The 54,926-nt window shown below is 70.9% G+C and carries 55 protein-coding genes, 1 other RNA gene and 1 pseudogene (1 of these 57 running past the window's edge); 41 read left to right on the forward strand and 16 right to left on the reverse strand.

Features of this window, described 5'->3' with window-relative positions; translation table 11 throughout:
• Positions 1-137 (forward strand): annotated as a pseudogene (locus Tfont_RS07430) (IS5-like element ISCARN85 family transposase); the annotation flags it as partial.
• A gap of 81 nt (positions 138-218) precedes the next feature.
• Here Tfont_RS07430 and Tfont_RS07435 read toward each other — a convergent pair.
• Both Tfont_RS07435 and Tfont_RS07440 read right to left on the reverse strand, forming a co-directional pair.
• Positions 219-440 carry an antitoxin MazE family protein gene (locus Tfont_RS07435; protein ID WP_260682305.1) on the reverse strand — a complete coding sequence of 74 codons (222 nt, stop codon included), beginning with the start codon at positions 438-440 and terminating at the stop codon, positions 219-221.
• Between the two features lie 69 nt (positions 441-509).
• Positions 510-1,352, reverse strand: coding sequence for a M48 family metallopeptidase (locus Tfont_RS07440; RefSeq protein WP_143968958.1), 843 nt, complete (start codon positions 1,350-1,352; stop codon positions 510-512).
• Between the two features lie 78 nt (positions 1,353-1,430).
• Between Tfont_RS07440 and Tfont_RS07445 the strand changes: the two genes are divergently transcribed.
• Entirely contained in the window at positions 1,431-2,981 is a 1,551-nt protein-coding gene (locus Tfont_RS07445) for an AmpG family muropeptide MFS transporter (RefSeq protein ID WP_185974496.1), read from the forward strand.
• A 326-nt stretch (positions 2,982-3,307) separates the two neighbouring features.
• Here Tfont_RS07445 and Tfont_RS07450 read toward each other — a convergent pair whose 3' ends face one another.
• Entirely contained in the window at positions 3,308-3,751 is a 444-nt protein-coding gene (locus Tfont_RS07450; RefSeq protein WP_068610866.1) for an acyl-CoA thioesterase, read from the reverse strand.
• Between the two features lie 17 nt (positions 3,752-3,768).
• On the opposite strand from Tfont_RS07450, the gene Tfont_RS07455 reads away from it, so the two are divergent.
• From Tfont_RS07455 to Tfont_RS07480, 6 genes are all read left to right on the forward strand, one after another.
• Positions 3,769-5,637, forward strand: a complete 1,869-nt coding sequence (locus Tfont_RS07455) for an ABCB family ABC transporter ATP-binding protein/permease (protein WP_143968959.1) — start codon at positions 3,769-3,771, stop codon at positions 5,635-5,637.
• Positions 5,638-5,666: 29 nt separating this feature from the next.
• Positions 5,667-6,590 carry a LysR substrate-binding domain-containing protein gene (locus Tfont_RS07460; RefSeq protein ID WP_143968960.1) on the forward strand — a complete coding sequence of 308 codons (924 nt, stop codon included), beginning with the start codon at positions 5,667-5,669 and terminating at the stop codon, positions 6,588-6,590.
• Between the two features lie 97 nt (positions 6,591-6,687).
• A complete protein-coding gene (locus tag Tfont_RS07465; protein WP_143968961.1) occupies positions 6,688-7,590 on the forward strand; it encodes an amino acid ABC transporter substrate-binding protein in 903 nt (300 codons plus the stop codon).
• 78 nt (positions 7,591-7,668) lie between these two features.
• Positions 7,669-8,424 carry an amino acid ABC transporter permease gene (locus Tfont_RS07470; RefSeq protein ID WP_143968962.1) on the forward strand — a complete coding sequence of 252 codons (756 nt, stop codon included), beginning with the start codon at positions 7,669-7,671 and terminating at the stop codon, positions 8,422-8,424.
• A 1-nt stretch (position 8,425) separates the two neighbouring features.
• The gene (locus tag Tfont_RS07475; RefSeq protein ID WP_143968963.1) at positions 8,426-9,094 is read left to right on the forward strand and encodes an amino acid ABC transporter permease; all 669 of its coding nucleotides are present in this window, start codon (positions 8,426-8,428) and stop codon (positions 9,092-9,094) included.
• An 80-nt stretch (positions 9,095-9,174) separates the two neighbouring features.
• On the forward strand, positions 9,175-9,912 hold the full coding sequence (locus tag Tfont_RS07480) for an amino acid ABC transporter ATP-binding protein (RefSeq protein ID WP_068610877.1): 738 nt from the start codon (positions 9,175-9,177) through the stop codon (positions 9,910-9,912).
• A 112-nt stretch (positions 9,913-10,024) separates the two neighbouring features.
• On the opposite strand, the gene Tfont_RS07485 is transcribed toward Tfont_RS07480, so the two are convergent.
• From Tfont_RS07485 to Tfont_RS07515, 7 genes are all read right to left on the reverse strand, one after another.
• A complete protein-coding gene (locus Tfont_RS07485; RefSeq protein ID WP_143968964.1) occupies positions 10,025-11,014 on the reverse strand; it encodes a sulfurtransferase in 990 nt (329 codons plus the stop codon).
• Positions 11,015-11,044: 30 nt separating this feature from the next.
• On the reverse strand, positions 11,045-11,701 hold the full coding sequence (locus Tfont_RS07490; protein ID WP_143968965.1) for a DUF6969 family protein: 657 nt from the start codon (positions 11,699-11,701) through the stop codon (positions 11,045-11,047).
• Between the two features lie 63 nt (positions 11,702-11,764).
• Entirely contained in the window at positions 11,765-12,013 is a 249-nt protein-coding gene (locus Tfont_RS07495; protein ID WP_143890553.1) for a hypothetical protein, read from the reverse strand.
• A gap of 98 nt (positions 12,014-12,111) precedes the next feature.
• Positions 12,112-12,771 (reverse strand): DUF6691 family protein, encoded by a 660-nt coding sequence (locus tag Tfont_RS07500; protein WP_143968966.1) that lies wholly within the window; start codon positions 12,769-12,771, stop codon positions 12,112-12,114.
• A 4-nt stretch (positions 12,772-12,775) separates the two neighbouring features.
• Positions 12,776-13,282 carry a YeeE/YedE thiosulfate transporter family protein gene (locus Tfont_RS07505; protein ID WP_143968967.1) on the reverse strand — a complete coding sequence of 169 codons (507 nt, stop codon included), beginning with the start codon at positions 13,280-13,282 and terminating at the stop codon, positions 12,776-12,778.
• Between the two features lie 125 nt (positions 13,283-13,407).
• Positions 13,408-13,794, reverse strand: coding sequence for a type II toxin-antitoxin system VapC family toxin (locus Tfont_RS07510; RefSeq protein ID WP_185970619.1), 387 nt, complete (start codon positions 13,792-13,794; stop codon positions 13,408-13,410).
• On the reverse strand, positions 13,791-14,036 hold the full coding sequence (locus Tfont_RS07515) for a type II toxin-antitoxin system Phd/YefM family antitoxin (protein WP_143968968.1): 246 nt from the start codon (positions 14,034-14,036) through the stop codon (positions 13,791-13,793). The genes Tfont_RS07510 and Tfont_RS07515 overlap by 4 nt, the downstream gene beginning before the upstream one ends.
• Before the next feature lie 152 nt (positions 14,037-14,188).
• On the opposite strand from Tfont_RS07515, the gene pyrC reads away from it, so the two are divergent.
• The 4 genes from pyrC (at position 14,189) to htpX (ending at position 17,937) form a co-directional block, all read left to right on the forward strand.
• Positions 14,189-15,232, forward strand: a complete 1,044-nt coding sequence (pyrC, locus tag Tfont_RS07520; RefSeq protein WP_143968969.1) for a dihydroorotase — start codon at positions 14,189-14,191, stop codon at positions 15,230-15,232.
• Entirely contained in the window at positions 15,229-16,053 is an 825-nt protein-coding gene (locus Tfont_RS07525) for a DUF3025 domain-containing protein (RefSeq protein ID WP_260682307.1), read from the forward strand. The genes pyrC and Tfont_RS07525 overlap by 4 nt, the downstream gene beginning before the upstream one ends.
• A gap of 31 nt (positions 16,054-16,084) precedes the next feature.
• A complete protein-coding gene (locus tag Tfont_RS07530; RefSeq protein ID WP_143968970.1) occupies positions 16,085-16,954 on the forward strand; it encodes an endonuclease/exonuclease/phosphatase family protein in 870 nt (289 codons plus the stop codon).
• 113 nt (positions 16,955-17,067) lie between these two features.
• Entirely contained in the window at positions 17,068-17,937 is an 870-nt protein-coding gene (htpX, locus tag Tfont_RS07535; RefSeq protein ID WP_068610885.1) for a protease HtpX, read from the forward strand.
• Positions 17,938-17,982: 45 nt separating this feature from the next.
• Here the strand turns inward: htpX and Tfont_RS07540 are convergent, their stop codons facing one another.
• Positions 17,983-19,842 carry an NAD(P)/FAD-dependent oxidoreductase gene (locus tag Tfont_RS07540; RefSeq protein WP_143968971.1) on the reverse strand — a complete coding sequence of 620 codons (1,860 nt, stop codon included), beginning with the start codon at positions 19,840-19,842 and terminating at the stop codon, positions 17,983-17,985.
• 106 nt (positions 19,843-19,948) lie between these two features.
• Here Tfont_RS07540 and rnpB point away from each other — a divergent pair.
• Positions 19,949-20,297: RNase P RNA component class A (rnpB, locus tag Tfont_RS07545), an RNA gene on the forward strand.
• 27 nt (positions 20,298-20,324) lie between these two features.
• Here rnpB and Tfont_RS07550 read toward each other — a convergent pair.
• Positions 20,325-20,672: a c-type cytochrome gene (locus Tfont_RS07550; RefSeq protein ID WP_143968972.1), complete on the reverse strand. Its 348-nt coding sequence runs from the start codon at positions 20,670-20,672 to the stop codon at positions 20,325-20,327.
• On the reverse strand, positions 20,669-22,348 hold the full coding sequence (locus Tfont_RS07555) for an MBL fold metallo-hydrolase (protein ID WP_143968973.1): 1,680 nt from the start codon (positions 22,346-22,348) through the stop codon (positions 20,669-20,671). Before Tfont_RS07555 ends, Tfont_RS07550 begins: the two co-directional genes overlap by 4 nt.
• Positions 22,349-22,587: 239 nt before the next feature.
• Here Tfont_RS07555 and Tfont_RS14715 point away from each other — a divergent pair, with 239 nt between their 5' ends.
• The 28 genes from Tfont_RS14715 to Tfont_RS14490 all read left to right on the forward strand — a co-directional run bounded on the left by Tfont_RS14715 (position 22,588) and on the right by Tfont_RS14490 (position 52,210).
• Positions 22,588-23,178: an OmpA family protein gene (locus Tfont_RS14715; protein ID WP_269451568.1), complete on the forward strand. Its 591-nt coding sequence runs from the start codon at positions 22,588-22,590 to the stop codon at positions 23,176-23,178.
• Complete coding sequence (gene dapF, locus Tfont_RS07565) at positions 23,178-24,059, forward strand: diaminopimelate epimerase (RefSeq protein WP_068610896.1); 882 nt, start codon at positions 23,178-23,180, stop codon at positions 24,057-24,059. Before Tfont_RS14715 ends, dapF begins: the two co-directional genes overlap by 1 nt.
• Before the next feature lie 96 nt (positions 24,060-24,155).
• Positions 24,156-24,848, forward strand: coding sequence for a DUF484 family protein (locus Tfont_RS07570; protein ID WP_143968975.1), 693 nt, complete (start codon positions 24,156-24,158; stop codon positions 24,846-24,848).
• Positions 24,849-24,876: 28 nt separating this feature from the next.
• Positions 24,877-25,908, forward strand: coding sequence for a tyrosine-type recombinase/integrase (locus Tfont_RS07575; protein WP_143968976.1), 1,032 nt, complete (start codon positions 24,877-24,879; stop codon positions 25,906-25,908).
• Positions 25,909-25,998: 90 nt separating this feature from the next.
• Positions 25,999-26,427 carry a DsrE family protein gene (locus Tfont_RS07580; protein ID WP_082955586.1) on the forward strand — a complete coding sequence of 143 codons (429 nt, stop codon included), beginning with the start codon at positions 25,999-26,001 and terminating at the stop codon, positions 26,425-26,427.
• Positions 26,428-26,461: 34 nt separating this feature from the next.
• Positions 26,462-27,646 (forward strand): class I SAM-dependent rRNA methyltransferase, encoded by a 1,185-nt coding sequence (locus tag Tfont_RS07585; protein WP_143968977.1) that lies wholly within the window; start codon positions 26,462-26,464, stop codon positions 27,644-27,646.
• A 38-nt stretch (positions 27,647-27,684) separates the two neighbouring features.
• Positions 27,685-28,755, forward strand: a complete 1,071-nt coding sequence (locus Tfont_RS07590) for a CobW family GTP-binding protein (protein WP_143968978.1) — start codon at positions 27,685-27,687, stop codon at positions 28,753-28,755.
• Between the two features lie 177 nt (positions 28,756-28,932).
• Positions 28,933-29,649 carry an RNA polymerase-binding protein DksA gene (gene dksA, locus Tfont_RS07595; protein ID WP_231960351.1) on the forward strand — a complete coding sequence of 239 codons (717 nt, stop codon included), beginning with the start codon at positions 28,933-28,935 and terminating at the stop codon, positions 29,647-29,649.
• A 46-nt stretch (positions 29,650-29,695) separates the two neighbouring features.
• The gene (locus Tfont_RS07600; protein ID WP_143968980.1) at positions 29,696-31,459 is read left to right on the forward strand and encodes an STAS domain-containing protein; all 1,764 of its coding nucleotides are present in this window, start codon (positions 29,696-29,698) and stop codon (positions 31,457-31,459) included.
• A 2-nt stretch (positions 31,460-31,461) separates the two neighbouring features.
• Positions 31,462-32,040, forward strand: a complete 579-nt coding sequence (gene hslV / locus Tfont_RS07605; protein WP_068610907.1) for an ATP-dependent protease subunit HslV — start codon at positions 31,462-31,464, stop codon at positions 32,038-32,040.
• Entirely contained in the window at positions 32,037-33,356 is a 1,320-nt protein-coding gene (hslU, locus tag Tfont_RS07610) for an ATP-dependent protease ATPase subunit HslU (RefSeq protein WP_260682308.1), read from the forward strand. The genes hslV and hslU overlap by 4 nt, the downstream gene beginning before the upstream one ends.
• Positions 33,357-33,577: 221 nt before the next feature.
• Positions 33,578-34,006, forward strand: coding sequence for a division/cell wall cluster transcriptional repressor MraZ (gene mraZ / locus Tfont_RS07615; protein ID WP_068610912.1), 429 nt, complete (start codon positions 33,578-33,580; stop codon positions 34,004-34,006).
• Between the two features lie 16 nt (positions 34,007-34,022).
• Positions 34,023-34,997 (forward strand): 16S rRNA (cytosine(1402)-N(4))-methyltransferase RsmH, encoded by a 975-nt coding sequence (rsmH, locus tag Tfont_RS07620; protein ID WP_143968981.1) that lies wholly within the window; start codon positions 34,023-34,025, stop codon positions 34,995-34,997.
• Positions 34,994-35,287 (forward strand): cell division protein FtsL, encoded by a 294-nt coding sequence (gene ftsL, locus Tfont_RS07625; RefSeq protein ID WP_068610913.1) that lies wholly within the window; start codon positions 34,994-34,996, stop codon positions 35,285-35,287. The genes rsmH and ftsL overlap by 4 nt, the downstream gene beginning before the upstream one ends.
• Positions 35,284-37,050 carry a peptidoglycan D,D-transpeptidase FtsI family protein gene (locus Tfont_RS07630; protein WP_143968982.1) on the forward strand — a complete coding sequence of 589 codons (1,767 nt, stop codon included), beginning with the start codon at positions 35,284-35,286 and terminating at the stop codon, positions 37,048-37,050. The genes ftsL and Tfont_RS07630 overlap by 4 nt, the downstream gene beginning before the upstream one ends.
• Complete coding sequence (locus Tfont_RS07635; RefSeq protein ID WP_143968983.1) at positions 37,050-38,621, forward strand: UDP-N-acetylmuramoyl-L-alanyl-D-glutamate--2,6-diaminopimelate ligase; 1,572 nt, start codon at positions 37,050-37,052, stop codon at positions 38,619-38,621. The genes Tfont_RS07630 and Tfont_RS07635 overlap by 1 nt, the downstream gene beginning before the upstream one ends.
• Positions 38,618-40,075 (forward strand): UDP-N-acetylmuramoyl-tripeptide--D-alanyl-D-alanine ligase, encoded by a 1,458-nt coding sequence (locus tag Tfont_RS07640; RefSeq protein WP_143968984.1) that lies wholly within the window; start codon positions 38,618-38,620, stop codon positions 40,073-40,075. The genes Tfont_RS07635 and Tfont_RS07640 overlap by 4 nt, the downstream gene beginning before the upstream one ends.
• Positions 40,065-41,243: a phospho-N-acetylmuramoyl-pentapeptide-transferase gene (mraY, locus tag Tfont_RS07645; RefSeq protein ID WP_068610921.1), complete on the forward strand. Its 1,179-nt coding sequence runs from the start codon at positions 40,065-40,067 to the stop codon at positions 41,241-41,243. The genes Tfont_RS07640 and mraY overlap by 11 nt, the downstream gene beginning before the upstream one ends.
• 5 nt (positions 41,244-41,248) lie before the next feature.
• Positions 41,249-42,790 (forward strand): Mur ligase family protein, encoded by a 1,542-nt coding sequence (locus Tfont_RS07650; RefSeq protein WP_143968985.1) that lies wholly within the window; start codon positions 41,249-41,251, stop codon positions 42,788-42,790.
• On the forward strand, positions 42,787-44,079 hold the full coding sequence (ftsW, locus tag Tfont_RS07655) for a putative lipid II flippase FtsW (RefSeq protein WP_143968986.1): 1,293 nt from the start codon (positions 42,787-42,789) through the stop codon (positions 44,077-44,079). The genes Tfont_RS07650 and ftsW overlap by 4 nt, the downstream gene beginning before the upstream one ends.
• Complete coding sequence (gene murG / locus Tfont_RS07660) at positions 44,076-45,161, forward strand: undecaprenyldiphospho-muramoylpentapeptide beta-N-acetylglucosaminyltransferase (RefSeq protein WP_143968987.1); 1,086 nt, start codon at positions 44,076-44,078, stop codon at positions 45,159-45,161. The genes ftsW and murG overlap by 4 nt, the downstream gene beginning before the upstream one ends.
• A complete protein-coding gene (murC, locus tag Tfont_RS07665; protein WP_143968988.1) occupies positions 45,158-46,591 on the forward strand; it encodes a UDP-N-acetylmuramate--L-alanine ligase in 1,434 nt (477 codons plus the stop codon). The genes murG and murC overlap by 4 nt, the downstream gene beginning before the upstream one ends.
• Positions 46,588-47,592, forward strand: coding sequence for a D-alanine--D-alanine ligase (locus Tfont_RS07670; RefSeq protein WP_143968989.1), 1,005 nt, complete (start codon positions 46,588-46,590; stop codon positions 47,590-47,592). Before murC ends, Tfont_RS07670 begins: the two co-directional genes overlap by 4 nt.
• 1 nt (position 47,593) lies before the next feature.
• Entirely contained in the window at positions 47,594-48,439 is an 846-nt protein-coding gene (locus tag Tfont_RS07675; RefSeq protein ID WP_143968990.1) for a cell division protein FtsQ/DivIB, read from the forward strand.
• A gap of 7 nt (positions 48,440-48,446) precedes the next feature.
• Entirely contained in the window at positions 48,447-49,676 is a 1,230-nt protein-coding gene (gene ftsA, locus Tfont_RS07680; protein WP_068610935.1) for a cell division protein FtsA, read from the forward strand.
• 29 nt (positions 49,677-49,705) lie between these two features.
• Positions 49,706-50,956 carry a cell division protein FtsZ gene (gene ftsZ, locus Tfont_RS07685; protein WP_068610937.1) on the forward strand — a complete coding sequence of 417 codons (1,251 nt, stop codon included), beginning with the start codon at positions 49,706-49,708 and terminating at the stop codon, positions 50,954-50,956.
• Between the two features lie 132 nt (positions 50,957-51,088).
• The gene (lpxC, locus tag Tfont_RS07690) at positions 51,089-52,012 is read left to right on the forward strand and encodes a UDP-3-O-acyl-N-acetylglucosamine deacetylase (RefSeq protein WP_068610939.1); all 924 of its coding nucleotides are present in this window, start codon (positions 51,089-51,091) and stop codon (positions 52,010-52,012) included.
• Positions 52,013-52,033: 21 nt separating this feature from the next.
• Positions 52,034-52,210 (forward strand): hypothetical protein, encoded by a 177-nt coding sequence (locus Tfont_RS14490; RefSeq protein WP_185974497.1) that lies wholly within the window; start codon positions 52,034-52,036, stop codon positions 52,208-52,210.
• A gap of 26 nt (positions 52,211-52,236) precedes the next feature.
• Here the strand turns inward: Tfont_RS14490 and ruvC are convergent, their stop codons facing one another.
• From ruvC to Tfont_RS07705, 3 genes are all read right to left on the reverse strand, one after another.
• The gene (gene ruvC / locus Tfont_RS07695; protein WP_068610941.1) at positions 52,237-52,785 is read right to left on the reverse strand and encodes a crossover junction endodeoxyribonuclease RuvC; all 549 of its coding nucleotides are present in this window, start codon (positions 52,783-52,785) and stop codon (positions 52,237-52,239) included.
• A 273-nt stretch (positions 52,786-53,058) separates the two neighbouring features.
• Positions 53,059-53,748: a Crp/Fnr family transcriptional regulator gene (locus Tfont_RS07700; RefSeq protein WP_143968991.1), complete on the reverse strand. Its 690-nt coding sequence runs from the start codon at positions 53,746-53,748 to the stop codon at positions 53,059-53,061.
• An 88-nt stretch (positions 53,749-53,836) separates the two neighbouring features.
• A protein-coding gene (locus Tfont_RS07705; RefSeq protein ID WP_143968992.1) for a nitric oxide reductase activation protein NorD crosses the window boundary here: on the reverse strand, positions 53,837-54,926 show its 3' portion. It continues 743 nt past the right edge of the window; 1,090 of the gene's 1,833 nt are visible here — the last part of the coding sequence; the start codon falls outside the window, past its right edge; it ends in the stop codon at positions 53,837-53,839.

Below are 54,926 nucleotides of genomic sequence, written 5' to 3' on the forward strand. Positions count from 1 at the left end.
ACAAGCGCCGCAACGAAATCGAGCGCCTGTTGCGCCGTCTGAAAGGGTTCCGCCGCATCTTCAGCCGCTTCGACAAGCTCGACGTCATGTTCGCGGCCTTCATCCACTTCGCACTGATCGTCGAATCGTTGCGATAGTGTTAACAGGCCCTAGCCGAAATCGCCGGCCAGCGCCACCGTCACCAGATCGCCGCGGTGCGCCATTGCGCTCGCCCCGCGTCAGTCGGTCCAGCCGTCCGCCTGGGCCAGGGCCTCGTCCATCCAGCGCGCCAGCCCCGCATCCCGCGCGTCGGCCTGCGCCACGCGCGCGCTCTGCTGCCGGCACGCTTGGGCAAAGCCGGGCTGGCGCGTGTCCGGCACCCAGAGCTGAACCAGCCGCAGGCCGCTGCGGCGCTTGCGCTCGCGGGCACGGGCGACACGGACGGCGGCGGGGGTGGACACGGCGCAGGCTCCTCGTTGCAACATGTTGCAGCATAGCACCGGCCGCGGTGGCGGTGCAACGGGCCGGCGCTACCCCGCGCGGCGCGCCTGCTCGTACAGTTCCTCGACCTTGGGGATGTTGGCCTCCAGGTCGCGGATCCGGCTCGGGCCGCTGGGGTGGGTGGAGAGGAACTCCAGCCCGTTGCCGCCGGCGACCTGCGCCATCTTCTGCCACAGCGCGACGCTGGCGCGCGGGTCGTAGGCGCCGCGCGCGGCCAGCTCCAGCCCGACCAGGTCGGCCTCGGTCTCATCCTCGCGGCTGAACTTGAGCGACAGCAGCTGCGTGCCCAGGTCCGCCGCCAGCCGGCCGAGGTCGCCCAGCCCGAGCAGCTGCGCGCCGAGCGACAGGCCAAGGCCGGTGGCCTGCGTCTTGGCGATGCGCGAGCGCGCGTGCTCGCGCAGCGCGTGCGCCATCTCGTGGCCCATGACCATCGCCGCCTCGTCGTCGTTCAGCTGCAGCTGGTCGAGGATGCCGGTGAAGAAGGCGATCTTGCCGCCCGGCATGCAGAAGGCGTTGATCTGCTTGCTGCCGATCAGGTTGACCTCCCAGCGCCACTGGCGCGCGCGCTCGTTCCACGGCAGCGCATGCGGCACCAGCCGCTGGGCAATCGTGCGCAGCCGGCGCAGCTGCGGGTGGCCGTCCGGCGCCAGCGCGCCCTTGGCGCGCGCCTGCGCCAGCAGTTGGGCATATTGTTGGCTGGCTGCGGATTCCAACTGCGCGGCGGGCACCAGCGAGCGCAGCGCGGAGGGCTGCCCCACCTGCACCTGGCCCCAGACCGGCGCCAGCGCACTCGCCCCGGCCGCCGCCGTCGCCGCGCGCAAAAATCCCCGTCGGCCCGACAGGGCGGCTCGAGCATCGCACATCCAGCACATGGGTGCATGATAGGCACAATCGGTGGCCTGTGTCGTGACCGATCGTGTCATTTGTAACCCCGTCACCCGACCGCATCCATGTCCGCACCGCCTGCCCGTCCCGCCGATTCGTCCCCGCACGCCCCGTGGTGGCGGGTGCTGTGGGATTGGCGTGTGCCCGCGATGGCGGCGCTGGGGTTTTCCGCGGGTTTGCCGCTGCTGCTGATTTTTTCCTCGCTGTCCCTCTGGCTGGGTGAGGCGGGGGTGGAGCGCCGGGCGGTCACGTTCTTCAGCTGGGCGGCGCTGGCGTATTCGTTCAAGTTTGTGTGGGCGCCGTTGGTGGACCGGCTGCCGTTGCCGGGGCTGACGGCGCGCCTGGGGCGGCGGCGCGCCTGGCTGCTGGCGGCCCAGGTGGGGGTGGTCGTGGCCATCTTGGGGATGGCCAGCACCGACCCGGCCGCGGGCCCGGCGGCGCTGGTGCGCATGGCGGGGTTTGCGGTGCTGCTGGGCTTCATGTCCGCCACGCAGGACATCGTCATCGACGCCTACCGCATCGAGATTGCGGCCCCCGAGCAGCAGGGGGTGCTGTCGTCGGCCTACATCGCGGGCTACCGCATCGGTATGGTGGTGGCGGGGGCAGGGGTGCTGTTTTTGGCCGCGGCATGGGGATCGACCAAGGGGGGGTACGACTACGGCGCATGGGCGGCGGCCTATGCGGTGGCGGCGCTGGCCATGGTGACGGGCCTGGTGACCACGGCGCTGGTGCCGGAGCCCCGCCTTTCCGACGCCGAGGCGCCCGCCCCCGCGGGCGAGCACGCCCGCTTGCTGGCGGTGTTTGCGCTGGCGGTCGCGGCGTTCGTCGGGGTGTTCTGGTCCCTGGGGGCGGCCGGCACCGCGTTGGGCGCGGGGGCGCTGGGGCCGTTGCCGACGCTGGGGTGGGAGGGCGTGCGCCTGGCCGTGGCGCTGGGGGTGGCCTTTGTCACGGGCGGGCTGCTGGTGCGAGCGGGGGTGGCCAGCCGGGTGGCCGCGCGGCAGACGTGGGTGGAGCCGGTGCGGGCGTTTTTCGTGCGCCACGGCTGGGCGGATGCGGCGCTGCTGCTCGCGATCATCGGCCTGTACCGCATCTCCGACATCGTGTTGGGGGTGATTTCGAACGTTTTCTACCAGGACCTGGGGTTTTCCAAACCGGACATTGCGACGGCGGTCAAGACCTTTGGGGTCATCGTCAGCATCGCTGGGGGATTTTTGGGCGGCATTCTGGCGACGCGCATGGGGGTAATGCGCTCGTTGTGGTGGGGGGCCGTGCTGTCGGCCCTGACCAATCTGGGGTTCGTTGGGCTGGCCCTGGCCGGGCCGCAGCGGCCCTTCCTGTATGCGGTGGTGGCGGCGGACAACCTGGCCGCGGGCTTTGCCAGCGCGGCATTCGTCGCGTTTTTGTCCAGCCTGACGCAGGTGCGCTTCACGGCGGTGCAGTACGCCATCTTCAGCTCGCTCATGACCCTGCTGCCCAAGGCTCTGGGCGGCTACTCGGGCGGTATGGTCGATGCGTTGGGCTACCCCGGGTTCTTCGTGCTGACGTCGGTTCTGGGGGTGCCCGTGCTGCTGCTGGTGACGTGGGCCGGGCGGCGGCTGGCGCCCGACGCGCGCTGAACGGGGCGCCGCCTCCCCCAAACAGGGGAGGCGGCGCGGCGCTTTTTGCGCGCACAATTGGATCCGGACGCTGTCACACGCCCACGCGCCCTGGCCCAACACAACAACACCCATCAGGGCCAAAGCCAGGGGCCCGACACGGCCCCGGTATTGGCCGGGGCGTGTCGGCAACCCCCGCCGTGTGCCAGGCGCGGCGGGCGGATTGCCCGTCTGCGGTCGTCCACCGAATCCCAACGACGTCCTGTGATGGACTTTGGCCGCCGCAGCTCAACCCCGGCGGCTTTTTTCTGCCGGGTTGGGTGGCGCTGGGGGCGGCGCCCGCGCGCTCAGGCCGGCGCCGGGCGGGGTACCGGCCGCGGGCGGCCTTGCTCGTCGATGGCCACGTAGGTCAGCGTCGCTTCGGTCACCTTCACGCATTGGTAGTGGGGGCGCTGGCGCTCGGCCCACACCTCCACCTGCACCGTGATCGACGTGTTGCCGATGCGCACGATGGTGCCGTAGAAGCTGAGCAGGTCCCCGACCTTGACCGGCTGCTTGAACAGGAACTGGTTGACGGCGACGGTCGCAAAGCGCCCGCCCATGTGCCGTGCCGGGATGACCGACCCCGCCAAATCCACCTGGGCCATGACCCAGCCGCCAAAAATGTCGCCGTTGGCGTTGACATCGGCGGGCATGGGGATGACCCGCAAAACCAGCTCCTTGTCCTGCGGCAACGAGGCGTCGGCGGCGGGCGGGGTGTCCGTGCTTGAGGGTACGATGGCGTCTGTCATGAACCCGATTGTCGATCATGCGTGAGCGTGCCATGGCCGGCGCCGCGCCGCGACCCTTGCCCGCTGCCGCCGCGCCGGCGCGCAGCGACGGCCAGACGCTGCGCCGCCTGTTGCCGTATTTGTGGGAATACCGCTGGCGCGTGGCCGCGGCCCTGGTCCTGATGGTGGGGGCCAAGCTGGCCACGGTGGGCGTGCCGCTGTTGCTCAAAGAGCTGGTGGACGCCCTGACGCCGCTGCCGGGCCTGTCCGCGCAGGCAACGGGGCTGCTCGTGGTGCCGGTGGGGCTTTTGCTGGCGTACGGCGCGCTGCGGCTGTGCGCGACGCTGTTTGCCGAGCTGCGCGAGCTGGTGTTCCTCAAGGCCACCGAGGGCGCCACCCGCGCCATCGCGCTGCAGGTGTTTTCGCATCTGCATGCGCTGAGCCTGCGCTTTCACTTGGAGCGCCAGACCGGGGGGCTGACCCGCGACATCGAGCGAGGCACGCGCGCGGTGCAGTCGCTGATCTCGTATTCGCTCTACAGCGTGGTGCCCACGCTGATCGAGGTGGCGCTCGTGCTGGCGTTGCTGGGCACCCGGTTCGAGGCGTGGTACGTCTGGACGACGGGGCTGGCGCTGGTGGCGTATGTGGCGTTCACGGTCAAGGTGACCCAGTGGCGCACCGGTATCCGGCGCCAGATGAACGAGCTGGAGTCGGCTAGCCAGACCCGGGCGATCGATGCGCTGCTCAATTACGAAACGGTCAAGTACTTCGACAACGAGGCCTGGGAAGCACGCCGCTATGCCGACAGCCTGGACCGCCTGCGGCGCGCGCGGGTGCGCACGCAGGCCTCGCTGTCGCTGCTCAACGCGGGCCAGCAGCTCATCATCGTCGTGGCCCTCGTGGCCATACTGTGGCGCGCCACCGTCGCGGTGACCGAAGGGCGCATGACGCTGGGCGATCTGGTCATGATCAATGCCTTCATGATCCAGCTGTACCTGCCGCTGAACTTTCTGGGGGTGCTGTACCGCGAGATCCGCCAGGGTCTGACCGATCTGGGGCGGATGTTCGATCTGCTGGAGCGGGAGTGCGAGGTGCGCGATGCCCCCGATGCGCGCGAACTGGCTGTGGCGCACGCACCGCAGGTGCGCTTCGAGGCGGTGCGTTTTGGCTATGAGCGCGAGCGCGACATTCTGCACGGCGTGGACTTGGTCATTCCGGCCGGGCGCACGGTGGCGGTGGTCGGCCCTTCGGGTTCGGGCAAATCGACGCTGGCGCGGCTGTTGTACCGCTTCTACGACGTCGGCCGCCCGGGCGACGACGACGCGGCCCGCGCGGCGGCGGGGCGCATCACCGTGGATGGCCACGATGTGCGCCACGTCACCCAGGCCAGCCTGCGCCGGGCCATCGGCATCGTGCCGCAGGACACGGTGCTGTTCAACGACACCATCGAATACAACATCCGCTACGGGCGCCCCGATGCGACGGCCGACGAGGTCCGCGAGGCGGCGCGGGCGGCCCACATCCTCGACTTCATCGAGCGCCTGCCACAGGGCTGGCAGACGGTCGTGGGCGAGCGCGGCCTCAAGCTCTCGGGCGGCGAAAAGCAGCGCGTCGCCATTGCGCGCACCCTGCTCAAGAACCCCCCGATTCTGATCCTGGACGAGGCCACCTCCGCCCTGGATTCGGCCAACGAGCGCGCCATCCAGGCCGAGCTGCGCCGGCTGGCGCGCGACCGCACGACGCTGGTCATCGCCCACCGGCTGTCCACCGTGGTCGATGCGCACGAGATCGTGGTGCTGGAGCACGGCCGCATCGTCGAGCGCGGCCGCCACGCCGATTTGCTGGCGCAAGGGGGCCGGTATGCCCAGATGTGGGCGTTGCAGCAAAGCGGTGCCGACGGCGCCTGATCGGACCGGCGGGGCACGGGGAGGAAGGCATGGAAACCAAGTGGCTCGAAGACTTCGTCAGTCTGGCCGAGACGCGCAGCTTCAGCCGCTCGGCGCAGTTGCGCCACGTCACGCAGCCGGCGTTCTCGCGCCGCATCCAGTCGCTGGAGGCGTGGGCCGGGGTGGACCTGGTGGACCGCTCCTCGTACCCCACCCGCTTGACCGAGGCCGGCCAGACGCTGTACGCCCAGGCCATCGAAATCCTGCACACCCTCCAGACCACGCGGGCGCTGCTGCGCCAGCACACGGCGGTGGCCAAGGACACGATCGAGTTTGCCGTGCCGCACACGCTGGCGTTCACCTTCGTGCCGGCGTGGCTGTCGCGGCTGCGGGCGGAGCTCGGGCCGATCAAGACGCGGTTGGTGGCGCTGAATGTGCACGACGCGGTGATGCGGTTGACCGAAGGCGGGTGCGATCTGCTGCTGGCGTATCACCACGCGTCGCAGCCGATCGAGCTGGACGCCGCGCGCTACGAGATGCTGCCCCTGGGGCGCGAGGTGCTGGCCCCTTTCAGCCGGCCCGGCCCCGATGGGCGGCCGCTGATGCGCCTGCCTGGTGCGGCCCGTGCACCGGTGCCGTACCTGGCCTATGCCCCGGGCGCGTATTTGGGGCGGGTGGTGGACTGGGTGCTGCGCCAGTCCGCCGAGCCGGCCTACCTGGACCGGGTGTACGAGACCGACATGGCCGAGAGCCTCAAGGCCATGGCCATCGAGGGGCACGGGGTGGCCTTTTTGCCGACCAGCGCGGTCCAGCCGGCGCTGGCCGACGGCCGGCTGGTGCCCGCCGCCCCGCGGGAGGGCACTTGGCAAGGCGAGCTGGACATCCGTCTGTACCGCGCGCGCGGCGGGCGCCCCAAGGCCGCCGCCCAGCGGTTTTGGGAGGATGTGCAACGCCTGGGCGGCGCGCCCCCCTGACCGCCGGCGCGCATGGCGCGGGTTTTTTCCCGGGCCTGGCATGGCGGATGCTTGTAAGATTCGCGTTACCGTTCATCCCAATGGAAAGGATTGCTGCATGAAGAAGCAACTGCTGGCACTGGCCCTGACGGCCCTGGCGGCCACCGCCGCGAACGCCCAGGCCAACGACACCCTGGCCAAGATCAAGTCCACCGGCTCGGTCACCATGGGGGTGCGCGAATCGTCGGGCGTGCTGTCCTACACGCTGGGCGATGGCAAGTACACGGGCTATCACGTCGAGATCTGCCAGCGCGTGCTGGGCGACATCCAGAAGCAGCTCGGCCTGGCCAAGCTGGACATCAAGTACCAGCCGGTGACCTCGCAGAACCGCATCCCGCTGGTGCAAAACGGCACCGTGGACATCGAGTGCGGCTCCACCACCAACAACCAGGCGCGCCAGCGCGACGTGGCCTTTGCCGTCACCACCTTCGTCGAGGAGGTGCGCATCGCGGTCAAGGCCAACTCGGGCATCAATTCGATCAAGGACCTCAACGGCAAGAACGTCGCGACCACCACCGGCACCACGTCGGTGCAGACGCTGCGCAAGCACGAGCGCGCCGGCGGCGTGGACTTCAAGGAGGTGTACGGCAAGGACCACGCCGACAGCTTCCTGCTGCTCGAGTCGGGCCGCGCCGACGCCTTCGTGATGGACGGCTCGCTGCTGGCCGGCCTGATCGCCCGCTCCAAGAATCCGGCCGACTTCAAGATCGTCGGCGAGGTGCTCAGCGTCGAGCCCATCGCCATCATGTTCCGCAAGGACGACCCGGCGTTCAAGAAGGCGGTGGACGACTCCATCGTCGCGATGATGAAGTCCGGCGAGCTGGCCAAGATCTACGACAAGTGGTTCATGCAGCCCACGCCGCCGAGCAATGTGCGCATGAACATGCCGATGAGCGAGGCCCTCAAGGCCGCCATCGCCAGCCCGAACGACCGGCCGATGGAGGCCTACGCGGCCAAGTAACCGGTCCCGAAGGCGCTGCTGAACCCCGGGCGCGTCCGGCGCCTCGGGGTCTTTTGTTTTGGTACGGGAGCACATCGCATGCAATGGGACTGGCAGGTGTTCTGCGAGGACACCATTACCCGCGACGTCCAGCCGCGCTGCTTTGGGCAGGGCGGTGACATCACTTACCTCGACTGGATGCTGTCCGCCTGGGGCTGGACGGTGTCGGTGTCGCTGTTGGCCCTGGTGCTGGCGCTGCTGGCGGGCAGCGTGATCGGCACCCTGCGCACCTTGCCCGGCAGCCCCTGGGTCGTGCGCTTGGGCAACGCCTGGGTCGAGCTGTTTCGCAACATTCCGCTGCTGGTGCAGATTTTTTTGTGGTACCACGTCATTCCGGCGCTGGTGCCGGCGCTCAAGGGCGTGCCCGGCTTCGTGCTGGTGGTGATCGCACTGGGCCTGTTCACCTCGGCGCGGATTGCCGAGCAGGTCAAGTCCGGCATCCAGGCCCTGCCGCGCGGCCAGCGCTACGCCGCGCTGGCGCTTGGACTCACCACCGCGCAGGCCTACCGGTATGTGCTGCTGCCGATGGCGTTTCGCATCATCATCCCGCCGCTGACGAGCGAGACGATGAACATCTTCAAGAACTCGTCGGTGGCGTTTGCCGTGTCGGTGGCGGAGCTGACGATGTTCGCGATGCAGGCGCAGGAGGAGACCGCGCGCGGCATCGAGATCTATCTGGCGGTCACGGGGCTGTACATCGTTTCGGCGTTTGCGATCAACCGGCTGATGGCCTTCATCGAGCGGCGCGTGCGCGTGCCGGGTTTCATCGCCAGCGGCGCGGCGGGGGGGCACTGAGATGCTCAACCTCGACTGGTCCTTCTACCGCTGGGACGTCATCAGCAGCTTCGTGCTCAAGGGGCTGCAGTTCAGCCTGCTGCTGACGGTGGTGGCCACCCTGGGCGGCGTGGCGGTTGGCACGGTGCTGGCGCTGATGCGGCTGTCCGGCCGCCGATGGCTGGAGCTGCCCGCCACCATCTACGTCAACGGCATGCGCAGCATTCCGCTGGTGATGGTGATTCTGTGGTTCTTCCTGCTGGTGCCGTTCGTCATCGGCCGGCCGATCGGTGCGGAGCTGTCGGCGATCATCACCTTCATCGCGTTCGAGGCGGCCTACTTCAGCGAGATCGTGCGCGCCGGTATCCAGTCCATCCCGCGCGGGCAGGTGATGGCCGGCCACGCTCTGGGGCTGACGTATGGTCAGAACATGCGCCTGGTGATCCTGCCGCAGGCGTTTCGCAACATGCTGCCGGTGTTTCTGACGCAGACCATCATTCTGTTCCAGGACACCTCGCTGGTGTACGCGATCGGGGCCTACGACATGCTCAAGGGCTTCGAGGTCGCGGGCAAGAACTACGGCCGCCCCATCGAGGCCTATCTGGCTGCCGCGGTGGTGTACTTCGCCATCTGCTACGGCTTGTCGGCGCTGGTCAAGCGCCTGCACGCCCGCATCGCCATCATCCGTTGAACCCCGGGACCGCAGGGCTGCCGACACCGCGGCCCGCGCGCTCCCCATCCGAACGCTGAGGAGTCGTCATGGAACGACCGATGATCGAACTGAAGAACGTGTCCAAATGGTACGGCGCCGTGCAGGTGCTCAACGACTGCTCCACCGCGATCCGCAAGGGCGAGGTGGTGGTGGTTTGCGGGCCGTCGGGCTCCGGCAAATCGACGCTGATCAAGACCATCAACGCGCTGGAGCCGATCCAGAAGGGCGAGATCTGGGTCAACGGCCAGCCGGTGCACGACCCCAAGACCAACCTGCCCAAGCTGCGCAGCCACGTCGGCATGGTGTTCCAGCACTTCGAGCTGTTTCCGCACCTGACGGTGACCGAGAACCTGACGCTGGCGCAGATCAAGGTGCTGGGCCGCAACCCGGAGGACGCCAAGAAGCACGGGCTGAAGTACCTGGAGCGCGTCGGCCTGATCGCGCACAAGGACAAGTATCCCGGGCAGCTCTCCGGCGGTCAGCAGCAGCGCGTGGCGATTGCGCGCGCGCTGTCGATGGACCCGATCGTGATGCTGTTCGACGAGCCGACCTCGGCGCTGGACCCGGAGATGGTCGGCGAAGTGCTGGACGTGATGATCGGCCTGGCGCAGGAAGGCATGACGATGATGGTCGTCACGCACGAGATGGGCTTTGCGCGCAAGGTCAGCGACCGCGTCATCTTCATGGACGTCGGCGGCAAGATCCTGGAGGACTGCCCGAAGGAGGAGTTCTTCGGCAACCCCGAGGCGCGCCAGCCGCGCACCAAGGATTTCCTGAACAAGATCCTGTCGCACTGAAAGCCGTAATGGCCGCTCGGGCGGGGCGACCCGCCCATGCAAAAGGGCTCCCCGCGGGGAGCCCTTTGCACGTCGGTGCTCGAGGCGGCGCGTGGCGCCGCCCGAAGGCACGTCACATCGCCGCCGGCACCGGCGCGTTCATCGCGCGCTTCTCCAGCGTCCACTGGTGCAGCGAGCCGTCGAAGTTGCGCGCCTGGGCGTTGCCCAGCAGTTCCGAGACGATGAACCACGGCAGCGAGGAGTCGTTGCCGCTGTTGCAGTAGGTGATCAGCGGCTTGGACGGATCGACGCCGAGCGACTGGAACACCGCGCGGTAGGTCTCGGGCTTGAGCAGCCGGATCGCGCCGCCGCGGGTGACGAACAGCGTGTCCAGCGGCACGTTGCGCGCGCCGGGGATGTGGCCGTAGGCATAGACGTAGTCGCGCTTGAACACGCCCAGGTACATCGACGTGGCGCGGGTGTCCACCAGCTGCACGTCCTTCTTCTCCATTGCCGCGGCCACGTCCGGCGAGTCGGCGACCAGGCTGGCGAAGCGGTCGGCGGTGACCTTCCAGGTGGTGGTCAGCGGCGCCGGGGCGTCCTTGCTCCACGGGCGGCCCCCCAGCAGCCACGCCACCATGCCGCCGTCCAGCATCGCCACCGGCGTGTCGGCGTAGGCCTTGAGCAGGATGTGCAGCCGCGCCGCGTCGTTGAAGTCGGAGATCTTCTGCCCCTCCGGCACCAGCACGATCGGCTTGTCGGCCAGCACCCCCACCGCCTGCACCACCTTCTCGAAGGTGGCGCGGTCCGGCATCATGTAGCTGACCTTGTTGCCGGCGATCTCGCGCTGGGTGCGCAGCTCCTTGGCCAGGAACAGCCGCGAGCCGGGGATGTGACCGCCGAACTCGTCCAGCACCTTCTTGCCGTCCTTGGTGGTCTCGAACTCCGGCTCGCGCGTGAAGCTCTTGGCGTCGTTGCGGATCTCGATCACCTGGACCTTGTCGAGGTTGTCGGCCAGCCACTGTGTGCTGACCAGCGGGCCGGGCAGCACGCCCTGGGCCCAGGCGCTGGCGGCCAGCGCGGCCGCACCGAGCGCCACTGCGATGCGTCGAAGGGTTTTCATCGTCGTCTCTCCTTGGGGGCAAAAAATCGGTCAGGCCAGACCCAGCCGCCGCAGGCGCGGGGCCAGCGCCGCATCCGTGGCGCTGAGCACCTCGAGCGTGCGGTCTTCCCACACCTGCTCCGCCGGACGCTGGCGCAGATGAGGCTCGAGCGCCGCATCGCGCGCGCGCAGCAGCGCGGCAAGCTCGTCGGCGAACAGCTGCACCATCGCGGTCAGCCAGCGCGCCAGCGGCGCCAGCCGCCCGCCACGCGCGGCGAGGCGAAACGCCGGCAGGCGCGCGATCAGCTCCGCCGCCGGCGCCCAGCGCCCCGCCGTGACCCAGCGGTTGGTGGTGAACCAGCGCAGCGGCTGGCCGCGCGCATCCAGCGCCAGCGCCGCCACGTGCACGTGCGCACCGGGCTCGGGCCCGTCCCAGAACAGATGGAAGTGGCCGTGCTCCGGCGGGGCGTCGGCACCCCAGCGCTGCGCGCCGCCGTGCGCGTGGTAATAAAAGCGCGTGCCGTGCGCCGCGTCGACGACGTCGCGCGCCGGGTAGTGGCGCAGCTCTTCGAAGCGGCGCGCGCCGCCCAGCGCCGCCTGCGCCAGCGACACGCCGCGCTGCGCGTAGGCCAGCGGCACGCGCAGCGCCACCTCGGCCCACTCAGCCAGGTCGGCCGGGTCGGTCGCGGGGGCGGCGGCGGGGCGCATGGGGCGTTCAGCGGGCCGACGTGTGTTCAGTCGCGCCGGCCATCGTCACGGCCAAGCCGGCGATCAGCGCTTCGGCGCGCACGGGTTGGCCGGGGCGCAGGGGTTGTCGCCCTCGGTGCGCTTCTTCTTTTTCTTCTTGTCGGCGCCGGGCGCGCACGGGTTGCCCGGGGCGCACGGGTTGCCGGCGGCGCTGGCGGCCGGCTTGCCGTCGGCCTTGGGCGCCTGCTGCGCCATCGCGGCCGGGGCCACGAGGCTGGAGGCGACCAGCAGCGCGGTCAGGGTCTGGGTCAGGGGTTGCTTGCGGGTCTTCATGGTCTTCAAGTGCCGGTGACGTCGAAAGTGGGGTTGGGGACGCCGGGCCGCGTTGATGGAGCGGGCTCCCGGCGCACGGGAAAGGTTCGTCGGCGCGTTCAGCCGGCCTGGCGCACCTGCGTGGTGGCGTTGCCGCAGCCTTGGGCGCCGCAGCCGCAGCCGGCCTCGCCGAGCACGGCCTCCTGCGCGTCGATCGGGCCGCCGTGGCGCTGCTCGAACCAGCGGCCCAGGTAGTACACGCCGACGAGGGCCGCGGCCATCGCGCCGATGATCCACCACGGCGAGATGCCCCAGGCGTCCTGGAGGGTGTCACCGGCCTCGACCTCGGCCATGGCCATGATGGCCTCGATCGCCGGGCCGTACAGGCCGGCGAAGGCGAACGTGCCGACGATCAGCCCGACGAAGAACACCAGCGCGTCCAGCCGGCCCGAGGCCACCCCGACCACCGAGGTGCCGGGACAGTAGCCGCCGATGGCGAAGCCGGCGCCGACCAGCACGCCGCCGATGGCCGAGGCCATCATCAGCGACGTCGGCACGAACACCGACTCCAGATCCAGCACGCCGGCCATGCCGAGCAGCTGCAGCCCGACCGCGGCCACCACGATGGCGGTGAACATCACCTTCAGCACCGACCAGTCGCGCAGCGTGAACTGGCCGGTCAGCTTGCACGGGCTGCCGAAGCCGGCGTTTTCCAGAACGAAGCCGAACGCCACGCCGACCAGCAGCGCCGACCACACGGTTTCCTGCAACGGGAACATGGCTTCAGACCCCCTTGACGAGACGGCTGACGATCAGCCCGGTGACGAAGAACGCGCCGAGGAAGACGAACGCCGCGATCGACAGCGTGGCCGCACCCGACAGGCCCAGCCCGCTGGTGCAGCCGGCCGCGATGCGCGCGCCGAAGCCGGCCATCAGCCCGCCGATCAGCGCGGTGGCGATGCGCTTGCCGGTGCCGACGCGCGTGGCGCCGTCCAGCTGCACGCGCAGCCGCCCGGCCAGGAAGGCCGCCAGCAGCGCGCCGGCGAACACGCCGATCACCTGCCAGGTGATCCAGCCGTCGAGGATGTCGGGCCGCGCCATCGCGCCGAGGTAGGCGTTGGCCTGGATGGCCTCGGGGGCGGCCTGCAGGCCGAGCCAGGCGCTCAGCCGCGTGGTGAAGCCGGTCGCGCCCAGCCCGTGCCCGGTCAGCACGAAGGTGGCCAACAGCGTGACGCCCAGCGCCACGCCCGCCAGCCACGGGTTCCAGAAAGGTTTCGGGGTCGTCGTCATGATGGCGATCGTGAGAAAGGTCAATGAACCGTACCCCGCAGAGTATAGGCAACGGCGGCGGCGAGCGCAACGGGCCGGGCCCGCTCGGGGGCGACGCGCGAGCGGGCCCGCGGCGCCCGCGCCGCTCAAACGCGCTCGACCGTGCCGCCGTAGCGCGCCACCGTGGCGTCGTGCGTCAGCAGGCGCATCGGCTCCACCCGTGCCTGCGCCACCAGCAGGCGGTCGAACGGGTCGGCATGCAGCGGCGGCAGGTCGGCCACCGCCACGGCGTGCTCCGGCGCCACCGGCAGGAAGCGGTAGCCGGACGCTTCGAAGTAACGCAGCGCCTCGGCGCCGGAGACCGGCATGTCGCCGCGCGCCAGCGCATGCTTGATCGTGATCTCCCACAGCGTCGCGGCGCTGATCCAGACGGTGGCGCGCGGGGACTCGATCAGCTCGCGCGCCCGCGCCGACAGGCGCGGGCTGTCGGTGATGGCCCACAGCGCCACGTGGGTGTCGAGCAGCAGGTTCACGCCTCGCCCCCGAGAAACAGGCGCGCGACCTCGTCGTTGTGCGCGTCGATGTCGTCCGGCACGGCAAAGCGCCCCTTGGCCACGCCGATGCGCCGTCCTGTCGGCGGCGCCTCCAGCGGCACCAGCCGCGCCGCCGGACGGCCATTGCGCGCGATGACGATCTCGCGCTCGCGCCCCTCCTCCAGCGCCTGCACCAGGCGCGACAGCGAGGATTTGGCCTGCAGCATGTTGACGGCGGTCATGCGGGACTCCCGTGTGGCGGCATTTGGCCAAGTCTGGTCTGGTCATGTCGTTTTGTCAACCCGATGCCCCGTCCCCTCCGAGCGGCGGCCCCGGCCGCCGCTGTGCGAGGCGCCTTTCCGGCGTCGGCCCCGCTCTGCGACAATCCGGCCCGATGAGCCACGCCCCCGACACCCTGACCCTGATCCGCCCCGACGACTGGCACGTGCACCTGCGCGACGGCGCGGCGCTGGCCACGACGGTGCCGCACACGGCGGCGCAGTTCGCGCGCGCGATCGTGATGCCCAACCTCAAGCCGCCGGTGACCACCGCGGCGCAGGCGGCGGCCTACCGCGAGCGCATCCTCGCGGCGCGGCCGGCCGGCGTGGCGTTCGAGCCGCTGATGACGCTGTACCTGACCGACCACCTGCCGCCGCAGGAGATCGAGCGCGCGCGCGAGGCCGGCGTGGTGGCGGTCAAGCTCTACCCGGCGGGCGCCACCACCCACAGCGACGCCGGCGTCACCGACCTCCGCCGCACGTACCGCACGCTGGAGGCGATGCAGCGCGCGGGGCTGCTGCTGCTGGTGCATGGCGAGGTCACCGACGCCGAGATCGACATCTTCGACCGCGAGGCGGTGTTCATCGAGCGGGTGCTGGAGCCGCTGCGGCGCGACTTCCCGGGCCTCAAGATCGTGCTGGAGCACATCACCACGAAGGAGGCGGCGCAGTACGTCGCCGAGGCCGGGCCGAACCTCGCGGCGACGATCACCGCGCACCACCTGCTCTACAACCGCAACGCGCTGCTGGTCGGCGGCGTGCGGCCGCATTACTACTGCCTGCCGGTGCTCAAGCGCGAGGTGCACCGCCAGGCGCTGGTGGCGGCCGCCACCAGCGGCCATCCACGCTTCTTCCTCGGCACCGACAGCGCGCCGCACGCGGTGCAGCTGAAGGAGCACGCCTGCGGCTGCGCCGGCTGCTACACCGCGCCGGCGGCGCTGGAGCTGTACGCGGAGGCGTTCGAGGCCGCCGGCGCGCTGGACCGGCTGGAGGGCTTTGCCAGCCTGCACGGGCCGGACTTCTACGGCCTGCCGCGCAACACCCAGCGCGTGACGCTCGAGCGCGAGGCGTGGACGGTGCCCGAGCGCTACCGCTTCGGCGACGCGGAAGTCAAGCCGTTGCGCGCTGGCGAGACGCTGCGCTGGCGGCTGGTGGGGTGAGGGTGCGGGGCGCGGATGCACCGTGGCTGCGGCCTTATGCCGCCTCGCTGGCGTGGCTGGACGCCGCACCGCCCGACACGCGCACCGCGCAACGGTTGGAGAGCCTGCGCCAGCGGCCCGGTGCCGCGTCGGCGGTGCCGACCTTCGTGCCACACGAGTGGCTGCCGACGGGCGAGGCGTATGAGGCCTTCATCCACCGTACCGGGCAGGTGCCCACACGCGACAATGCCCACGACGCGTTCAACGGGCTGGTGTGGTGGCGCTTTCCGGCCACCAAGGCGCGGCTGAACCGGCTGCAGGCGACCGAGATTGCGCGGCTGGGCATTGGAGGCCGCCGTGGCCCGGTGCGCGACGCCCTGACCGTTTTCGATGAAAACGGGGCCCTGCTGCATGCGCCGCCCGCCCTGTGGGCGGCCTTGCGGGCACGCGATTGGCACACGCTGTTCGTGGCGCAGCGCGCCTGGTGGCGCGAGGCAGCCTTGGTGTTGTTTGGGCATGCGCTGCTGGAACAGTTGCAACGGCCGCACAAGGCCTTGACGGCGCATGTGCTGTGCGTGCCCATGCCCGCGCCCCCGCTCGATCCCGAGCCGAATGTCGATGGCGACGGTGCGGCCCCCCACCCGTGGGATGCCGCGCTGGCGGCCACCCTGGACGGGTGGAGCGCCGAGGCATGGGCCGCCAAGCCGTTTGCGCCGTTGCCGGTATTGGGGGTTCCGGGATGGTGGCCCGACAATGCGCACGCGTCGTTTTACGACGATGCCCGGGTATTCCGCCCGCCGCGTCCGCCCACGCCCATCGGGGCCGGGGCTGCCGGGGCATAGGCCACGCCGTGAAGGCGACAAGGAGGCACAGATGCGCATCCTGACGTGGAATGTGCAGTGGTTCCGCGGCATGGACGGCCGCGTGGACGTCGCGCGGGTGCTGGCCCATGCGCGGGAGTGGGGCGGCGACCCCGAGGTGATCTGCCTGCAGGAGGTGGCGCAGCACTTTGGCGGCCTGGCCGGTGCCGGAGAGGCCGACCAGGTCGCGGCGGTGGCCGCGGCCCTGCCCGGGTACGAGGTGTTTTTTGCGCCAGCGATGGACGACTGGCGGCCGGGTCGCGCCACGCGCCAGCGTTTGGGCAACCTGATCGCTGCCCGCGTGCCGGTGTGGCAGGTGCGCCATCAGGCGCTGCCGTATCCCCCCGACCCGGCGGTGCCGTCCATGCCGCGTGTGCTGGCCGCGTTGACCGTGCAGGCCCCCTGGGGGCCGTTGCGCGTCGGTTGCACGCATTTGGCGTACTACTCCGCCACGCAGCGCCTGGCCCAGGCCTGTGCGCTGGCCGCGTGGCAGCGGGAGGCGGCCGCAGTCGCCGCGGCGCCGCCCCGCACCGACACAGAGCCTGCGGACACCCCCTTCCACGCCCGGGTGTGGGCGGGCGAGGCGGTGTTGTGCGGCGACTTCAACACCGCGCCCGACACCGACGCCTACCGCGTCCTGGTCGAGGCGTCCGCGGGTATGTCTGCGGCTTTCGTGGACGCCTGGCCCCTGGCGAACGGGCCGGGGCCGCGGCCCGCGACCTTTCGCGTGCACGAACCGGGCGAAACGCCCATCGCGTGCGACTTCATCTTCGTCACGCCGGGCCTTGCGTCCGCCGTGCGGGGCGTGCGGCTGGATGCCGACACCCGGCTGTCGGACCACCAGCCGCTGGTGCTGGAACTCGGGGCCCCGCCCCGACTCTGAGCGCTTGCTACCATCGACCCACCGTCCCTTGAAGCCGCGCTGGCGCGGCCTCATGTGGGGGACGCGGGCGGTGCCGAGGGCACGGCCCCTCTCAACCTTGCAACGGAGACTCCATGAAACGCATCCTGCTGCTGGTCTTGACCAACCTCGCCGTGATGGCGGTGCTGTTGATCACCACCCGCATCCTGGGCGTGGATCGCTTCCTCAGCGCCAACGGCCTGAATCTGACCGCGCTGGCGATCTTCTCGCTCGTCATCGGCTTTGGCGGCGCCTTCATCTCGCTGTTGATGAGCAAACCCATGGCCAAATGGACGACCGGGCTGGTCATCATCAACGAGCCGCGCAACGCCGACGAGGCGTGGATCGTCAACACGGTGCGCCGCTTTGCCGACAAGGCCGGCATCGGCATGCCGGAAGTCGGTATCTACGAGGGCGAGCCCAACGCCTTCGCCACGGGGGCGTTCAAGGATTCGGCGCTGGTGGCGGTCTCCACCGGCCTGCTGCAAAACATGACGCGCGAAGAGGTCGAGGCCGTCATCGGCCACGAGGTGGCGCACATCGCCAACGGCGACATGGTGACGATGACGCTGATCCAGGGCGTGATGAACACCTTCGTCGTGTTCCTGAGCCGTGTGATCGGCTACGTGGTGGACAGCTTTTTGCGCCGCGGCGACAGCGAGCAGTCCGGCCCCGGCATCGGCTACCTGATCACCAGCATCGTGATGGAGGTGATCCTGGGCTTCCTCGCCGCGATCATCGTGGCCTGGTTCAGCCGCCAGCGCGAGTTCCGCGCCGACGCCGGTGCCGTGGCCTTGATGGGGCGCAAGCAGCCGATGATCAATGCGCTGGCGCGTCTGGGCGGGCTGCAGCCCGGGGCTTTGCCGCAGGGCATGCAGACGCTGGGCATCACTGGCGGGCTGGGCAAGCTGTTCAGCACCCACCCGCCGATCGAAGAGCGCATCGCGGCGCTGCAGGCGGCCTGACCGCGGCCCTGGCCCGGCAGCGCATGCACCGGGCGCCCGCCGCCGTCAGCCGTAGGTGACGGCCAGACGGGTGCTCCGGTCGGGCGGCGGCGGCTCCACCCCCAGCAGGTGGCAGCCCAGCGCCTCGGCGACCTTGATGCCGTCCACCCCCGCCGACAGAATGCCGCCCGCATAGCCGGCCCCCTCGCCCGCGGGGTACAGACCGGCGGTGTTGACGCTTTGATAGTCCGCCCCGCGGGTGATGCGCAGCGGCGACGAGGTGCGGGTTTCCACCCCGGTCATGACGGCATCGGCGCGGTCGTAGCCGCGGATCTGCCGGCCAAAGACGGGCAACGCCTCGCGCATGGCCTGCACCGCGTAGGCAGGCAGCACCGTGGCCAGATCGCCCAGGGTGACGCCCGGTTTGTACGACGGCACCACGTCCCCAGGGGCGCGGGAGGGCCGGGCGGCCAAAAAGTCCCCCACCAACTGGCCCGGCGCCAGATAGCCGCCGCCCCCGGCGCGGTAGGCGGCGCTCTCCAGTTGCCGCTGCAGCACCACGCCCGCCAGCGGGTGGGCGCCGCCGTGGGCCCCCAGCGCGGCGGCTTCGGCGGCGTAGCGGCTGCCCGCGTCGTCGCCAAAGGCGGCGCGCCAGGCGGCAGCGTCGTGTTGCGGAAAATCCGCGGGGCCGATGCCCACCACCAGCCCGGCGTTGGCGTTGCGCTCGGCGCGCGAGTACTGGCTCATGCCATTGGTGACGACGCGCTCCGGCTCGCTCGTGGCCGCCACCACCGTGCCCCCCGGGCACATGCAGAAGCTGTACACAGCGCGGCCGTTGTGGGCGTGGTGCACCAGTTTGTACGCCGCCGCACCGAGCAGCGGATGGCCGGCGTGGCGGCCCCAGCGCGCGCGGTCGATGACGCTTTGCGGGTGCTCGATGCGCACGCCGATCGAAAACGGCTTGGCCTCCAGGAACACGCCGTGGCGGTGGAGCTGTTCGAAGGTGTCGCGCGCGCTGTGGCCCAGCGCCAGCACCACGCGGCGCGCGCTCAGGGTGGTCTCCTGGCCGCTGGCCAGGTCGCGCACGCGCAGCCCTTGCATCGCCAGCCGGCCGTCGGCCGTGCGCTCCAGCACGAAGTCCGTCACCTGCTGCTCGAAGCGCACCTCGCCGCCCAGCGCGGTGATGCGCTCGCGCAGCGCCTCCACCACCTTGACGAGTTTGAAGGTGCCGATGTGCGGGTGCGCATCGTACAGGATCTCGGGCGGCGCGCCGGCGTCCACGAAGGCCTGCATCACCCGCCGCCCCAGGTGCCGCGGGTCCTTGATCTGGCTGTAGAGCTTGCCGTCCGAAAACAGCCCGGCACCGCCTTCGCCAAACTGCACGTTCGACTCGGGCGTGAGCACCCGTTTGCGCCACAGCCCCCAGGTGTCCTTCGTGCGGCGGCGCACTGGGCGGCCGCGTTCCAGCACCAGGGGGCGCAGCCCCATCTCGGCCAGGGTCAGCGCGGCAAAAATGCCGCACGGCCCAAAGCCCACCACGACGGGCCGCTCGCCATCGGCGGGCATCCCGTCCGTCGCCCGCGCGGGCGGCCGCCACGACATGTCCGGCGTGGGCTGGATGTGCGGATGGCCCGCGCACCGTTGTAGCACGGCGGCTTCCTGCGCGGCATCGGCCAAGGCCACGTCCACGATGAAGACGGCGCGGATCTGCACGCCCCGTGCGTCGAACGCGCGCTTGAATACCTCCAGCCGGGCGATCGCGTCGGGGGGCACGTCCAGGGCCTGGGCGGCCAGTGTTCGCAGCGCGGCGATGGGGTGCGGGGGCGGGGCGCGGTCGGCCTCGGTCTCGGCCGGGGCGTCGGCCGCGCGACGGGTTTCGACGGGCAGGGCCTGCAGCGGCAGCTTCAGTTCGGCAATGCGGATCATGCGTCGGTCCTCGGGGCCCGTGGTGATCGGGCATGGGCGCGGATGATACGCAGACCCGGGGTGCAGGCCAAGCGCACGACGTCAATACCAGGGATAATCTGCCCGTGAAGTCTGCCCGACCGTCGCTGGCGCAAGGCCCGCAAGGGCGCGCTGGAGGAACGTCCGGACTGCGCAGGGCAGCGTAGGAGGTAACGCCTCTCCACCGCGAGGTGAGGATCAGAGCAACAGAGACGAGCCGATTCAGTTCGGGTGAAACGGGCAATCTCTACGCGCAGCAACACCAAGTAGGCCGGCCGGCTCCGGGCGCAAGTCCGGGGCCACCCGTGGTCCCGCGGGCCGTGTCGGTGGGTAGGTGGCATCGAGCCGTCCGGGTGACCGGCGGCCCAGAGGAATGGCGGTCACGCGGGGCCCTCGGGCTCCGCGCACAGAATCCGGCGTACCGGCGGACTTCACCCTTTACGAGCGCGCTGCGGGCGGCGCGGTCAGCGTGCGCCGGCGGCGATCCAGCGCACCAGCCGCAGCGATTCTTCGGGCGTGAGCTTTTCGTGCGCCGCGACGCCGCCGAGCAGCCGGTGCTCGCACAGCTGCTCGGCTTTTTTGGTCAGCTCGTCGGCGCTCAGCTGGGCGTAGCGTTGTGCCAGGGCCGCCAACGTCGGCGCCTTGCCGCGTGGCGGGTCGCCATGGCAGCTCAGACAGCCCTTGTCGAGCGCCATGGCGGCGTCGGCTCGAGCCTCGCCCCCCGCAGTGGCGGCGAGCAGCCCGGCCGCGAGCCCGGTGAGTGTCCAGCGCGACAGCTTGCCCCGCGATCGGGGCAGCGGTAGGGGGGTCACGGTCGGTCCTCCATCCAGGCATCGAAACGTGCACGGTCCAGGCGCTGCAGGTGGGCCAGCAGCGAGCGCCGGGCCACCGGCCAGAGGTGCGGCGGCACATCATCATAGGCGTGGCGCACCCAGACCGCCAGATCGCCGTCGGGGTGTTCGGCCAGCACGCGGGCGATCTTGGCCTCGCGCTGCAGCCGGTGGGCCAGCAGCCGTTCGATGGCGCGCGGGGCATCGCCCAGCACATGGCCGTGTGCCGGCAGGATGTAACGGATGCCGTGCTCGTCGCAGGCCGCGCGCAGCCGCCGCAGCGAGGCCAGGTAGGCATCCATGTCGCCGTCGGGCGGGTCGATGACGGTGGTGCTGCCATTGAGGATGTGGTCGCCGCTGAACAGCAGGCCGTCTTCCTCCAGCACCAGGCAGAGGTGATTGGCAGCGTGGCCGGGCGTGTGCAGCACGCGCAGGGTGTGGCGATGGCCGCCATCGGCCGCGGACAGCACCAGCCGTTCGCCGTTCGCGAGCGGCCGTTCGGGGCGGAAATGGCTGTGCGCCCGCGCCGTCGGCGCGCTGGGCAGGCCCAGCACGGGCGGGGCGGGGCGGCCGGCAGCGCGGCAAAGCGCCTGCAAGGGGTAGGCGCCCGGCGAGTGGTCCGGGTGCGAGTGGGTGCAGACGATGGCGCGCAGGTCGCCGCCCGCCGCCTCGAACAGCCGCCGCAGGTGATCGGCGTCGTCGGGCCCGGGGTCGATGGCGATGTGGCCGGTGGCGGTCTCGCCCACCAGATAGCTGTTGGTGCCGGGGCCGGTCATCGGCCCGGCGTTGGGGGCGGTCAGGCGCTGCACATGGCGGGTCAGGGCCACCGGCGCGTCGTGCCGCCAGTCCAGGTGGTGTTCCAGTTGCCCGTCGGGGCAGGTCAGCTCCAGTTCGCCAAAGGGCGGCTCGTGCTCCATGAAGCGGGCTTCCTGCCCGCGCAGCCAGCCCGCCCGGGGGCAACTGACCCATTGCGGGCCTTGGCGGGCCGCGCAGGCGTCCAGTAGGCCCGCGCTGTCGGGGTGGCGCTGCAGATGCTCCAGGGTACGCACGGTCGGGTAGACCATGGGAAAGTCCCCGGCCGCGTGCCGGTGCAGCGCCTCGCCCGGGGCCACCCAGACGGGTTCGAACTGCTCGCGGTTGTCGGCTTGCGGCGTTTGATCCGGCGGCATGCGGGCGATGAAAAAGGGCACGTCGAAGCGCTTGGGCAGATCGCGGTCCGTGATCCAGTGCGCCAGCCACCACAGCGCGTCCAGCGCCAGCGTCAGACCGTGCGTCCGGCACTGGGGCAGCAGTGGGCCGTGCCGGTCCAGGGCCGCCAGGGTGGCGGGGTCGACCCAGCGGCCGTGCGCGTCGCGAGCGAGCAGCACGCCCAGCTCCTCGAAGCTCTCGCGCACGGCGGCCAGCAGGGCCGGGCGCAGGGTTTCGTCCTGGTCCGGTCGCCAGGCCAGCGCCGGGTCGTGCGCGGCGTCGCGGTCCGCCTCGTCGATGGCGCCGCCGGGAAAGACGTACGCGCCGGGCGCGAAGCTGGCGCGCGCCGAGCGCCGGGTCATCAGCACCTCCAGGCCCGCGTCGCCATCGCGCACCAGCAGCACGGTCGCCGCCGGGCGCACGGGGGCAGGGGGTTGGGGCGGGCGCAGGCGCAGGTGGGGGCGGACCATGGCGTGTATCGGTTGTCACCGTTGGTAACAGCGGCGGCCCCGCAGTGGCCGGCCGGGCGGATCTGGATCACAATGGTAGCGATCCCGCGCCACCGGGCGCGTCACGCAGGAGTCCCGCCATGACACCATTGGATTTCGTCCGTTCCCAGGGGCCGTCCCAAGGCCCATCCCGTGGCCCGTTGCACGGCGTTTGGGTCGCCGCGCTCGCCACCGCCGTGGCGCTGGGCGGTTGCGCCAACATGTCCGAAGAGCAAAAGTCGGGCACCGCCAAGGGCGCCATGATCGGCGCTGCCGCCGGGGCTGTGCTGGGTGCCGTGACCGATGGCGGCAAGGGGGCGGTGCGGGGCGCGGCCATCGGGGCCGGGGCCGGGGCGCTCGGCGGCTATGTCTGGTCCAACCGCATGGAGCAGCAAAAGCGCGAGATGGAGCAGGCCACCGCCGGCACCGGCGTGGCGGTGACGCAAACCGCCGACAACCGCCTGAAGCTCGAAATCCCGAGCGACATCTCGTTCGACGTCGGCCGTGCCGACATCAAGCCCAACTTCCGGGCCGTGCTCGACACCTTTGCCGCCGGCCTGAACCGCAACCCTGCGGCGCGCGTGACCATCGTCGGCCACACCGACAGCACCGGCAGCGATGCGATCAACAACCCCCTGTCGGTCCAGCGCGCGGCGGCGGTGCGCGACTACCTGACCACACGGGGTGTGGCGGTCGGGCGCATCGCGATCGACGGGCGCGGATCGCGCGAGCCCGTCGCCAGCAACGACACCGCCGAGGGGCGCGCGCGCAACCGCCGGGTCGAGATCTTCGTCGCGGAGCAGGCGAGCTGATGCGGCTGTCGTTCACGAAGATGCAGGGGGCGGGCAACGATTTCGTCGTGCTCGACGAGACGCGCCAGCGCCACGGTCTGACCCCCGCGCAGTACCGCTGGCTGGCCGACCGGCACTTCGGCATCGGGGCGGACCAGATTCTGACGGTGCGGCCGGCGCCGACGCCGGAGGTGGACTTCGAATACGTCATCCACAACGCCGACGGCGGCGAGGTGGAAAACTGCGGCAATGGGGCGCGCTGCTTCGTGCGTTACGTGCACGACGCGGGGCTGACGCCCAAGCGCACCGTGCGGGTGCAGACCCGCGCCGGGGTGCTGACGCTGGCGCTGCAGGACGACGGGCGCGTGACCGTGGACATGGGCGCCCCCGTGTTCGAGCCGGCCCGGGTGCCGTTCGACCCCGCCGGCCTGCAACCGATGCCCGAGGGCGCCTGGGAGCGTTGGCCGCTGGCCGTGGCGGCGGCGGGCCCCGCGCCCGTGCCGGTGGCGGTGTTGTCCATGGGCAATCCGCACGCCGTGCTCCGCGTCGAGGACGTGGACACCGCGCCGGTGGCGCAGTGGGGGCCGGCGATCGAGTCGCACCCGCGCTTTCCGCGCCGGGTCAACGTCGGCTTTTTGCAGGTGCTCGGGCGCGACCGCGCCCGGCTGCGGGTCTACGAGCGCGGCGCCGGCGAGACGCTGGCCTGTGGCACGGGCGCCTGCGCGGCCGTGGTGGCCGGCATCCGGCTGGGCTGGCTCGACGAGCGCGTGGATGTGGACCTGCCGGGCGGCCGCCTGACCATCGAGTGGCCCATGCGCCAGGGCGTGCAATCCCCCGTGCGGATGACGGGGCCGGCCGAGCCGGTGTTCACGGGCGTGGTGGAGGTGCCGGACCTGCGCTGACGGCGCCACGGCGGCGCGGCAGGCGCCCGCGCGCCGCCCGTCCTGCGCCACAATCGGGGCTGCTCGCGCCCCGTGGCGCACGCCGGAGACCCGCCCTTGAACCCCACCGCCCCGCTGCAGCCCATCACCGAGGACGACATCGCCCAGTTTCTGGTCAACACGCCGGACTTTTTCGAACGCCATGCCGAACTGCTCGCGTCGGTGCAACTGACCAGCCCGCACGTCGGCCGTGCGGTCAGCCTGATGGAGCGGCAGGTCGAGATCTTGCGCGAGCGGCTGCGCCAGCTTGAGCTGCGGGCGGCCGAGATGATCCGCCACGGCCAGGAGAACACCGGCCTGCTCGACCGTCTGCACCGCTGGACCTGCGAGTTGCTGGCGGTCAACGACCCGGCTGCGCTGCCCGCTGCCGTCACGGACGGGTTGGCGGTGCGCTTTGACGTGCCGCAGGTCGCGCTGAAGCTGTGGGGGGTGGCCCCGCCGTGGGCGGATGCGCCGTTTGCGCAGGGCGCCAGCGACGATGCCCGGGCCTTTGCCACCTCCTTGCGCCAGCCGTTTTGTGGTGCCAACCCCGGGGTGGAGCCGGTGCAGTGGCTGGCCAACCCCGACGCCGCGGTGTCGCTGGCGCTGCTGCCGCTGCGGCGCGCGGAGGACGCACCCGCCTTTGGGCTGCTGGTGTTGGCCTCGCCCGATGCGCGCCGGTTCCAGGCCAGTGCGGGGACCGAGTTTCTGGCCCGCATCGGCGATCAGGCGGCCGCGGCGTTGAGCCGCCTGCTGCCGGCGGCGGACTGACCGGACCGGCGGTGCGCCGGCGCTTGCGATGGATGCGGCGACCGACGATCTGGCGTTGATCGCGGACTATCTGACCCATGTCCGGGTGGAAAAGCGGCTGGCCGCACGCACCCAGGCGCTGTACGCCGAGCATTTGCACGATCTGTATCACCGTGCCCAGGCCGAGGGCACCGGACTGAAAGCCGTGACCCCGTCCCAGGCGCGCCGCTGGGTGGCCCAATTGCACGCGGCCGGCCGGCAGCCGCGCGGTATTGCCTTGGTGGTGTCGAGCTGGCGCGGGTTCTATGACTGGCTGGGGCGCACGGGGGGCATCGACCGCCACCCCCTGCAGGGGGTGCGGCCGCCCAAAGCGGGCAAGCCCCTGCCCAAGGCCCTGGCGGTGGAGGAGGCCCTGCGGCTGGCGCAAGGCCCCGGGCAGGCCGTGTCCGGTGACCGGGCGGCCGAGGCGCTCGCGCATGCGCAGCGCCGCGGCGACCGGGCCATGGTGGAGCTGCTCTACGGCAGCGGCCTGCGCCTGGGGGAGCTGCTGGGGCTGGACGTGCAGCCCGGTCCCCACGCCCGGGGGTGGGTCGATGCCCAGGCGGGCGAGGCCCATGTGTGCGGCAAGGGGGGCAAATGGCGCACCGTGCCGGTCGGCGGCCCGGCCCTGGCGGCGCTGGCCGATTGGCTGTCGGTGCGCGCGCAACTGCTGCGGCTGCCGGACGAGCCGGCGCTCTTCGTCGGCGCGCGCGGCGAGCGGCTCACGCCGCAGGTGGCGCGCCGCCGTCTGGCGGCCTGGGCGGCCGAGGCCGGCGTGCCCGTGCATGTGCATCCCCACATGCTGCGGCACAGCTTTGCCAGCCATGTGCTGCAGTCCAGCGGCGACCTGCGCGGCGTGCAGGAGCTGCTGGGCCACGCCAGCATTGCCAGCACCCAGATCTATACGCGGCTGGACTTTCAGCACCTCAGCCGGGTGTACGAGGCCGCCCATCCGCGCGCCCGCCGTGGCGCCGGCGATGCGGCTGGGCCGGGCGCGGCAGAGTCCACACCGCCCGCCGCTGCGGGTAACCCCGATGGGTAGTCGGGTATCCGCTCGCACGACAATGGCCAACCCGACCGGGAGGCGACCCAGACCTCCCGCACCTCTGCCACATCATCAGGAGATCGGTCCATGAAAGCCCTCTGGCGCACCCTCACGCTGTTTTTCGCCTCACTGGCCTTTGCCGCGGCGGCCCAGGCGGCCGAACCCGTCAAGGTCGTCTACCACCTGAGCGAAGGCATCCCCCAGGCATCGCGCGCGGTCCAGAACATCCGCAACCACCTGGCGGCCGATCCGTCGGCCAAGATCGTGGTCGTGACGCACGGCCTGGGCATCGACTTCCTGCTCGAAGGCGCCACCAACCAGATGGAGCAGCCGTTTGCCGGCGCAGTGGCCGATCTGGCCAACCGCGGCATCGAGTTCCGCGTGTGCAACAACACCCTGGTGTCGCGCAAGATCGACGCCGCCAAACTGGTGCCCGAGGCCAAGATCGTGCCCTCCGGCGTGGCCGAAGTCGCGCGGCTGCAGGCGCGCGAGGGCTTCGTCTACCTGCGGCCCTGAGTCCGCGCCGCCCGGGGTGGGACAATCCACCCCCATGAAGACGATCCGACTCAAGGCGGGCAAGGAACGCTCGCTGCTGCGCCATCACCCCTGGGTGTTCGATGGCGCCATCGACCGCGGCCGGGCCGATCCCGGCGAGACGGTGCGGGTGGAAAGCGCCGAGGGGCGCTTTCTCGCGTGGGGGGCGTATGCGCCCAGCTCCAAGATTCGGGTGCGCGTCTGGAGCTTCGACGAAGCCGAGCGCATCGATGCCGCGTTTTTCGAGCGGCGGCTGCGCGCGGCCGTGCAGTTGCGCGAGCGGGTGGCCATCGACAGCGACGGGGTGCGGCTGGTGCACGGCGAGTCCGACGGCCTGCCGGGCCTGGTGGTGGACCGTTACGGGGACCTCCTCGTGGCCCAGTTTGGCAGCAGCGGCGCCGAGCGGCACAAGGCCCTGATCGCCGACGCCCTGCTGCGGGTGACGGGCCTGCAGCGTCTGTATGAGCGCTCGGACGCGAGCGTGCGGCAGCTCGAAGGCCTGCCGCCGGCGACCGGCTGGCTGCGCGGCGACGGGCCCACCGAATGCGTGATCCACGAAAACGGCTGGCGCCTGAGCCTCGATGTGGCCGAGGGCCACAAAACCGGCTATTACCTGGACCAGCGCGACAGCCGGCGCGCCTGCGCCGAGCTGACGCGGCGCTTTGGCTGGGGCGATGTGCTCAACTGCTACAGCTACACCGGCGGCTTCACGGTGGCGGCGCTCGCGGGGGGTGCGCGCCATGTGACGTCGATCGATTCCTCCGGCCCGGCGCTGGAGCGCGCGCGGCGCAACGTGGCGCTCAACGGCTTCGACGCGGCGCGCTGCACCTTTCTGGACGCGGACGTCAACGCCAGCCTGCGTGCTTTCTGGGCCGAGGGGCGGCGCTTCGACGCCATCGTGCTCGACCCGCCCAAGCTCGCGCCGTCCGCGGCGCACCTGGAGCGCGCCGCGCGCGCCTACAAGGATGTCAACCGGCTGGGCTTCAAGCTGCTGCAGCCCGGCGGTGTCTTGTTCACCTACTCGTGTTCCGGCGCGGTCGGGGTGGAGCTGTTTCAGAAGATCGTCGCCAGTGCCGCGCACGAGGCGGGTGTGGAGGCGACCATCCTGGCCCGCCACGGCGGCGCCCCCGATCATCCGACGGGGCTGGCCTTCCCGGAGGGCGAGTACCTCAAGGGCCTGGTGGTCTGGCGCCGGCCCTGACGGCGCCCAGGCCTTGACAGTCCCCCTACACTGATGCCATGGCACTCATTCCTGCAACCATCCTGACCGGCTTTCTGGGCTCGGGCAAGACCACGCTGCTCAAGCGCGTCCTCACCGAGGCGCACGGCCAGCGCATCGCCGTCATCGAAAACGAGTTCGGCGAGGAAAACATCGACAACGACATCCTGGTGGCCGACACCGAGGAGCAGATCATCCAGATGAGCAACGGCTGCGTCTGTTGCACCATCCGCGAGGATCTGCGCAGCACGCTGTCGCTGCTGGCGGCCAAGCGGCGCAAGGGGCTGCTGGCGTTCGACCGCGTGGTCATCGAGACCACGGGTCTGGCGGACCCGGGGCCGGTGGCGCAGACCTTCTTCATGGACGACGAGGTGGCCGAGAGCTTTTTGCTCGACTCGATCGTGACGCTGGTGGACGCCAAGCACGCCCAGCAGCAGCTCGACGACCGGCAGGAGGCCCGCCGCCAGGTCGGCTTCGCGGACCAGATCTTCATCAGCAAGGCCGATCTGGTGTCGGCCGACGAGCTCGACGCGCTGATCCATCGCCTCAAGCACATGAACCCGCGCGCGCCGATCGAGACCGTGCACTTCGGTCAGGTACCGCTGGCCAAGGTGCTGGATCTGCGGGGGTTCAACCTGAACGCCAAGCTCGACATCGATCCGGACTTCCTGAAGGCGGACGCGCACGATCACCACGACCACAGCCACTGCGACCACGACCACGGGCACTGCGCGCACGACCATGACCACGACCATGGGCATGGACACGGCCATGCCCGGCACCACCACCACGACGACGATGTCAAGAGCTTCGTCTGGCGCAGCGAGCGGCCGTTCGATCCGCACAGGCTGGAGGATTTTCTGGGCGCGGTGGTGCAGGTTTGGGGACCGAAGCTGCTGCGCTACAAGGGCGTGTTGCACATGCAGGGCACCGACCGCAAGGTGATCTTTCAGGGGGTGCACCAGCTCATGGGCAGCGACCTCGGCCCGGTGTGGAAGCCCCACGAAAAGCGCGAGAGCAAGATGGTGTTCATCGGCATCGACCTGCCGCGCGACATCCTGACGCAGGGGCTGGAGCAGTCGCTGGCCTGAGCCGCGTGTGCCCTGGCCGCAACGCCCGCATCGGCCGTGCGCGGCGGCATTGGCGACTGCGCTGATGACTGCGCTTACAATCGGCCCCCAATTCGGACGGGTGCGCCCCCGCGACAGGGAGGTTGCGGGGCCGCCGCCGCAGCGCGGCAGCACCCGGCCAGCCAGAGGAGATGCGCCGTGAAGAACCGTCCGCCGTCGAGCGGGGCCCCGTCCCCCGATGCCGGTTCCGACCTCCCGCCCGCCGCGGCCGGGGGCGACGACAAGGCGCGCGCGGCGCGCAAACCCTCCGCCGCGGCCGCCCGCCGCGCCGAGAAGGCGGCCATGCGTGCGCAGACCACCGAGGCCGTCGCGCCGACCCACGATCCGCATGCGGCCAAGGCCAGTTATTCACCCGAACCCGTCATGACCACGACCGCCACGCCCGCAGCCGCCGCGCTGCGCAAAGACCCCGCACGAGCCGACAACTGGAAGAAGCTGCCCCTGGAGCAGCTCACGGACGCCGACATCCTGGCCATGCCGGATGCGGAATACATGAACGACGTCCAGTTGGCCTACTTCCGGCGCAAGCTGCAGGCGCTCAAGCAGGACATCCTGAACAACGCCGGCGAGACGACCGAGCATCTGCGCGAGGACACGGTGGTCGTGCCCGATCCGGCCGATCGCGCCACGATCGAAGAAGAGCACGCCCTGGAGCTGCGCACGCGCGACCGCGAGCGCAAGCTGCTCAAAAAAATCGAGCAGTCGCTGGCGCGCATCGACAGCGGCGACTACGGCTATTGCGAAGAAACCGGCGAGCCCATCGGCGTGGGCCGCTTGCTGGCGCGGCCGACCGCCAGCCTGTCCATCGAGGCCCAGCAGCGCCGCGAGCTCAAGCAAAAGCTGTTCGGCGACTGAGTCCCGCGCGGCCCCTCGGGGCCGGCACTCTCCCCCATCCGCCACCATGTCCGCCCCGCCGAATCCCCCGGACAGCGGCGGCTGGTGGAGCCGAATCTGGCGGCTGCGCACCGAGGCATCGGAGGACGGTGCCGTCCGCGGCCTGGACGAGGAGCGGCGCGCCCTGAAGGCGGCCATCCTGCGCAAGCGCCGCAACGACCGGGTACGCTACAACGAACTCAACGAACTGCGGGCGTGGATTCGCGCCCAGCGCGCCGCCGCCCCACCCGCGGAATCGCCGTCGGCCAGCCCGCCCAGCCTGCCCGGCGCCGCTGGCGCGCGCAGCGGGTGGCCCCGCCGCGGGCCGGACAAGTCCCGCACCATCGAGCAGATTGCGCGTATCGAGGCGCAGATGGCGCAGCACTGGACGCCGCGCGCGGCCGAATCCTCGGGCCTGCGCATCGGCGCGCCAGCGCCGGCCTCCGCCGGCCCCATCGTCAGCCGCCATCTGCAGGCGCGTGCCGATGGCTTTGGCATGAGCATCGATCTGGTGACCGCCGAGCCGTCCGCGCCAGCGGCCGAGCCGCAGGCGCTGCTCACCCATCCCGCCCTGACCGAGGCGGTCGTCCGTTTTGCCAACGGCCGGCTGGATGAGGCGCGGCAGGTGCTGGAGACGGTGCAGGCCCAGGAGGTGCGAACGCCGCTGGCCCGCCTGGCCGGCCTGATGCTGCTGGAGGTGCTGTGGGCCGCCGGCGACGTGGAGGGCTTCGAGGAATGGGCCGCCGAATGGGCGGACCGTTTTCGGCAGCCGGTCCCGCGCTGGCCGGTGGTGCGGCAGCCTGTGCCGCCCGCCGAGTCCACGTCGGGCGCCGCATCGGGATGCACGTCCGGAGGCACATCGGGGGGCGCAGCGACCGCCGCCTGGCACACCTGGGTCTGTCCGCCGCTGCTGGATGCGGCGGCGGTGACGGCGTTGGCCGCGCTGGCCGAGCGCAGCGACGGGGCCCCATGGCTCGACTGGTCGGACCTGCTGTCGGCCGACGCCGAGGCCGCCGAACGCCTGGCCGCCCTGTTCGAGCACTGGGCCGACCAGCCCCTGACGATGCGCTGGCGGGGCGGCGCGGTGCTGCGGCGGCGCCTGAAGGCCAGCACCCCGTCCGGGCGGCGGGAGAACCCCCCCGTGTGGTGGCGCCTGCGTCTGGCGGCGCTGCGCCTGATGGGGCGGCGCGACGAATTCGATCTGGTCGCGCTGGACTACTGCGTCACCTACGGCGAGTTGCCGCCCACATGGCACGACCCGGTGGCCCACGTCGAGCCGGCCGAGGTGCTGCCCGAGCCCCCCCCGGCCGCGTCCCCCACCGAGGTGCCGCCCGAGCCCGCGTCGGCCGAATCGACGCTCGCATGGCCCGGGGTCGTCAGCTCGGTGACGGCCGGCGAGTCCGAGTTCCCCGCCGTACCCACCCAAATGGCGGGCTGGTCGGTTCAGACCCAGTCGGGCGAGGCGGGGCCGGCCGTCCACCTGGAGGGTGTTCTGCAGGGTGACATGGCGCAGGCGCTCCAGGCGCTCGATGCCGCCGTGGAGGGTGTCGTGCCCCAGGCGTCCTCGTCGCTGGAGGGGTCGGTCTCGCCCCCCAGCCGGGTGCTCATCATCGATGCACGGCGGCTGCAGCGCGTCGATTTTGCCGCCGCCGGCGCCTTGCTGCAGTGGTTGCTGGCGGCGCGCGGGCGGGGTGTGCGGGTCGAGCTGGACGGCGTCAACCACCTGCTGGCGGCGCTGTTCCATGTGGTGGGCATCGACGAGGTCGCCACCGTCCGGCTGCGACAATACTGACCATGGAACGAGAATCCTCTGCCGGTGCCGTCTTTCACGGCACCACGATCGTTTGTGTGCGCCGCCCCGATCCCGCGGAGCCGGGGCGGTTTCAGGTCGCCATGGGCGGCGACGGCCAGGTCACGCTCGGTCACATCGTCGTCAAGGCCAGCGCGCGCAAGATCCGCCGCCTGCACCGCGACCAGGTGCTGGCCGGCTTTGCCGGCGCCACGGCCGACGCCTTCACGCTGTTCGAGCGCTTCGAGGCCAAGCTGGAGAAGCACCAGGGCCACCTGCTGCGCGCGGCGGTGGAGCTGACCAAGGACTGGCGCACCGACCGCGTGCTGCGCCGGCTGGAGGCGATGCTGGCGGTGGCCGACCGCACGGCGAGCCTCGTCATCACCGGCAACGGCGACGTGCTGGAACCCGAGCACGGCATCGTCGCCATCGGCTCCGGTGGCGCCTACGCCCAGGCCGCGGCGCGCGCGCTGCTGGAGCACACGGCGCTGCCGGCCGAGGCCGTGGTGCGCGAGGCGCTGCGCATCGCCGGGGACCTGTGCATCTACACCAACCAACACCACACCGTGGAGGTGCTGGCATGAGTGCCGCGATGACGCCGCAAGAGATCGTCTCCGAGCTGGACGCCCACATCATCGGCCAGCAGGCCGCCAAGCGCGCGGTGGCCATCGCGCTGCGCAACCGCTGGCGCCGCCAGCAGGTGGACGCGAAGCTGCGGCCCGAGATCACGCCGAAGAACATCCTGATGATCGGCCCAACCGGGGTCGGCAAGACCGAGATCGCGCGCCGGCTGGCCAAGCTGGCCAACGCGCCGTTCATCAAGGTCGAGGCGACCAAGTTCACCGAGGTCGGCTACGTCGGCAAGGATGTCGACAGCATCATCCGCGACCTGGCGGACGTGGCCGTCAAGCAGACGCGCGAGGCGGCGATGGCGCGCGTGCGCACGCGCGCCGAGGACGTGGCCGAGGAGCGCATCCTGGACGCGCTGCTGCCGCCGCCGCGCGACGGCGAGGTCGAGCGTGACGGGCATGCGCGCCAGGTGTTCCGCAAGAAACTGCGCGAGGGCCAGCTCGACGACAAGGACATCGAAATCGACGTGGCCGCGCCGCAGCCGCAGCTGGAGGTGATGACCCCGGCCGGCATGGAGGAGATGGCCGAGCAGCTGCGCGGCCTGTTCGGCCAGCTCAACCTCGGCCGGCGCAAGACGCGCAAGCTGCGCATCGCCGAGGCGCGCCGGCTGCTCGTCGAGGAGGAGGCGGCCAAGCTCGTCAACGAGGAGGAGATCCGCGCCGAGGCGATCCACAACCTCGAGCAGAACGGCATCGTCTTCATCGACGAGATCGACAAGGTCGCCTCGCGCAGCGACGTGGCCGGCGCCGACGTGTCGCGCCAGGGCGTGCAGCGCGACCTGCTGCCGCTGGTGGAAGGCACCACGGTCTCCACCAAATATGGGCCGGTCAAGACCGACCACATCCTGTTCATCGCCAGCGGGGCGTTCCACCTGAGCAAGCCGAGCGACCTGATCCCGGAGCTGCAGGGACGCTTTCCGATCCGGGTGGAGCTGCAGCCGCTGTCGGTGCAGGACTTCGAGGCGATCCTGACGCAGACGCACGCCAGCCTCGTGCGCCAGTACCAGGCGCTGCTGGCGACCGAGGGGGTGACGCTGGCTTTCACCGACGACGGCATCCGCCGCATCGCCGCCATCGCCTGGGAGGTCAACGAGCGCACCGAGAACATCGGCGCGCGCCGGCTGGCCACGGTGATGGAGCATCTGCTCGACGAGGTGAGCTTCGAAGCGTCCCGCCGCACGGGGCAGACCGTCACGATCGACGTGGCCTACGTGGACGAGCGGCTGGCGGCGCTGGCGCGCAACGAGGATCTGTCGCGCTTCATCCTTTGAGGGGGGGCTTTACTCCTCAGGTGCCGCTTTCAAGCTGTTTTGCAAACGCTTGATTTTGCGTGTCTTTTGAAGGCCGATTTGCCCTGCAAATCGGCCTTAAGTCTTTGATTTCACAAGAAAAAAGGCGATGACCGGCTTGTGATGCACCGGCTTTTGGTGCTACAGTGGGAACAAGTGCAAAAAAGTGGTGAAAAGTGGTTCCCCTTCGCCGGATCTGACCCGTGTTCCAAGGCGCCTCGTCCCTCAGTCTCGATGCCAAAGGCCGGCTCTCGGTGCCGACCCGGCACCGCGACGTCCTGAGCGCGACCGCGGCGGGCCAGCTCACCATCACCAAGCATCCGCACGGCTGTCTGATGATCTTTCCGCGCCCGGAGTGGGAGGCGTTTCGCCAGCGCATCGCGCAGCTGCCGATGTCGGCGCAGTGGTGGAAGCGCATCTTTCTGGGCAATGCGCAGGACGTGGAGATGGACGCCCAGGGCCGCGTGCTGATCGCCCCCGAGCTGCGCGCCGCCGCCGGCATCACCAAGGAGGCCATGCTGCTCGGCATGGGCAACCACTTCGAGCTGTGGGACGCGGCCACCTACGCGGCCCAGGAGGCCGAGGCGATGCGCGGCGAGATGCCCGAGGCCTTCCAGGACTTTTCTTTCTGAGGGCCGGGCGGTGCAGATGACCTACCCCCATCGCACCGTCCTGTTGAACGAAGCGGTCGAGGCCCTTCAGATCCAACCGGACGGACACTACATCGACGCCACCTTCGGTCGCGGCGGCCACAGCCGCGCGATCCTGGCGCGCCTGTCGCCGGCGGGGCGCCTGACGGTGTTCGACAAAGACCCCCAGGCCATCGCGGTGGCGCAGGCGCTGGCCGCGCAGGACGCGCGCGTGGCGGTGCGGCACGAGGGCTTTGCGGCCCTGGGCACGCTGCCGCCGGCCAGCGCGGACGGACTGCTGATGGATTTGGGGGTCAGCTCGCCGCAACTGGACGATCCGGCGCGCGGCTTTTCCTTCCGCCACGACGGGCCGCTGGACATGCGCATGGACCCCACGCGCGGCCTCAGCGCCGCCCAGTGGTTGGCCACGGCCACGGTGGCCGAGATGACGGAGGTGATTCGTGAATACGGCGAAGAGCGGTTTGCTGCACCGATTGCAAAGGCGATTGATCGTCGCCGACAGGAACGGGGGCCTGTTCGAACCACCGCCGAGCTGGCCGAAATCGTGGCTGGCGCGGTCAAAACCCGCGAGCCGGGCAAGGACCCTGCAACGCGCACATTTCAGGCTGTTCGGATTCACGTCAACGCCGAGCTTGAAGAGCTGCAACAAGCGCTCGACGCCAGTCTGAGCGTGCTGCGCCCGGGTGGGCGGCTGGTGGTGATCAGCTTCCATTCGCTGGAGGACCGGATGGTCAAGCAGTTCATGGCCCGGCACGCCCGGCCGGCCGTGGACCGGCGCGCGCCGATGGTCGAGCCGCCGCCGCCGCTGCTTGCGCACGTGGCGCGCACCATGCCCGGCGCGGCCGAGGTGGAGGCCAACCCGCGGGCGCGCAGCGCGGTGATGCGTGCCGCGACCCGCACCGCCGCCCCGCTGGCCGCGGGCATCGGAAAGGGCATGGGGGCCGCGGGGTCGGTCGGGAGGCGGCGGGCATGACGCGCCTGAACCTCGCCCTCCTGCTGGCCGTGCTGGCCAGCAGCTTCTATTTGGTGACGCTGCAATACGAATCGCGGCGGCTGTATGTGGCCAACGAACGCGCGCGCGCGCAGGCCAGCCGGCTGGCGGCCGAGCACGAGCGCCTGGTCGCCCAGCAGCGCGCCCAGGCCGCCCCGTCGCGGGTGCAGCAGATCGCCCAGCGCCAGTTGCAGATGCGCCCGGCCCATCCCGGCATCACCGAGTATGTGGCCCTGTCGTCGACCGAGGTCGCTGCGGGAGGCCGCCCATGAGTCGCCGGCCCGTCACCGCGCCCGTGTCCGCGCGCAGCATCCCCTACGGCAGCAGCCCGCTGCTGACCAGCGCGACGCCGGTCTGGCGCAGCCGCTTCATCGTCGGGATGCTGGCGCTGGCCTTCGTCGGGCTGGCGGCGCGCGCGGCCTATGTGCAGGTGATCGGCAACGATTTCTTCCAGCGCCAGGGCGAGGTCCGCTACGCGCGCACGCTGGAGCTGCCGGCCAGCCGCGGGCGCATTCTGGACCGCAACGGCATGATCCTGGCCACCAGCGTGGTGGCGCAAAGCGTCTGGGCCGACCCCGAGGACGTGGACCGCAACCACCCCGGGCTGCGCGACGCCGCGCGGCTGCTGGGCATGCCGCTGGCCGAGCTGCAGCGCCGGCTGGACGTGGGCGAGAAGAACTTCGTCTGGATCAAGCGCCAGGTGGACGAACCTGTGGCGCGCCAGGTGCAGGCGCTGGGCATCAAGGGCCTGTACCTGCGCAAGGAGTACAAGCGGCAGTATCCCCAGGGCGAGGCCGTCGCGCACGTGGTCGGCTTCACCAACGTCGAGGACCGCGGCCAGGAGGGGGTGGAGCTGGCGTTCGAGCGCGAGCTGCTCGGCCGCCCTGGGTCGCGCCGGGTCATCAAGGACCGCCTGGGCCGCATCGTCGAGGATGTGCGCGACATCGTGCCGCCGGTGGATGGCAAGGACTTGCAGCTCTCCATCGACGGCAAGATCCAGTTTTTTGCCTACCAGCGCCTGAAGGAGGCGGTGCAGCAGCACAACGCGCGCGGCGGCAGCGCAGTGGTGTTGGATGCGGTGAGCGGCGAGGTGCTGGCGCTGGCCAACTACCCCAGCTACAACCCCAACGACCGCCGCAACCTGACCGGCGAGCAGTTGCGCAACCGGGCGCTGACCGACAGCTTCGAGCCGGGCTCGACCATGAAGCCCTTCATCGCCGCGCTGGCCCTCGACAAGGGGTTGGTCACCCCCGAGACGCCGATCCAGACCGCGCCGGGCCGGCTGCAGATGGGCGGGTTCACCATCTCGGACGTGCATGCGTACGGCGTGCTGACCGTCAACGAGGTGATCCAGAAGTCCAGCAACGTCGGCACCGTCAAGATGGCGATGCAGATGCAGCCGCGCGACATGTGGGAGACCTACACGCGCGCGGGCTTCGGGCACAAGCCGCAGGTGCCCTTCCCCGGTGCGACCAGCGGCCGCCTGCGCGCCTACAAGACGTGGCGGCCCATCGAGCAGGCGACCATGAGCTACGGCTATGGCCTGTCGGTGTCGCTGCTGCAACTGGCCCAGGCGTACACGGTGTTTGCCCGCGATGGCGAGCTGGTCCCGATCACGCTGATGCGCACCGACCAGCCCGCGCACGGCGTGCGCGTGTTCAGCGAACGCAATGCCCTGGCCGTGCGGCGCATGCTGCACATGGCCGCGGGGCCCGGGGGCACCGCCCAACTGGCGCAGACGGTCGGCTACTCGGTCGGCGGCAAGACCGGCACCGCCCGCAAGCAGGAGGGCAAGGGCTACGCGGCGCGCAAATACCGCAGCTTTTTCGTCGGGCTGGCGCCGGTGGATCAGCCGCGGGTGGTCATCGCCGTGATGGTGGACGAGCCGGGCAACGGCGTCATCTACGGCGGGGCGGTGGCCGCGCCGGTGTTTTCGGACGTGGCGCAGCAGACGCTGCGCCTGCTCGGCGTGCCGCCCGACATGCGGGTGCAGCCGCAGATCGTCGCCGACGTGATCGAGGAGGAACCGGTCTGATGGCACCGTCCTTCGCCACCCTCGACGCCCTGGTGGCGTGGCTGCGCGCGCGCGGCGCCACCGGATTGTGCGCGGACAGCCGCCAGGTCCGCCCCGGCGATGCGTTCGTCGCATGGCCGGGCGCGGCGGCCGATGCCCGGCGCTTCGTGCGCGCGGCCCTCGAGGCCGGTGCCGTCGCCGCCGTCGTGGAGGCGCAGGGACTGGCCGGCTGGCTGAGCGCCCACCCCGATGCGGCTTTCGATCTCGCCCCGGCCGATGCCCCCTCCAGCGCGGCGCGGGTGGCCGCCTATGCGGGCCTGCGCGCGGCGGCGGGGCCGCTGGCCAGCGCGTTCTGGCACGCGCCCAGCCGTGCGCTCGATCTGATTGCCGTGACCGGGACCAACGGCAAGACGTCCACCGCGTGGTGGACGGCGCAATGGCTGCAGGCGGCCGGCGTGGAGGCGGGCCTGATCGGCACGCTGGGCATCGGTCGGCCGGGCGCGGCCTTGGTGCCGACCGGCTTGACCACCCCCGATCCCGTGACGCTGCAGCGCGCGCTGCGCGCCTTTGCCGATGATGGCCTGCGCGCGGTGGTGCTGGAGGCCTCCTCCATCGGCATCGAGGAAGGGCGGCTGGACGGTGCCCGTGTCCACACGGCCATCTTCACCAACCTGACGCAGGACCACCTGGACTACCACGGCACCATGGAGGCCTATTGGGCCGCCAAGCGGCGCCTGTTCGACTGGCCGGGCCTGCAGGTGGCGGTGCTGTGCGTGGACGACCCCTACGGGCGGGAGTTGGCGCAGGCGCTGGCCGCGCGTCCGGCGGATGGGGGGCTGGACCTCTGGACCTATGCCACCGGCCCGGCGGCGACGGACGCCCGCCTGCGCCTGCTGGCGCGCGAATGGTTGCCCAACGGGGCCCGCTTCACGGTCGCCGAAGGCGCCACCCACACCACGTTCGAGTTGCCGGTGGTGGGGGACTACAACCTGGGCAATCTGCTGGCCGCCATGGCGGTGTTGCGCAGCCGCGGGCTGCCGTGGTCGGCCATCGTGGGCGCCAGCCACGGGCTGACCCCCGTGCCCGGCCGCATGCAGTCGGCGTGGGGAGCGGCCGACGGCCCCGCGGACGGTTTGCCGCTGGTGCTGGTCGATTACGCCCACACGCCGGATGCGGTGGACAAGGCGCTGCAGGCGCTGCGCCCCCTGGCCGCGCGCCGGGGCGGGCAACTGTGGTGCGTGTTGGGCTGCGGGGGCGACCGCGACCCCGGCAAGCGCCCGCTCATGGCCGCCGCTGCCGAGCAGGGGGCCGACCGCGTGGTGCTGACCAGCGACAACCCGCGCAGCGAGGACCCGTTGCAGATCCTGGCCCAGATGCAGGCCGGCTTGGTCGCGCCAGCGCGTGCCTGGGTCGAGCCCGATCGGGCCGCCGCCATCGACCGCGCCGTGCGCGAGGCCCAGGCCCGTGACGTGGTTCTGCTGGCCGGCAAGGGACACGAGGACTACCAGGAGATCGCCGGCGTGCGCCGGCCGTTTTCCGATCTCGACCAGGCGCGCGCCGCGTTGCGCCGGCGCCGGGAGGCAGACGCATGACGGCCCCCCGGACACCGCTGGAGCGCCAGCCGATGGAGGGCCTGGGGGCCCTGCTGGCCGTTTTGCCGGGCGCCCGCGCGGTCGGCGACGTGGAGGCGCTGGCCCCGCAACGGGTGCACACCGACACCCGCACCCTGCAAGCGGGCGATCTGTTCGTCGCGCTGCGCGGCGAGCGCTTCGACGCGCACGACTTTTTGCCGCAGGCGGCCGCAGCCGGCGCCATCGGGGCGGTGGCGCAGCGGGGCTTGGCCGCGGCCGGGCTGCCCGGGGTGGAGGTGCCGGACAGCCGCCTGGCCCTGGGGCAGTTGGCCGCCGCGTGGCGCGCCCGCTGGCACGGCCCGCTCATCGCCGTCACCGGCAGCAACGGCAAAACCACCGTCACGCAGATGACCGCGGCGATTTTGCGCGCGGCGGTCGGCGAGGCGGCCCTGGCCACCCAGGGCAATTTGAACAACGACATCGGTGTGCCGCTGACGCTGCTGCGCCTGCGCCCCATGCACCGGCTGGCGGTGGTGGAGCTGGGCATGAATCACCCGGGCGAGATCGCCCAGCTGGCCGCGATGGCCCGCCCCACGGTGGCCCTGGTCAACAACGCCCAGCGCGAACACCAGGAATTCATGGCCAGCGTGGAGGCCGTGGCCCGCGAAAACGGCGCCGTGCTGGCCGCCTTGCCGGCCGAGGGCACCGCGGTGTTCCCGGCCGACGATCGGTTCATGCCGCTGTGGCGCACGCTGGCGGCGGGCCGCGCGACGCTGACCTTCGGTGCGACGGGGGCCGACGTGTCCGCGCAGGCGGACTGGGTGGACGGGGCCTGGGCGCTGCGCGTGACGACGCCGGCCGGGGTATTCGACACCCGGCTGCGCATTGCCGGCCGCCACCATGTGCGCAACGCCCTGGCGGCCACGGCCTGCGCGCTGGCGGCCGGGGTGGCGCTGGACGCGATCGCGGCGGGGCTGGCCGCCTTCGAGCCCGTGACGGGCCGCTGCCGCACCCAGTCGCTGCGGCTGGCGGGCGCCGCCTGGACCGTGGTGGACGACAGCTACAACGCCAACCCGGACTCGGTGCGCGCGGCCGTCGATGTGCTGGCCGAACTGCCCGGGCCGCGCTGGCTGCTGCTGGGCGACATGGGCGAGGTGGGCGACCAGGCGCTGGCCTTCCATGACGAGGTGCTGCGCCACGCGCTCGCACGCGGCATCGACCGCATCTGGCTGGCGGGCGACTGGATGGGGCGCGCGGCGGCCGCCGTGTCCGCCACCCACTCCACCGCGCCGTCGCCGGTGCGGCATTTCGCCTCGGTGGAGGCGCTGCTGGCCGCCTTGCCCGCGGCCGTGCCGGCCGGCGGGGGCAGCCTGCTGGTCAAGGGGTCGCGCTTCATGCGCATGGAGCGGGTGATTGCCGCCTGCGAGGCGCTGGCGCGCGCCACGGATGGGGAGGGCTCGACGCATGTTGCCTAGTCTGGCGCAGTGGCTGCAGGGCGTCTGGCCCGAGCTGGGTTTCCTGCGCGTCTTCCAGTACCTGACCTTTCGCGCCGTGATGGCCGCGATGACCGCCTTGCTGGTCGGCGTGGCGGCCGGGCCGTGGTTCATCCGGCGCCTGACCGCGCTCAAGATCGGCCAGCCGGTGCGCGCCTACGGCGTGCAGGCCCACCTGAGCAAGAGCGGCACCCCGACCATGGGCGGGGTGCTGATCCTGTTTGCCATCACGGTCTCGACGCTGCTGTGGTTCGAGTGGTCGAACCGCTTCGTCTGGGTCGTGCTGGCCGTCACCTGGGCCATGGGGGCGATCGGCTGGGTGGACGACTGGCGCAAGGTGGTGCGCAAGGACCCCGAGGGGATGCGCTCGCGCGAGAAGTACTTCTGGCAGTCCGTCATCGGGTTGGTGGCGGCGTTCTATCTGGTGTTCGCCATCTCGGAGGGGTCGAACGCCGGCGTGTGGGCGCTGTTCACCGACTGGATCCGCTCCGGCTTCACCATCGATCTGCCGCAGCAGGCGGGCCTGATGGTGCCCTTTTTCAAGGAGATCAGCTATCCCCTGGGCGTGACGGGTTTCGTCCTCCTGACCTATCTGGTCATCGTGGGTGCGAGCAACGCGGTCAATCTGACCGATGGCCTGGACGGCCTGGCCATCATGCCGGTGGTGATGGTGGGCTCGGCGCTCGGGGTGTTTGCCTATGTGACGGGCAACGCCGTCTTTGCGCGCTATCTGCTCGTGCCCTTCATCCCCGGCACGGGCGAGGTGCTGGTGTTTTGCGCCGCCATGGCCGGCGCGGGGCTGGCGTTCCTGTGGTTCAACGCCTATCCGGCGCAGGTCTTCATGGGGGACGTGGGGGCGCTGGCCCTGGGCGGGGCGCTGGGCACCATCGCCGTCATCGTGCGGCAGGAGATCGTGCTGGCCATCATGGGCGGCATTTTCGTCGTCGAGGCGCTGTCCGTGATGCTGCAGGTGGGCTGGTTCAAGTACACCAAGCGCCGCTATGGCGAGGGCCGTCGCCTGCTGAAGATGGCGCCGCTGCACCACCACTTCGAGAAGTCCGGCTGGCGCGAGACCCAGGTGGTGGTGCGCTTCTGGATCATCACCATGCTGCTGTGCCTGATCGGCCTGTCCACGCTCAAACTGCGGTGAACCCCATGCCCTGGACCCACGATTGGCTGCCCGGTGTGCGAGAGCGCGACGTGCTCGTGCTCGGGCTGGGCGCCACCGGCTTGGCGGTGGCGCGCTGGCTGCACGCGGCCGGTGCCCGGGTGAGCGTGGCGGACACCCGCCCGGCACCGCCCCAGGCCGCGGCCCTGGCCGAGGCGGCGCCGGGCAGCCGGCTGTGGACGGGGGTGGCGTTCGATGCCGACCTGTTCGCCCGCGCGCCGTGGGCGATGGTGGTGCGCAGCCCCGGCATCGCCCCCGCGCAGATGGCGGCCCTGGCCGCGGCCGCCGCCGCCGTGGGCGTGCCGGTGCTGGGCGAGCTGGGCCTGTTCGACGGTGCGCTGCGGGCGCTGGCCGAGTCGCACGCCTACCGGCCGGCCGTGCTGGCCGTGACCGGCACCAACGGCAAGACGACCACCACCGCTCTGACCGGGCACCTGCTGCGTGCCGCGGGTTGGGACGTGGCGGTGGCCGGCAACATCGGCCCGTCCCTGCTCGACACGCTGGCCGAGCGGCTGGCCGCGCAGGCGCTGCCGCGTGCCTGGGTGCTGGAGCTGTCGAGCTTTCAGCTCGATGGCGTGGAGGGCTTCGAACCCACCGCGGCGACCGTGCTCAACGTGACGCAGGACCACCTCGACTGGCACGGCACCATGGCGGCGTATGCGGCCGTTAAGGCGCGGATCTTTGGCACGCAGGGGCTGATGGTGCTCAACCGCGACGACCCCATCGTGGCCGCGTGGCAGCCGCCCGAGCCGCCCGCCGGGGGGCCGCGCGGGCGCCCCGCGCCGGGGCGCGCGTGGACCAGCTTTGGCACCGGCGTGCCCACACGCCCCGGGGATTGGGGGCTGGAGACGGTCAACGGCATCACCTGGCTGGTGCGGGCCTTGCCGGACGACGAGGCCGGATCGCGCCGTCCGCGCACCGCCGATGCCGAGCTGCACATCCAGCGCCTGATGCCGGCCGAAGCGCTGCGCATCCAGGGGCGCCACAACGCCACCAATGCGCTGGCCGCCCTGGCCCTGGCGACGGCGGCGGGCGTGCCGCTCGCGCCGCTGCTGCATGCGCTGCGCGACTACCGCGGCGAGCCGCACCGGGTGGAGTCGGTGGCCATCGTCGGCGACGTGGAATACATCGACGACAGCAAAGGCACCAATGTGGGCGCGACGCTGGCGGCCATCGAGGGCCTGGGGGCGCAGCGCCGCCTGCTGGTGATTCTGGGGGGCGATGGCAAGGGGCAGGACTTCCGCCCGCTGGCGGCGGCTGTTGCCCGCCACGCCCGCGCGGTGGCGTTGATCGGCCGCGACGCCGCGGCGATCGAGGCGGCGCTGGCCGACACCGGGGTGTTGCGTGCGCGCTTCGACGATCTGCCGGCGGCGGTGCGCTGGTGCGCTGCGCAGGCGCAGGCAGGGGATGCGGTGCTGCTGTCGCCCGCCTGTGCCAGCCTGGACATGTTCCGCGACTATGCCCACCGCGCCCAGGTGTTCGTCGAGACCGTGCGCGCGCTCCAGCACGAGGAGGGCACGCCCGCATGAACGCACGCGAGCGCTGGCACCGTTGGCTGGCCGCCGTGGCCGCGCTGCTGCCCCAGGGCCGCTCGGGCCCGCGGGCGGCTGCCGCCGCGGGTGGCGAGATCCCGGTGCGGCTGATGCGCCGGGACTGGACCCGATCGCCCGCGCCGGCGGCCAGCGCCAGTGGCATCGACCAGCCACTGCTGTGGGTGGTGGTGGCGCTGCTGTCGTGGGGGCTGGTGATGGTGTACTCGGCCTCGGTCGCGTTGCCGGACAACCCCCGCTTTGCCAGTTACAGCCCATACCACTTCGTGCTGCGGCATGCGCTGGCGATCGGCATCGGCGCGGTGGCCGGAGTGATCGCATTCCAGGTCCCGACGAGCCGCTGGCAGACGCTTGCCAACCCGCTCTTTCTGGTGGCGATCGCGCTGCTCGTCATCGTGCTCGTGCCCTTCATTGGCAAGGGGGTCAACGGGGCGCGGCGCTGGATTCCGCTCGGGGTGATGAACTTCCAGCCGTCCGAGCTGGCCAAGCTTGCCGTGCTGCTCTACGCCGCCGGCTACATGGTGCGGCGCATGGAGGTGAAGGAGAAGTTCTTCCGCGCCGTCTGGCCCATAGCCATGGCGGTCGGGCTGGTCGGCGTGCTGCTGCTGGCCGAGCCGGACATGGGTGCCTTCATGGTGATCGCCGTCATCGCCATGGGCATCCTGTTCCTGGGGGGGGTCAACGCGCGCATGTTCTTCCTGATCGCGCTGGTGGTGGCGGCGGCGTTTGCGATGGTGGTGCTGACCAACGAGTGGCGGCGCGAGCGCATCTTTGCCTACCTGGACCCGTGGAGCGAGCAGCACGCGCTGGGCAAGGGCTACCAGCTCACGCACGCGCTGATCGCGCTGGGCCGCGGCGAGTGGTTCGGCGTCGGGCTGGGCGCCAGCGTCGAGAAGTTGCACTGGCTGCCGGAGGCGCACACCGACTTTTTGCTCGCCGTCATCGGTGAGGAGTTCGGCTTCGTGGGCGTGCTGTCGCTCATCGCGCTGTTCATGTGGCTGACCCGACGCATGATGCAGATCGGCCGTCAGGCCATCGCGCTGGACCAGGTGTTCGCCGGGCTGGCGGTGCAGGGCGTGGGGCTGTGGATCGGCTTTCAGGCCTTCATCAACATCGGCGTCAACCTGGGGGCCTTGCCGACCAAGGGGCTGACGCTGCCGTTCATGAGCTACGGGGGATCGGCCATCCTGATGAACCTGGTGGCGGTCGCGTTCGTGCTGCGCGTGGACTGGGAGAACAAGGCCCTGATGCACGGAGGTCGCGCATGACGCAGCCCTGCGCGCTCGTGATGGCCGGTGGCACCGGGGGGCACATCTTCCCCGGGCTGGCGGTGGCCGAGGCCCTGCGCGCCGAGGGCTGGCGCGTGCATTGGCTGGGCGCGCCCGGCGGCATGGAGGCCCGATTGGTGCCGCCGCGCGGCTTTGCGTTCGAGGCGGTGGCCTTTGGCGGCGTGCGCGGCAAAGGGCCGCTGACGCTGGCGCTGCTGCCGCTGCGCCTGCTGCGCGCGTTCTGGCAAGCGTGGCGTGTGGTGCGCCGCGTGCGGCCGGACGTGGTGGTGGGTCTGGGCGGCTACATCACCTTCCCCGGCGGGCTAATGGGGGTGTTGGCGGGCCGGCCGCTCGTGTTGCACGAGCAGAATTCGGTGGCGGGGCTGGCCAACCGCGTGCTCGCCCAGGTGGCGGACCGGGTGTTTTGCGCCTTTCCGAAGGTGCTGCCCCAGGGCGAGTGGATCGGCAACCCCTTGCGAGCCGCGTTCGTGCAGCAACCCGCGCCGGCGCAGCGCTTTGCCGGTCGCCATGGGCCGCTGCGCCTGCTGGTGGTGGGCGGCAGCCTGGGTGCGCAGGCCCTCAACGAGACGGTGCCGCAGGCGCTGGCCCGTCTGCCGGCCGGGCAGCGGCCCCAGGTGCGGCACCAAAGCGGCGAGCGCCACCTGGAGGCGCTGCGCGCGGCCTATGCCCAGGCCGGGGTCGAGGCGGAGTGCGTGGCCTTTATCGACGACACGGCCGCGGCCTTTGCCGAGGCGGATGTGATCATTGCCCGCGCCGGTGCCAGCACCGTCACCGAGATCGCCGCGGTCGGGGCGGCGGCGCTGTTCGTGCCGTTCCCGCACGCGGTGGACGACCACCAGACCACCAATGCGCGGTTTCTGGTCGATCAGGGCGCGGCGTGGCTGCGCCCGCAGGCCGAGCTGACCCCCGAGTGGCTGGCCGACTGGCTGCGCAGTCTGACCCGCGCCGACCTGTGCCAGCGGGCCGAGCGCGCCCATGCCCAGCGCAAGACCGAGGCGGTCGATGCCATGGTGCGCGCCTGTACCGCGCTGGCCCGACCCAGCCCCCGCACCCCATCATGAAACACGCGATTCGTCACATCCACTTCGTCGGCATCGGCGGCGCCGGCATGAGCGGCATCGCCGAGGTGCTGCTCACCCTGGGCTACACCGTCTCCGGCTCCGATCTGGCCGACAGCGCCGCCACCGAGCGCCTGCGCCAGCTCGGCGCGCGCGTGCTGCTCGGCCACGACGCGGCACACATCGCCGGTGCCGACTGCGTCGTCGTCTCGACGGCGGTCAAACCCGACAACCCCGAGGTGCTGGCCGCCCAGGCGCGCCTGCTGCCGGTGGTGCCGCGCGCCGTCATGCTGGCCGAGCTGATGCGCATGAAGAAAGGCATCGCCATCGCCGGCACCCACGGCAAGACCACCACCACCAGCCTGGTGGCGAGCGTCCTGGCCGCCGCGGGGCTGGATCCGACCTTCGTCATCGGCGGGCGGCTCAACAGCGCCGGCGCGCACGCGCGGCTGGGACAGGGCGAATACATCGTCGTCGAGGCGGACGAGTCCGACGCCTCCTTCCTCAACCTGCTGCCCGTGATGGCGGTCGTGACCAACATCGACGCCGACCACATGGACACCTATGGCCACGACTTCGGCCGGCTGCAGCAGGCCTTCGTGGACTTTTTGCATCGCATGCCGTTCTACGGCGCAGCCGTGGTCTGCATCGACGACCCGCACGTGCGCGCGCTGCTGCCGGCCATCCAGCGCCCGATCACGCCGTATGGCCTGAGCGAGGACGCCCAGGTGCGCGCCCTGGACGTGCGTGCGGTCGGGGCGCAAATGCATTTTCGCGTGCAGCGGCGCAACGGCGTGGCGCTGCCGGATCTGGAGGTCGTGCTCAACCTGCCGGGTGAGCACAATGTGCGCAATGCGCTGGCGGCGATTGCCGTGGCGGTCGAATTGGGTGTCCCCGACACGGCCGTGCTGCAGGCGCTGGCGGAGTTCAAAGGCGTCGGCCGGCGCTTTCAGCCCTATGGCGAGGTGCCGCTGCCCTCGGGCGGCACGGCCACCGTCATCGACGACTATGGCCACCACCCGGCCGAAATGGCCGCCACCATGGCCGCGGCCCGCGGGGCCTTCCCCGGGCGCCGGCTGGTGCTGGCCTTTCAGCCGCACCGCTACAGCCGCACGCGCGACTGCTTCGAGGACTTCGTGCGCGTGCTCGGCCAGGCCGATGCGGTGTTGCTGACCGACGTCTATGCCGCGGGCGAGGCGCCCATCGTCGCCGCCGATGGCCGCAGCCTGGCGCGGGCGCTGCGCGTCGCGGGGCGGGTGGAACCCCTGTTCGTGGCCGACGTGGCCGATCTGCCGCGCGCCATCCTGGACAGCGCCCGCGACGGCGACGTCGTGCTGTGTATGGGTGCGGGCTCGATTGGCGCGGTGGCCGCCCGTGTGGTGGCGCTGGCGGCGGCGCCGGCGGCCCTGTCCACCGAGGGGGTGGGGGCATGACCGCGGCGCCGATCCTGTCCCCCGTGGCGGTGGACCCGCGCGCGCTGGGCAAGGTGGCGGTGCTCATGGGCGGCCATTCGGCCGAGCGCGAGGTCTCGCTGATGTCCGGCGGCGGCGTGCTGGCCGCGCTGCGCCGTGCGGGCGTCGATGCCCACCCCTTCGACCCCGCCGAGCGGCCGCTGTGGGCGCTGGCGAGCGAAGGGTTTGCGCGCGCCTTCATCGCGCTGCACGGCCGTTTCGGCGAGGACGGCACCGTGCAGGGCGCGCTGGAGCTGATGGGCATTCCCTACACCGGGTCGGGGGTGCTGGCCTCCAGCGTGGCCATGGACAAGGTGATGACCAAGCGCATCTGGCGCGCCGAAGGCCTGCCCACCCCCGACTGGCGCCAGGTTGCCAGCGTGGAGGAAACGCAGGCCGCCTTCGACGCCCTGGGCGCACCGATGATCGTGAAACCCGCGCGAGAGGGGTCCACCATCGGGCTGACCAAGGTGACCGCGCGCGAGCAGTGCGCCGAGGCCTACCGGCTGGCGGCCCACCACGACCCCGAGGTGCTGTGCGAGCAGTTCATCGCCGGGGACGAGGTGACCTGCCCGGTGCTGGGCAGCGGGGCCGCGGCCCAGGCGCTGCCGGTCATCCACATCGTCGCGCCGGGCGGCAATTACGACTACCAGAACAAATACTTCAGCGACGACACGCGCTACATCGTGCCCTGCGACCTGCCCGCGGGTGAGGAGGCGGCCATCCAGGCCCTGGTGCTGGCGGCGTACCGGACGCTGGGCTGCCGCGGCTGGGCGCGCGCCGACGTCATGATCGACGCCGCGACGCGCCGGCCGTATCTGCTGGAGATCAACACCTCGCCGGGCATGACCGGGCATTCGCTGGTGCCGATGTCGGCCCGCGTGGCGGGGCTGGACTACGACGCGCTGTGCCTGCGCCTGCTGGCGGACGCCGCGTTGGACAACCCGCTGCCCGCCCCCGCCGCCCGAGGAGGGGAGCGCTGACATGGCCACCCGCGCCACCCCGATGCCCCTGCCGGCCGACGTGCGTGTGATGAACGCCGTCGCCGCGGCGCTGTTCGCGCTCGCGGGTCTGGCCGTGGTCGTGGCGGGGGTGGTGTGGGCGGCGCGGCATCCGCTGTGGACGCTGCAGGGCATCGTGCTGCGTGGCGAGGTGGAGCACCAGAACGCGGTGACCGTGCGGGCGCTGGTCGTGCCCCACCTGCGCGGCACCTTCCTGACCTTGGATCTGGCGGCGGCGCGCGAGCGCTTCGAGGCCCTGCCCTGGGTGCGCGAGGCCGTGGTGGAGCGGCAGTTTCCCAACCGCTTGCGTGTGACCCTGCGCGAGCACGAGCCGCTGGCGTGGTGGGGCGAGCCGGGGGGCGGGCGTCTGGTCAGCGTGCGCGGCGAGGTGTTCGAGGCCGACCCCGACGACCCCGCGGCCGACCACTGGAGCACGCTGCATGGCCCGGCCGGCGAAGCCGAGGCGGTGGTGTCCATGTACCGCCGGCTGCAGCCCCTGGTCGAGCGCCTGGGCCGCGACATCGGTCGGCTGGAGCTCTCCGGCCGGGGCAGTTGGCGCCTGACGCTCGACAGCGGGGCCCCGATCGAGCTGGGCCGCGGCGACGCCGAGGCGCTGGCGCGCCTGCAGCGCTTCGTCACCACACAGGCCGCGCTGCGGGCCCGCTACGGGCCGCGCGACATCGTCAGCGCCGATTTGCGCTACCCCAACGGTTACGCGCTGCAACTGCGCGGCGTGACCACCCAACCCGACGCGCCGGCAGGCAAGCGCACGGCGGCCCCGGCCGCCGCCCGCAGCGCGTCGCCTCCGTCTCGCAACCCCTCCCGCTGAACGCATCATGGCCAAGGAATACAAGGACATCGTGGTCGGACTCGACATCGGCACCGCCAAGATCATGGCGGTGGTCGCCGAGGTCATGCCCGGCGGCGACCTCAAGCTCGCCGGGTTGGGCGTGGCGCCCAGCAGCGGCCTCAAGCGCGGCGTGGTCGTCAACATCGACGCGACGGTGGCCAGCATCCAGCAGGCGCTCAAGGAGGCGGAGCTGATGGCCGACTGCCGCATCGCCCGGGTCTACACCGGCATCACCGGCAGCCACATCCGCGGCATCAACTCGCAGGGCATGGTGGCGATCAAGGACCGCGAGGTCAGCCCCGCGGACGTGGCGCGGGTGATCGAGACGGCCAAGGCGATCAACATCTCCACCGACCAGCGCCTGCTGCTGGTGGAGCCGCAGGAGTTCATCATCGACGGCCAGGAGGTCAAGGAGCCGATCGGCATGAGCGGCGTGCGCCTGGAGGCCAAGGTGCACATCGTCACCGGCGCGCAGAGCGCGGCGGAGAACATCCTGAAGTGCGTGCGCCGCTGCGGGCTGGAGGTGGACCAGCTCATGCTCAACCCGCTGGCCGCGGCGCAGGCGGTGCTGACCGAGGACGAAAAAGAGCTGGGTGTGGCGCTGGTGGACATCGGCGCGGGCACCACCGACGTGGCCATCTTTGCCGGCGGCGCGATCCGCCACACGGCGGCCATTCCGATCGCCGGCGACCTGATCACCAACGACATCGCCATGGCGCTGCGCACGCCCACCAAGGACGCCGAGGACATCAAGGTGGACAGCGGCTGCGCCAAGCAGCTGCTCGCCGACCCGGACCAGCAGGTCGAGGTGCCCGGCATCGGCGACCGCGGCCCGCGCCTGCTGAGCCGTCAGGCGCTCGCGGGCGTCATCGAGCCGCGGGTGGAGGAGATCTTCGCGCTGGTGCAGCAGGTCATCCGCGAGTCCGGCTGCGAGGAGCTGCTCTCCAGCGGCATCGTGCTGACCGGCGGCAGCGCCGTCATGCCCGGCATGGTCGAGCTGGGCGAGGACATTTTTCTCAAGCCCGTGCGGCGCGGTGTGCCCAAGTACGCCGGCGCCTTGGGCGACATGGTCGCGCAGCCGCGCGCGGCCACGGTGATGGGTTTGCTCGAGGAGGCGCGCCTGGCGCGCCTGCGCGGGCAGAAGGTGGCGCAAAAGGCAGGCTCGGTCGGGGGCCTGCTGACCCGCGTCAAAGAGTGGTTCGTCGGCAATTTCTGAGATTCCCGAGGTTAGGCAAGGAGCGTTCCATGAGCATCGAAATGATCGAGGTCGAAGAGTTCAACCGGGGCACGCAGATCAAAGTGATCGGCGTGGGCGGCGGCGGCAGCAACGCCGTCGAGCACATGATCCAAAGCCGCGTGCAGGGCGTGGAGTTCATCTGCGCCAACACCGACGCGCAGGCGCTGGCGCGCTCGTCGGCGCATCGGCTGATCCAGCTCGGCCGCACGGGGCTGGGCGCGGGCAGCAAGCCGGACAAGGGCCGCGAGGCGGCGCTGATGGCCGAGGCCGACATCCGCGAGTCCATCGAGGGCGCGCACATGCTGTTCATCACCGCCGGCATGGGCGGCGGCACCGGCACCGGCGCGGCGCCGGTCATCGCCAAGATGGCCAAGGAGATGGGCATCCTGACCGTGGGCGTGGTCACCAAGCCCTTCGACTGGGAGGGCGGGCGGCGCATGGCCAATGCCGAAGAGGGCCTGAGCGAACTGGAGCAAAGCGTCGATTCGCTGATCGTCGTGCTCAACGACAAGCTGCACGAGGAGCTGGGCGAGGACGTGACGCAGGACGAGGCCTTTGCCGCCGCCAACGACGTGCTGAAGAACGCCGTGGGCGGCATCGCCGAGATCATCAACGTCGAGGCGCTGGTCAACGTGGACTTCGAGGACGTGCGCACCGTGATGGGCGAGCCGGGCAAGGCCATGATGGGCACCGCCGTGGCCAGCGGCCCGGACCGCGCCCGCATCGCCGCCGAGCAGGCGGTGGCCTGCCCGCTGCTGGAGGGCGTGGACATGCGCGGCGCCAAGGGCGTGTTGGTGCTGATCAGCGCGGCCAAGGGCTCGCTGAAGCTGTCCGAGTCCAAGCTGGCCATGAACACCATCCGGGCCTTTGCCGCGCCCGATGCGCACGTCATCTACGGTACCGCCTACGACGAGTCGCTGGGCGATGCGCTGCGCGTGACCGTGGTGGCCACCGGGCTGAACCGCAACGGCCAGCGCCAGCCGCTGACGGTGGTGCAGTCCCAGCCGCAGCAGGGCCTGCGCACCGGCACCGACAACATGCCGTTCATCCCGACGCTCAACCAGCCGGTGGGGGGCGCCGGTGCGCCGTCCAGCGCCGCGGCCGGCGTCGGCGGGGCGGGTCTGCACCCCAATGTGCCGCGCGTGTGGCTCAACGGCCGCAACAACCCGGGCAGCGCCGCCTCGCGCGTGGAGGCGCTGGCCTCCAGCGGCATGGACGACTTCGAGATCCCGGCCTTCCTGCGCAAGCAGGCCGACTGACGCCCGCGCCTACGCAACGCTCCTGCCGGCGGGCCGTCATGCCGACGCGGCCCGCCGGCCACCCCGCCGGGCGGCGGGGTCGTCGTCGCTTCATCGTGCGCGGATCCGACCCCGCGCCTACAATCCCACCCCATGATTGCGCAACGTACCCTCAAGACCCTGACGCGTGCCGTGGGCGTGGGCCTGCACAGCGGCGAACGGGTCGAGCTCACGCTGCGCCCGGCGGCGCCCGATACGGGCATCGTTTTTCGCCGTGTCGATCTGGCCGATCCGGTCGACATCCCCGTCAGTGCCGCAGCCGTGTCCGACACGCGGCTGGCCTCCACCCTTTCGCGCAACGGTGTGCGGGTGCACACCGTCGAGCATCTGATGAGCGCGTGTGCGGGGCTGGGCATCGACAACCTGATCATCGACATCACCGCCGAGGAAGTCCCCATCCTCGACGGCTCGGCGGCGTCCTTCGTCTACCTGTTGCAAAGCGCCGGGATCGAAACCCAGCGCGCGCCGCGGCGTTTTCTGCGGGTCACGCGCCCGGTGGAGGTGCGCGAGGGCGAGGGCCGCACCCTCAAATGGGCCCGGCTGGAGCCCTACCACGGCTTCAAGCTGCGCTTCGAAATCGAGTTCGACCACCCCGCGGTCAGCGCCACCGGCCAGTGCGTGGAGTTCGATCTGGGCAGCGGCCAGTACGCGCGCGAGATTGCGCGCGCGCGCACCTTCGGCTTTACGCGCGACGTGGAGCACATGCGCTCGCAGGGACTGGCGCTGGGCGGCGGGTTGGACAACGCCATCGTGCTCGACGACGTCAAGGTGCTCAACGCCGACGGCCTGCGCTACGACGACGAGTTCGCCAAGCACAAGATTCTGGACGCCATGGGCGACCTGTACCTGGTGGGGCGGCCGCTGCTGGCCGCCTACAGCGCCTACCGGTCGGGGCATGCGCTCAACAACCAGTTGTTGCGTGCCCTGCTCGCCCAGCCGGACGCCTACGAGATCGTCACCTTCGAGGACGACGCGCGGGCCCCGCAGGGCTTTGCCCGGCTGGCCCTGGCCCGGTGACCGTTTGACGGGCAGCGCGCCGTGTTCCTGTTTCGCTTCCTGATGTTTGCGCTGCTCGGCGCCAGTGCGCTGTGCTTCGCGTTCTATCTGGGCACCGGGCGCAAGCACTTTGTGCGCTGGGGCATCGTGATCCTGAAGTGGACCGTGATCGCCGCGCTGGCCTTCTTCGGCGTGCTGATCCTCAGCCGCATCGGCTAGCGCCGCCGCCCCTTCCTTGCCCCTCCTCAATAGCTGCGCCCGTCCTTGTAGGCCGCATGCGTGCGTGCCCGCAGGGCAGCCACCTTGCCGATGGCCTGCGTGGTGCGTGCCACCTGCGCATGGGTGATGCACAGGCCCAGCGCATCGGCGGCGTCTTTGCCGGGCAGGCCGGGCAGGTCGAGCAGGCGGCGCACCATCTCCTGCACTTGGCTTTTTTGCGCCTTGCCGTAGCCGACCACGGCCTTTTTGAGCTGCAAGGCGGTGTACTCCGCCACGGGCAGGTCGTTGGCCACCAGGGCCGTCAGACAGCACCCGCGCGCCTGTCCCAGGATCAGGGTGGCCTGCGGGTTGACGTTGACGAACACGATCTCCAGCGCCGCCACGGTCGGCTGGTAGCGCTGCACCACCTCGCCGATGCCGTCGAACAGCACCTTCAGGCGCTGGGGCAGCAGCGCGCCGTCGTCGGGGCTGGTGCGGATGGTGCCGCTGGCCACATAGCGCAGGTGCGGGCCGTCCACGTCCACCACGCCAAAGCCGGTGGCCGTCAGGCCGGGGTCGATGCCGAGGATGCGCATGGACGCAATCGTAGCGTGCGTGAGCTGTTGCTGCGCGGCGGCGTCAATGTGTGGGGCTTGAACAGGTAGAGTAGGCGAGCAGTCCGTCAGCATGTCCTTCTGCGGGATGAGGCATCGCCATTGGTATCCGGGAGCATGAGTCGCTCTGCCTCGTTCAGCGTCGAATGGAGGGCTGGCACCCACCATCGGTACAAGATTGGTTCCCGGGAACACATCTGGCTTGGTTCCCGGGAGCACGTCTGGCGCACGAAGTGGTCGTTCTGGTGAGCGGTTTTACCTCGGCGGGTAGCGCAAAAGTCGCTGCACATCTAGCAACCGGATTTCGCGCTTGTCGATCTCGATCAGTCCCTCAGACTCCAGCTCGCGCAGCACCTTTGAGAAGTACTCGGGCGTCATCGATAGGCGCGAGGCGATGGAGGCTTTGCTCACCGGCAACCTCACGATGACCGGATGTTCTTCCTCGTCGGGTAGGTCACGCAACAGGTAGCCGATCACGCGCTCGACACCGCTACGTAGTGAATAAGCCTGCACATCGTTGACCAGTCTGTGCAGACGCAGCGACAGGCCAGCCAGCATACGCATGCAGAACTGTGGGCTACTGTGAATCTCGTGCAGCACCGCCTTGCGCGAGACACTCAACAGTAAGGTGTCGGCCAGGGCCTGGGCATTGATCATGTAGGGTTTTTCCATGAACATGAAAGCCTCGGCGAAGGTGCTGCCTGGGCCAACCAGTTCGATGATCTTTTCCTGTCCTGACGGCGAGACGGCGTAGAGCTTGACCTGCCCCCAGACGGTCACGTGGAATTCTTGACAGGGCTCTCCGGCACGGAAAATGTCCGTACCGCGTGTGAACTCGCGCAACCGACTACCCTGAGCCAACCGCTGTAACTCCGCCGGCTGCATCTCCTGGAACAGAGGCAGCATGGACAGATAGCGCGGTAAGTCGAAACGGGACGCGTCCATGGCAGCGCCAACTTCGGAGGTCGTCGGGATTGTACCCGCGACCCAAACCGGGTCCTCGGGCGGGTATCGCGCGGCCGACACGATGACCTCAGGCGGCGTGAATCATGAACCGCTGGTACACCGCGGATAGCCGGTTGATCAAGTCTTGTGGGCGCCGCACGAGTGCATAACCCTGATCGCCGAACAAAAACGGCAAGTAGTCGTGCGCGGTTTCGTCAATCGTGATGCAGAAGGGCAGCAAGCCGGCGCCACGGGCGGCCTGCACCGCATGGCGCGTGTCCTCCAAACCGTAGCGGCCCTCGTAGACGTCCAGGTCGTTCGGTTTGCCGTCGGTCAGCAGCAGCAATAGGCGCTGGCGCTCCGGACGCTCAGCCAGTCGCGTAGTGGCGTACCGGATGGCCGCGCCCATGCGCGTGTAGTAGCCAGGCTTGATCGCCCCCACGCGATCGCGCGTGGACGCTCCCCAGCGTTCGTCAAAGCCCTTGAGCTGGTGGATGCGCACGTTCTGCCGCCGCACGGACGAGAAACCCAGCATCTCGAACGGATCGCCACTGGCCGACAGCGCCTCGCCGAACACATAGAGCGCGTCGCGGATGACGTCGATCACGCGAGCCGTCTGGGTGGCATAGGCATCGGTGGACAGGGACAGGTCGGCCAGCAGCAGCGTGGCCAGGCTGCGCTCGCTGCGCACCCGGCGGCTGAATACCGCAGGCGATTCGCTGCGCGGGGCGGCCGACGCTTCCACCGCGTGGCGCACCCAGGCGTCCAGGTCCAGTTCCTCGCCCTCGGGCTGGGCGTGTAGGCGACCCATGCCGCCGCGCAGCACCTCCATGCGCCGGCGCACCCGGCGGGCGGTCACCCGCAGCGCGGGCGGGGGCGCAAAGGGGGGCGGCTCGGCCGTCACCAGGGTCTGCAGCGCGCAGTGGTCGGCCATTAGTTGTCCTTTGCGCCAGTCCCATTCGGGCAGGCGGATGCCGGGACCCAGCGGTCGGTCGTCGGCGGCGGCGCTGGGCAGGTCCAGGTCGAACTTCACCCGCGAGGCAGTGGTCTGCCCGTCGGGCGCAATGGCCAGCATGTCCATGTCGTTGGCCGCGGCCAGTGCGTTGCCGTCGTCGTCATCGTCACTGGCGCGGTTGACCTTGACGAACTCGCCCCAGGACAAGATGGACTCGGCGCGG

The sequence above is a fragment of the Tepidimonas fonticaldi genome (assembly GCF_007556755.1).
Classification (GTDB): domain Bacteria; phylum Pseudomonadota; class Gammaproteobacteria; order Burkholderiales; family Burkholderiaceae_C; genus Tepidimonas; species Tepidimonas fonticaldi.

What these genes read in the sequence shown, in the direction of transcription:
- Tfont_RS07440 (WP_143968958.1), bottom strand. Translation starts at nt 1,352, where the DNA reads ATGTGCTGGATGTGCGATGCTCGAGCCGCCCTGTCGGGCCGACGGGGA.
- Tfont_RS07445 (WP_185974496.1), top strand. Translation starts at nt 1,431, where the DNA reads ATGTCCGCACCGCCTGCCCGTCCCGCCGATTCGTCCCCGCACGCCCCG.
- Tfont_RS07450 (WP_068610866.1), bottom strand. Translation starts at nt 3,751, where the DNA reads ATGACAGACGCCATCGTACCCTCAAGCACGGACACCCCGCCCGCCGCC.
- Tfont_RS07455 (WP_143968959.1), top strand. Translation starts at nt 3,769, where the DNA reads ATGCGTGAGCGTGCCATGGCCGGCGCCGCGCCGCGACCCTTGCCCGCT.
- Tfont_RS07460 (WP_143968960.1), top strand. Translation starts at nt 5,667, where the DNA reads ATGGAAACCAAGTGGCTCGAAGACTTCGTCAGTCTGGCCGAGACGCGC.
- Tfont_RS07465 (WP_143968961.1), top strand. Translation starts at nt 6,688, where the DNA reads ATGAAGAAGCAACTGCTGGCACTGGCCCTGACGGCCCTGGCGGCCACC.
- Tfont_RS07470 (WP_143968962.1), top strand. Translation starts at nt 7,669, where the DNA reads ATGCAATGGGACTGGCAGGTGTTCTGCGAGGACACCATTACCCGCGAC.
- Tfont_RS07475 (WP_143968963.1), top strand. Translation starts at nt 8,426, where the DNA reads ATGCTCAACCTCGACTGGTCCTTCTACCGCTGGGACGTCATCAGCAGC.
- Tfont_RS07480 (WP_068610877.1), top strand. Translation starts at nt 9,175, where the DNA reads ATGATCGAACTGAAGAACGTGTCCAAATGGTACGGCGCCGTGCAGGTG.
- Tfont_RS07485 (WP_143968964.1), bottom strand. Translation starts at nt 11,014, where the DNA reads ATGAAAACCCTTCGACGCATCGCAGTGGCGCTCGGTGCGGCCGCGCTG.
- Tfont_RS07490 (WP_143968965.1), bottom strand. Translation starts at nt 11,701, where the DNA reads ATGCGCCCCGCCGCCGCCCCCGCGACCGACCCGGCCGACCTGGCTGAG.
- Tfont_RS07495 (WP_143890553.1), bottom strand. Translation starts at nt 12,013, where the DNA reads ATGAAGACCCGCAAGCAACCCCTGACCCAGACCCTGACCGCGCTGCTG.
- Tfont_RS07500 (WP_143968966.1), bottom strand. Translation starts at nt 12,771, where the DNA reads ATGTTCCCGTTGCAGGAAACCGTGTGGTCGGCGCTGCTGGTCGGCGTG.
- Tfont_RS07505 (WP_143968967.1), bottom strand. Translation starts at nt 13,282, where the DNA reads ATGACGACGACCCCGAAACCTTTCTGGAACCCGTGGCTGGCGGGCGTG.
- Tfont_RS07515 (WP_143968968.1), bottom strand. Translation starts at nt 14,036, where the DNA reads ATGACCGCCGTCAACATGCTGCAGGCCAAATCCTCGCTGTCGCGCCTG.
- pyrC (WP_143968969.1), top strand. Translation starts at nt 14,189, where the DNA reads ATGAGCCACGCCCCCGACACCCTGACCCTGATCCGCCCCGACGACTGG.
- Tfont_RS07530 (WP_143968970.1), top strand. Translation starts at nt 16,085, where the DNA reads ATGCGCATCCTGACGTGGAATGTGCAGTGGTTCCGCGGCATGGACGGC.
- htpX (WP_068610885.1), top strand. Translation starts at nt 17,068, where the DNA reads ATGAAACGCATCCTGCTGCTGGTCTTGACCAACCTCGCCGTGATGGCG.
- Tfont_RS07540 (WP_143968971.1), bottom strand. Translation starts at nt 19,842, where the DNA reads ATGATCCGCATTGCCGAACTGAAGCTGCCGCTGCAGGCCCTGCCCGTC.
- Tfont_RS07555 (WP_143968973.1), bottom strand. Translation starts at nt 22,348, where the DNA reads ATGGTCCGCCCCCACCTGCGCCTGCGCCCGCCCCAACCCCCTGCCCCC.
- Tfont_RS14715 (WP_269451568.1), top strand. Translation starts at nt 22,588, where the DNA reads ATGTCCGAAGAGCAAAAGTCGGGCACCGCCAAGGGCGCCATGATCGGC.
- dapF (WP_068610896.1), top strand. Translation starts at nt 23,178, where the DNA reads ATGCGGCTGTCGTTCACGAAGATGCAGGGGGCGGGCAACGATTTCGTC.
- Tfont_RS07575 (WP_143968976.1), top strand. Translation starts at nt 24,877, where the DNA reads ATGGATGCGGCGACCGACGATCTGGCGTTGATCGCGGACTATCTGACC.
- Tfont_RS07580 (WP_082955586.1), top strand. Translation starts at nt 25,999, where the DNA reads ATGAAAGCCCTCTGGCGCACCCTCACGCTGTTTTTCGCCTCACTGGCC.
- Tfont_RS07585 (WP_143968977.1), top strand. Translation starts at nt 26,462, where the DNA reads ATGAAGACGATCCGACTCAAGGCGGGCAAGGAACGCTCGCTGCTGCGC.
- Tfont_RS07590 (WP_143968978.1), top strand. Translation starts at nt 27,685, where the DNA reads ATGGCACTCATTCCTGCAACCATCCTGACCGGCTTTCTGGGCTCGGGC.
- Tfont_RS07600 (WP_143968980.1), top strand. Translation starts at nt 29,696, where the DNA reads ATGTCCGCCCCGCCGAATCCCCCGGACAGCGGCGGCTGGTGGAGCCGA.
- hslV (WP_068610907.1), top strand. Translation starts at nt 31,462, where the DNA reads ATGGAACGAGAATCCTCTGCCGGTGCCGTCTTTCACGGCACCACGATC.
- hslU (WP_260682308.1), top strand. Translation starts at nt 32,037, where the DNA reads ATGAGTGCCGCGATGACGCCGCAAGAGATCGTCTCCGAGCTGGACGCC.
- rsmH (WP_143968981.1), top strand. Translation starts at nt 34,023, where the DNA reads ATGACCTACCCCCATCGCACCGTCCTGTTGAACGAAGCGGTCGAGGCC.
- ftsL (WP_068610913.1), top strand. Translation starts at nt 34,994, where the DNA reads ATGACGCGCCTGAACCTCGCCCTCCTGCTGGCCGTGCTGGCCAGCAGC.
- Tfont_RS07630 (WP_143968982.1), top strand. Translation starts at nt 35,284, where the DNA reads ATGAGTCGCCGGCCCGTCACCGCGCCCGTGTCCGCGCGCAGCATCCCC.
- Tfont_RS07635 (WP_143968983.1), top strand. Translation starts at nt 37,050, where the DNA reads ATGGCACCGTCCTTCGCCACCCTCGACGCCCTGGTGGCGTGGCTGCGC.
- Tfont_RS07640 (WP_143968984.1), top strand. Translation starts at nt 38,618, where the DNA reads ATGACGGCCCCCCGGACACCGCTGGAGCGCCAGCCGATGGAGGGCCTG.
- mraY (WP_068610921.1), top strand. Translation starts at nt 40,065, where the DNA reads ATGTTGCCTAGTCTGGCGCAGTGGCTGCAGGGCGTCTGGCCCGAGCTG.
- Tfont_RS07650 (WP_143968985.1), top strand. Translation starts at nt 41,249, where the DNA reads ATGCCCTGGACCCACGATTGGCTGCCCGGTGTGCGAGAGCGCGACGTG.
- ftsW (WP_143968986.1), top strand. Translation starts at nt 42,787, where the DNA reads ATGAACGCACGCGAGCGCTGGCACCGTTGGCTGGCCGCCGTGGCCGCG.
- murG (WP_143968987.1), top strand. Translation starts at nt 44,076, where the DNA reads ATGACGCAGCCCTGCGCGCTCGTGATGGCCGGTGGCACCGGGGGGCAC.
- murC (WP_143968988.1), top strand. Translation starts at nt 45,158, where the DNA reads ATGAAACACGCGATTCGTCACATCCACTTCGTCGGCATCGGCGGCGCC.
- Tfont_RS07670 (WP_143968989.1), top strand. Translation starts at nt 46,588, where the DNA reads ATGACCGCGGCGCCGATCCTGTCCCCCGTGGCGGTGGACCCGCGCGCG.
- Tfont_RS07675 (WP_143968990.1), top strand. Translation starts at nt 47,594, where the DNA reads ATGGCCACCCGCGCCACCCCGATGCCCCTGCCGGCCGACGTGCGTGTG.
- ftsA (WP_068610935.1), top strand. Translation starts at nt 48,447, where the DNA reads ATGGCCAAGGAATACAAGGACATCGTGGTCGGACTCGACATCGGCACC.
- ftsZ (WP_068610937.1), top strand. Translation starts at nt 49,706, where the DNA reads ATGAGCATCGAAATGATCGAGGTCGAAGAGTTCAACCGGGGCACGCAG.
- lpxC (WP_068610939.1), top strand. Translation starts at nt 51,089, where the DNA reads ATGATTGCGCAACGTACCCTCAAGACCCTGACGCGTGCCGTGGGCGTG.
- ruvC (WP_068610941.1), bottom strand. Translation starts at nt 52,785, where the DNA reads ATGCGCATCCTCGGCATCGACCCCGGCCTGACGGCCACCGGCTTTGGC.
- Tfont_RS07700 (WP_143968991.1), bottom strand. Translation starts at nt 53,748, where the DNA reads ATGGACGCGTCCCGTTTCGACTTACCGCGCTATCTGTCCATGCTGCCT.